This is a genomic window from Citrobacter sp. CK188, from assembly GCF_030333525.1.
In the GTDB taxonomy this organism is placed as follows: domain Bacteria; phylum Pseudomonadota; class Gammaproteobacteria; order Enterobacterales; family Enterobacteriaceae; genus Citrobacter_B; species Citrobacter_B koseri.
The window spans coordinates 57,672-115,193 of record NZ_JAOWFU010000029.1 but is presented as its reverse complement, the minus strand read 5'-3'; the positions used below and the strand labels follow the sequence as shown (position 1 = coordinate 115,193).

The 57,522-nt window shown below is 53.0% G+C and carries 56 protein-coding genes, 1 tRNA gene and 1 pseudogene (2 of these 58 running past the window's edge); 15 read left to right on the top strand and 43 right to left on the bottom strand.

The window, feature by feature from the left end; translation table 11 throughout:
- From OGV67_RS05915 to yfbV, 3 genes are all read right to left on the bottom strand, one after another.
- Positions 1–321, bottom strand: partial view of a sugar phosphatase gene (locus tag OGV67_RS05915; protein WP_115609065.1) — the 5' end (the start) only. It extends 357 nt beyond the left edge of the window; 321 of the gene's 678 nt are visible here — the first part of the coding sequence; its start codon is at positions 319–321; the stop codon falls past the left edge of the window.
- On the bottom strand, positions 314–808 hold the full coding sequence (locus tag OGV67_RS05910) for a YfbU family protein (RefSeq protein ID WP_012131483.1): 495 nt from the start codon (positions 806–808) through the stop codon (positions 314–316). The genes OGV67_RS05915 and OGV67_RS05910 overlap by 8 nt, the downstream gene beginning before the upstream one ends.
- An 83-nt stretch (positions 809–891) precedes the next feature.
- Positions 892–1,347 (bottom strand): terminus macrodomain insulation protein YfbV, encoded by a 456-nt coding sequence (gene yfbV / locus OGV67_RS05905; RefSeq protein WP_003028087.1) that lies wholly within the window; start codon positions 1,345–1,347, stop codon positions 892–894.
- A gap of 338 nt (positions 1,348–1,685) precedes the next feature.
- Between yfbV and ackA the strand changes: the two genes are divergently transcribed.
- The 3 genes from ackA to yfcC all read left to right on the top strand — a co-directional run bounded on the left by ackA (position 1,686) and on the right by yfcC (position 6,852).
- Positions 1,686–2,888: an acetate kinase gene (ackA, locus tag OGV67_RS05900; RefSeq protein WP_012131481.1), complete on the top strand. Its 1,203-nt coding sequence runs from the start codon at positions 1,686–1,688 to the stop codon at positions 2,886–2,888.
- A 76-nt stretch (positions 2,889–2,964) separates the two neighbouring features.
- Positions 2,965–5,109, top strand: coding sequence for a phosphate acetyltransferase (gene pta / locus OGV67_RS05895; RefSeq protein ID WP_024130156.1), 2,145 nt, complete (start codon positions 2,965–2,967; stop codon positions 5,107–5,109).
- A 216-nt stretch (positions 5,110–5,325) separates the two neighbouring features.
- Complete coding sequence (gene yfcC, locus OGV67_RS05890) at positions 5,326–6,852, top strand: putative basic amino acid antiporter YfcC (protein WP_047462338.1); 1,527 nt, start codon at positions 5,326–5,328, stop codon at positions 6,850–6,852.
- A 104-nt stretch (positions 6,853–6,956) separates the two neighbouring features.
- On the opposite strand, the gene OGV67_RS05885 is transcribed toward yfcC, so the two are convergent.
- The 5 genes from OGV67_RS05885 to OGV67_RS05865 form a co-directional block, all read right to left on the bottom strand.
- Positions 6,957–7,910 (bottom strand): transketolase family protein, encoded by a 954-nt coding sequence (locus tag OGV67_RS05885; protein ID WP_115614656.1) that lies wholly within the window; start codon positions 7,908–7,910, stop codon positions 6,957–6,959.
- The gene (locus OGV67_RS05880) at positions 7,903–8,733 is read right to left on the bottom strand and encodes a transketolase (RefSeq protein WP_049008599.1); all 831 of its coding nucleotides are present in this window, start codon (positions 8,731–8,733) and stop codon (positions 7,903–7,905) included. The genes OGV67_RS05885 and OGV67_RS05880 overlap by 8 nt, the downstream gene beginning before the upstream one ends.
- Entirely contained in the window at positions 8,730–10,121 is a 1,392-nt protein-coding gene (locus OGV67_RS05875) for a PTS ascorbate transporter subunit IIC (protein WP_012131474.1), read from the bottom strand. Before OGV67_RS05875 ends, OGV67_RS05880 begins: the two co-directional genes overlap by 4 nt.
- Before the next feature lie 22 nt (positions 10,122–10,143).
- A complete protein-coding gene (locus tag OGV67_RS05870; protein WP_024130155.1) occupies positions 10,144–10,416 on the bottom strand; it encodes a PTS sugar transporter subunit IIB in 273 nt (90 codons plus the stop codon).
- 82 nt (positions 10,417–10,498) lie between these two features.
- Complete coding sequence (locus OGV67_RS05865) at positions 10,499–10,942, bottom strand: PTS sugar transporter subunit IIA (protein ID WP_024130154.1); 444 nt, start codon at positions 10,940–10,942, stop codon at positions 10,499–10,501.
- A gap of 250 nt (positions 10,943–11,192) precedes the next feature.
- Between OGV67_RS05865 and OGV67_RS05860 the strand changes: the two genes are divergently transcribed.
- The gene (locus OGV67_RS05860) at positions 11,193–12,212 is read left to right on the top strand and encodes a LacI family DNA-binding transcriptional regulator (protein ID WP_012131471.1); all 1,020 of its coding nucleotides are present in this window, start codon (positions 11,193–11,195) and stop codon (positions 12,210–12,212) included.
- 5 nt (positions 12,213–12,217) lie between these two features.
- On the opposite strand, the gene yfcD is transcribed toward OGV67_RS05860, so the two are convergent.
- Genes yfcD through yfcF form a run of 3 tightly spaced genes read right to left on the bottom strand, consistent with a single transcriptional unit; the run spans position 12,218 to position 14,079 of the window.
- The gene (yfcD, locus tag OGV67_RS05855; RefSeq protein ID WP_012131470.1) at positions 12,218–12,772 is read right to left on the bottom strand and encodes an NUDIX hydrolase YfcD; all 555 of its coding nucleotides are present in this window, start codon (positions 12,770–12,772) and stop codon (positions 12,218–12,220) included.
- Positions 12,773–12,827: 55 nt separating this feature from the next.
- Positions 12,828–13,379: a phosphodiesterase gene (yfcE, locus tag OGV67_RS05850; RefSeq protein ID WP_115614655.1), complete on the bottom strand. Its 552-nt coding sequence runs from the start codon at positions 13,377–13,379 to the stop codon at positions 12,828–12,830.
- Positions 13,380–13,434: 55 nt separating this feature from the next.
- Positions 13,435–14,079 (bottom strand): glutathione transferase, encoded by a 645-nt coding sequence (yfcF, locus tag OGV67_RS05845; protein WP_047462323.1) that lies wholly within the window; start codon positions 14,077–14,079, stop codon positions 13,435–13,437.
- A gap of 196 nt (positions 14,080–14,275) precedes the next feature.
- On the opposite strand from yfcF, the gene folX reads away from it, so the two are divergent.
- The 3 genes from folX (at position 14,276) to OGV67_RS05830 (ending at position 16,134) form a co-directional block, all read left to right on the top strand.
- Positions 14,276–14,638 carry a dihydroneopterin triphosphate 2'-epimerase gene (gene folX / locus OGV67_RS05840; protein ID WP_012131467.1) on the top strand — a complete coding sequence of 121 codons (363 nt, stop codon included), beginning with the start codon at positions 14,276–14,278 and terminating at the stop codon, positions 14,636–14,638.
- Positions 14,639–14,657: 19 nt separating this feature from the next.
- Positions 14,658–15,551 carry a TIGR01777 family oxidoreductase gene (locus OGV67_RS05835; RefSeq protein WP_047462321.1) on the top strand — a complete coding sequence of 298 codons (894 nt, stop codon included), beginning with the start codon at positions 14,658–14,660 and terminating at the stop codon, positions 15,549–15,551.
- Between the two features lie 70 nt (positions 15,552–15,621).
- Entirely contained in the window at positions 15,622–16,134 is a 513-nt protein-coding gene (locus OGV67_RS05830; protein ID WP_049008706.1) for a GNAT family N-acetyltransferase, read from the top strand.
- A 97-nt stretch (positions 16,135–16,231) separates the two neighbouring features.
- On the opposite strand, the gene hisP is transcribed toward OGV67_RS05830, so the two are convergent.
- The 15 genes and pseudogenes from hisP to pdxB form a co-directional block, all read right to left on the bottom strand.
- Positions 16,232–17,005, bottom strand: coding sequence for a histidine ABC transporter ATP-binding protein HisP (hisP, locus tag OGV67_RS05825; RefSeq protein WP_049008687.1), 774 nt, complete (start codon positions 17,003–17,005; stop codon positions 16,232–16,234).
- Positions 17,006–17,012: 7 nt separating this feature from the next.
- Positions 17,013–17,729 (bottom strand): histidine ABC transporter permease HisM, encoded by a 717-nt coding sequence (gene hisM, locus OGV67_RS05820; protein ID WP_012131463.1) that lies wholly within the window; start codon positions 17,727–17,729, stop codon positions 17,013–17,015.
- Entirely contained in the window at positions 17,726–18,412 is a 687-nt protein-coding gene (locus tag OGV67_RS05815) for a histidine ABC transporter permease HisQ (RefSeq protein ID WP_012131462.1), read from the bottom strand. Before OGV67_RS05815 ends, hisM begins: the two co-directional genes overlap by 4 nt.
- Positions 18,413–18,597: 185 nt before the next feature.
- The gene (hisJ, locus tag OGV67_RS05810) at positions 18,598–19,380 is read right to left on the bottom strand and encodes a histidine ABC transporter substrate-binding protein HisJ (protein WP_012131461.1); all 783 of its coding nucleotides are present in this window, start codon (positions 19,378–19,380) and stop codon (positions 18,598–18,600) included.
- 248 nt (positions 19,381–19,628) lie between these two features.
- Positions 19,629–20,411 carry a lysine/arginine/ornithine ABC transporter substrate-binding protein ArgT gene (gene argT / locus OGV67_RS05805; protein ID WP_012131460.1) on the bottom strand — a complete coding sequence of 261 codons (783 nt, stop codon included), beginning with the start codon at positions 20,409–20,411 and terminating at the stop codon, positions 19,629–19,631.
- A 288-nt stretch (positions 20,412–20,699) separates the two neighbouring features.
- Positions 20,700–21,275, bottom strand: a pseudogene (locus tag OGV67_RS05800) (UbiX family flavin prenyltransferase); the annotation flags it as partial.
- A 91-nt stretch (positions 21,276–21,366) separates the two neighbouring features.
- Positions 21,367–22,884, bottom strand: coding sequence for an amidophosphoribosyltransferase (gene purF / locus OGV67_RS05795; protein ID WP_012131457.1), 1,518 nt, complete (start codon positions 22,882–22,884; stop codon positions 21,367–21,369).
- Positions 22,885–22,919: 35 nt separating this feature from the next.
- Positions 22,920–23,408 carry a colicin V production protein gene (gene cvpA / locus OGV67_RS05790; protein ID WP_012131456.1) on the bottom strand — a complete coding sequence of 163 codons (489 nt, stop codon included), beginning with the start codon at positions 23,406–23,408 and terminating at the stop codon, positions 22,920–22,922.
- A gap of 247 nt (positions 23,409–23,655) precedes the next feature.
- The gene (dedD, locus tag OGV67_RS05785; RefSeq protein WP_115614654.1) at positions 23,656–24,339 is read right to left on the bottom strand and encodes a cell division protein DedD; all 684 of its coding nucleotides are present in this window, start codon (positions 24,337–24,339) and stop codon (positions 23,656–23,658) included.
- Entirely contained in the window at positions 24,329–25,597 is a 1,269-nt protein-coding gene (gene folC / locus OGV67_RS05780) for a bifunctional tetrahydrofolate synthase/dihydrofolate synthase (protein WP_115614653.1), read from the bottom strand. The genes dedD and folC overlap by 11 nt, the downstream gene beginning before the upstream one ends.
- A gap of 192 nt (positions 25,598–25,789) precedes the next feature.
- Complete coding sequence (accD, locus tag OGV67_RS05775; protein WP_012131453.1) at positions 25,790–26,704, bottom strand: acetyl-CoA carboxylase, carboxyltransferase subunit beta; 915 nt, start codon at positions 26,702–26,704, stop codon at positions 25,790–25,792.
- 152 nt (positions 26,705–26,856) lie between these two features.
- A complete protein-coding gene (locus OGV67_RS05770) occupies positions 26,857–27,516 on the bottom strand; it encodes a DedA family protein (RefSeq protein WP_012131452.1) in 660 nt (219 codons plus the stop codon).
- Between the two features lie 23 nt (positions 27,517–27,539).
- Positions 27,540–28,352: a tRNA pseudouridine(38-40) synthase TruA gene (gene truA, locus OGV67_RS05765; protein WP_012131451.1), complete on the bottom strand. Its 813-nt coding sequence runs from the start codon at positions 28,350–28,352 to the stop codon at positions 27,540–27,542.
- Entirely contained in the window at positions 28,352–29,365 is a 1,014-nt protein-coding gene (locus OGV67_RS05760; protein ID WP_012131450.1) for an aspartate-semialdehyde dehydrogenase, read from the bottom strand. The genes truA and OGV67_RS05760 overlap by 1 nt, the downstream gene beginning before the upstream one ends.
- Before the next feature lie 61 nt (positions 29,366–29,426).
- The gene (gene pdxB / locus OGV67_RS05755; protein ID WP_012131449.1) at positions 29,427–30,563 is read right to left on the bottom strand and encodes a 4-phosphoerythronate dehydrogenase PdxB; all 1,137 of its coding nucleotides are present in this window, start codon (positions 30,561–30,563) and stop codon (positions 29,427–29,429) included.
- A gap of 102 nt (positions 30,564–30,665) precedes the next feature.
- Between pdxB and flk the strand changes: the two genes are divergently transcribed.
- A complete protein-coding gene (gene flk, locus OGV67_RS05750; RefSeq protein ID WP_049008705.1) occupies positions 30,666–31,667 on the top strand; it encodes a flagella biosynthesis regulator Flk in 1,002 nt (333 codons plus the stop codon).
- Here the strand turns inward: flk and OGV67_RS05745 are convergent.
- A complete protein-coding gene (locus tag OGV67_RS05745; RefSeq protein ID WP_286465098.1) occupies positions 31,664–32,842 on the bottom strand; it encodes an MFS transporter in 1,179 nt (392 codons plus the stop codon). The genes flk and OGV67_RS05745 overlap by 4 nt on opposite strands.
- A gap of 241 nt (positions 32,843–33,083) precedes the next feature.
- Between OGV67_RS05745 and OGV67_RS05740 the strand changes: the two genes are divergently transcribed.
- Positions 33,084–33,608 carry a YqhG/Tai3 family protein gene (locus OGV67_RS05740; protein ID WP_012131446.1) on the top strand — a complete coding sequence of 175 codons (525 nt, stop codon included), beginning with the start codon at positions 33,084–33,086 and terminating at the stop codon, positions 33,606–33,608.
- Between the two features lie 111 nt (positions 33,609–33,719).
- Here the strand turns inward: OGV67_RS05740 and fabB are convergent, their stop codons facing one another.
- Entirely contained in the window at positions 33,720–34,940 is a 1,221-nt protein-coding gene (gene fabB, locus OGV67_RS05735; RefSeq protein ID WP_047462293.1) for a beta-ketoacyl-ACP synthase I, read from the bottom strand.
- A 158-nt stretch (positions 34,941–35,098) separates the two neighbouring features.
- Between fabB and mnmC the strand changes: the two genes are divergently transcribed.
- Positions 35,099–37,099, top strand: a complete 2,001-nt coding sequence (gene mnmC / locus OGV67_RS05730) for a bifunctional tRNA (5-methylaminomethyl-2-thiouridine)(34)-methyltransferase MnmC2/FAD-dependent 5-carboxymethylaminomethyl-2-thiouridine(34) oxidoreductase MnmC1 (protein ID WP_181899689.1) — start codon at positions 35,099–35,101, stop codon at positions 37,097–37,099.
- Positions 37,100–37,167: 68 nt separating this feature from the next.
- On the opposite strand, the gene OGV67_RS05725 is transcribed toward mnmC, so the two are convergent.
- The 6 genes from OGV67_RS05725 to prmB are packed head-to-tail and all read right to left on the bottom strand — an operon-like array spanning position 37,168 to position 41,720.
- Positions 37,168–37,446 carry a YfcL family protein gene (locus OGV67_RS05725; protein WP_047462286.1) on the bottom strand — a complete coding sequence of 93 codons (279 nt, stop codon included), beginning with the start codon at positions 37,444–37,446 and terminating at the stop codon, positions 37,168–37,170.
- A 32-nt stretch (positions 37,447–37,478) separates the two neighbouring features.
- Positions 37,479–38,027 (bottom strand): elongation factor P hydroxylase, encoded by a 549-nt coding sequence (locus OGV67_RS05720; RefSeq protein WP_012131442.1) that lies wholly within the window; start codon positions 38,025–38,027, stop codon positions 37,479–37,481.
- Positions 38,027–38,836, bottom strand: coding sequence for a sulfite exporter TauE/SafE family protein (locus tag OGV67_RS05715; protein ID WP_012131441.1), 810 nt, complete (start codon positions 38,834–38,836; stop codon positions 38,027–38,029). The genes OGV67_RS05720 and OGV67_RS05715 overlap by 1 nt, the downstream gene beginning before the upstream one ends.
- A complete protein-coding gene (mepA, locus tag OGV67_RS05710) occupies positions 38,836–39,660 on the bottom strand; it encodes a penicillin-insensitive murein endopeptidase (protein ID WP_012131440.1) in 825 nt (274 codons plus the stop codon). Before mepA ends, OGV67_RS05715 begins: the two co-directional genes overlap by 1 nt.
- A 3-nt stretch (positions 39,661–39,663) precedes the next feature.
- Positions 39,664–40,749, bottom strand: coding sequence for a chorismate synthase (aroC, locus tag OGV67_RS05705; RefSeq protein ID WP_012131439.1), 1,086 nt, complete (start codon positions 40,747–40,749; stop codon positions 39,664–39,666).
- A gap of 38 nt (positions 40,750–40,787) precedes the next feature.
- Positions 40,788–41,720 (bottom strand): 50S ribosomal protein L3 N(5)-glutamine methyltransferase, encoded by a 933-nt coding sequence (gene prmB, locus OGV67_RS05700; protein WP_012131438.1) that lies wholly within the window; start codon positions 41,718–41,720, stop codon positions 40,788–40,790.
- 165 nt (positions 41,721–41,885) lie between these two features.
- Here prmB and smrB point away from each other — a divergent pair, with 165 nt between their 5' ends.
- Positions 41,886–42,437 (top strand): endonuclease SmrB, encoded by a 552-nt coding sequence (gene smrB, locus OGV67_RS05695; protein ID WP_012131437.1) that lies wholly within the window; start codon positions 41,886–41,888, stop codon positions 42,435–42,437.
- 242 nt (positions 42,438–42,679) lie between these two features.
- On the opposite strand, the gene sixA is transcribed toward smrB, so the two are convergent.
- The 4 genes from sixA to OGV67_RS05675 all read right to left on the bottom strand — a co-directional run bounded on the left by sixA (position 42,680) and on the right by OGV67_RS05675 (position 47,292).
- Positions 42,680–43,165 carry a phosphohistidine phosphatase SixA gene (sixA, locus tag OGV67_RS05690; protein ID WP_047462281.1) on the bottom strand — a complete coding sequence of 162 codons (486 nt, stop codon included), beginning with the start codon at positions 43,163–43,165 and terminating at the stop codon, positions 42,680–42,682.
- Positions 43,166–43,371: 206 nt separating this feature from the next.
- Positions 43,372–45,519 (bottom strand): fatty acid oxidation complex subunit alpha FadJ, encoded by a 2,148-nt coding sequence (gene fadJ, locus OGV67_RS05685; RefSeq protein WP_047462278.1) that lies wholly within the window; start codon positions 45,517–45,519, stop codon positions 43,372–43,374.
- Positions 45,519–46,829, bottom strand: coding sequence for an acetyl-CoA C-acyltransferase FadI (gene fadI / locus OGV67_RS05680; RefSeq protein WP_115614650.1), 1,311 nt, complete (start codon positions 46,827–46,829; stop codon positions 45,519–45,521). Before fadI ends, fadJ begins: the two co-directional genes overlap by 1 nt.
- A 178-nt stretch (positions 46,830–47,007) precedes the next feature.
- Entirely contained in the window at positions 47,008–47,292 is a 285-nt protein-coding gene (locus OGV67_RS05675) for a YfcZ/YiiS family protein (RefSeq protein ID WP_024130148.1), read from the bottom strand.
- Between the two features lie 371 nt (positions 47,293–47,663).
- On the opposite strand from OGV67_RS05675, the gene fadL reads away from it, so the two are divergent.
- The gene (gene fadL, locus OGV67_RS05670; RefSeq protein ID WP_024130146.1) at positions 47,664–49,013 is read left to right on the top strand and encodes a long-chain fatty acid transporter FadL; all 1,350 of its coding nucleotides are present in this window, start codon (positions 47,664–47,666) and stop codon (positions 49,011–49,013) included.
- 62 nt (positions 49,014–49,075) lie between these two features.
- Here fadL and mlaA read toward each other — a convergent pair whose 3' ends face one another.
- On the bottom strand, positions 49,076–49,831 hold the full coding sequence (gene mlaA, locus OGV67_RS05665; protein WP_024130145.1) for a phospholipid-binding lipoprotein MlaA: 756 nt from the start codon (positions 49,829–49,831) through the stop codon (positions 49,076–49,078).
- Between the two features lie 288 nt (positions 49,832–50,119).
- Here mlaA and OGV67_RS05660 point away from each other — a divergent pair, with 288 nt between their 5' ends.
- The 3 genes from OGV67_RS05660 (at position 50,120) to OGV67_RS05650 (ending at position 52,529) form a co-directional block, all read left to right on the top strand.
- Positions 50,120–51,052 carry a formate/nitrite transporter family protein gene (locus OGV67_RS05660; protein WP_012131426.1) on the top strand — a complete coding sequence of 311 codons (933 nt, stop codon included), beginning with the start codon at positions 50,120–50,122 and terminating at the stop codon, positions 51,050–51,052.
- Positions 51,053–51,127: 75 nt separating this feature from the next.
- A tRNA-Arg gene (locus OGV67_RS05655) sits at positions 51,128–51,202 on the top strand.
- Positions 51,203–51,362: 160 nt separating this feature from the next.
- Positions 51,363–52,529: a tyrosine-type recombinase/integrase gene (locus OGV67_RS05650; RefSeq protein WP_286465504.1), complete on the top strand. Its 1,167-nt coding sequence runs from the start codon at positions 51,363–51,365 to the stop codon at positions 52,527–52,529.
- Here the strand turns inward: OGV67_RS05650 and OGV67_RS05645 are convergent.
- The 4 genes from OGV67_RS05645 to OGV67_RS05630 form a co-directional block, all read right to left on the bottom strand.
- Positions 52,526–53,233, bottom strand: a complete 708-nt coding sequence (locus tag OGV67_RS05645) for a retron Ec48 family effector membrane protein (protein ID WP_180344604.1) — start codon at positions 53,231–53,233, stop codon at positions 52,526–52,528. The two genes, OGV67_RS05650 and OGV67_RS05645, sit on opposite strands and share 4 nt — an antisense overlap.
- On the bottom strand, positions 53,220–54,407 hold the full coding sequence (locus OGV67_RS05640; protein WP_286465094.1) for a reverse transcriptase family protein: 1,188 nt from the start codon (positions 54,405–54,407) through the stop codon (positions 53,220–53,222). Before OGV67_RS05640 ends, OGV67_RS05645 begins: the two co-directional genes overlap by 14 nt.
- 761 nt (positions 54,408–55,168) lie before the next feature.
- The gene (locus tag OGV67_RS05635; RefSeq protein ID WP_023219962.1) at positions 55,169–55,441 is read right to left on the bottom strand and encodes an Ogr/Delta-like zinc finger protein; all 273 of its coding nucleotides are present in this window, start codon (positions 55,439–55,441) and stop codon (positions 55,169–55,171) included.
- A gap of 282 nt (positions 55,442–55,723) precedes the next feature.
- Positions 55,724–57,522, bottom strand: the 3' portion of a protein-coding gene (locus OGV67_RS05630; protein WP_286465091.1) for a DUF927 domain-containing protein. The gene runs 889 nt beyond the window's last position; the window shows 1,799 of its 2,688 coding nt (coding positions 890–2,688); its start codon lies beyond the right edge, outside the window; it ends in the stop codon at positions 55,724–55,726.

Genomic DNA, 57,522 nt, shown 5'->3' with positions numbered 1-57,522 from the left:
GGGGATACCGGCTTTATTGAGATGATCCAGCAATTCGACCGCGCCCGGCAACGCCACAATCCCTGCCGTATCCGTCGCTTCTATCTGTTCCAGACGGGTAAACTCTGCGGCGATCTCCTCTTCCGGCTTTCCCGCCATGAAGTGTCGCAGAGAAGTGATAGCCTGCTTGCCATGAATAAAGCTCAGCACTTCATCATGCGTGAGGCCAAAACGATCGGCCCAGTTGCACCATGTCCGCTCTACAACGGGTAAGGAGTCAACCAACGTTCCATCCAGATCAAACAGAAAGCCTTTGCACTGCACGCTCACCCCCTCAGGCATTGATAATCTGATTAATTTCGTTCGAGCTCAGGTGATACTGGCGCGGGCAGGAGTGCCAGACATTCAGCATACGCTGGTATTTTTCCCACATCGGCGTCTGGGCATTAAAGCCATGCGTACCGGCATCAAAGTGGGTATAGCGCCCTTCCACGTTCACCATAAAGCGAACGTAGCCCAGATAACGCGCTTCGGTTGCGGCATCAAACCCGAGGAACGTCACGCGACGCTCGTCAATGGTCTGCGCGTCTTTCAGGTTAGTCCAGGACACATGTAAGGCGTGATACATCTCCATGATATCGATAATCGTGCGGCAGGTTTCTTCCTTCAGTTCGCCAAACTCACGATCCAGCTCACGCATCTGCAAGCCGTAGCCGCGTTCAATGATCGTTTGCAGACGGCGATAACGCTCGGCGTTGGTCGGGTCGAGCATGGTCATCATTTTGTACTGGTTAGACAAAATCAGACGTTGAGCGTTGGTCATTTCCATTTTGGGACTCCTGTATCACTCTACTGCGGTCAAAAAAAGAAGGCATTGGTATGCCTTCTTTTATATGCGTAATCAGGGGTCAATTACAAATCATCAAGGAAAGTTTTATCCAGTTGTTTGAAGGCGCGCTTAAGCGTGTCAGCTAATGCCTGGTAATCCGGCTTGCCCTCTACTGGCGACAACGCCTGCCCGGCTTCCTGCAATTTTCCCCGAACCTCATAGAACCAGTTCAGGATGGAAGGCGGGAGTGGCGTAACGGAGCGTTTTCCCAGCCACCACATGCCTTGCATCGGTAAACTGAGCGCAAACAGGGCTGTGGCAACCGCCGGGCCTAACTGACCGCCCAGCGCGATTTGCCAGCACAGCGTAAACACCGCGATCGGCGGCATAAAGCGAATGGCGTAACGCGTCATACGAATCACGCGGTTCTCAACAAAGACCGGCGCAAGGCGCTTTTCCATCGGCCACGTCTTTGCGTAGTGCTGCCCCCGGCGAAACAAACTAAAAAAATTCACGGAGCGATTATCCGGTGTCGACATGGCTTTACCTCAACTTCACATATAAAAATTCAAAAATTTGTGCAAAACAACAACTGCAAGGGACATCGTTCAAAACATTTTGTCATTGATACCCACTATCAGGTATCCTGTGTCGGCCTCTAAGGCCAGTAGTCCAAAATCATTGAGTCGTCAAATTTACATATAGTATGCCATTGGCTGAAAAATACGCAAAATGGCATAGACTCAAAGGTATTTCTTCCATCATGCCGAAAAAGATTATTGCGCATGATGTTAATCATAAACGTCAGCGTCATCATGCGTTACGCTCTATGGCTCACTGACGTTTTTTTAGCCACGTATCATAAATAGGTACTTCCATGTCGAGTAAGTTAGTACTGGTTCTGAACTGCGGTAGCTCCTCACTGAAATTTGCAATCATCGATGCAGCGAACGGTGAAGAATACCTTTCTGGTTTAGCCGAATGTTTCCATCTTCCTGAAGCACGTATCAAATGGAAAATGGACGGCAATAAACAAGAAGCGGCTTTAGGTGCAGGCGCCGCTCACAGTGAAGCGCTGAACTTTATTGTTAATACTATTCTGGCACAAAAACCAGAACTGTCTGCGCAGTTGACCGCAATTGGTCACCGTATCGTACACGGCGGCGAGAAGTATACCAGCTCCGTGGTCATTGATGACTCCGTTATCCAGGGCATCAAAGACGCTGCGCCGTTCGCTCCGCTGCACAACCCGGCTCACCTGATCGGGATTACTGAAGCGCTGAAATCCTTCCCGGAACTGAAAGAAAAGAACGTTGCAGTGTTCGACACCGCGTTCCATCAGACCATGCCGGAAGAGTCTTACCTGTATGCCCTGCCGTACAGCCTGTACAAAGAACACGGCGTACGTCGTTACGGTTTCCACGGCACCAGCCACTACTATGTGACTCAGGAAGCCGCAAAAATGCTGAACAAGCCGGTTGAAGAACTGAACATCATCACCTGCCATCTGGGCAACGGTGGTTCCGTTTCTGCAATCCGCAACGGCCAGTGCGTTGACACCTCTATGGGTCTGACCCCGCTGGAAGGTCTGGTGATGGGCACCCGTACCGGTGACATCGACCCGGCAATCATCTTCTTCCTGCATGACAACCTGGGCATGAACATCGATCAGATCAACAAAATGCTGACCAAAGAATCAGGTCTGTTGGGTCTGACCGAAGTCACCAGCGACTGCCGTTATGTTGAAGACAACTACACCGCTAAAGAAGATGCGAAACGTGCGATGGACGTATACTGCCACCGTCTGGCGAAATACATCGGCTCTTACACCGCGCTGATGGAAGGTCGTCTGGACGCAGTGGTCTTCACTGGCGGTATCGGTGAAAACGCGGCGATGGTGCGTGAGCTGTCTCTGGGCAAACTGGGCGTGCTGGGCTTTGAAGTCGATCACGAACGTAACCTGGCTGCCCGTTTCGGCAAATCTGGTTTCATCAACAAAGAAGGTACCCGTCCTGCGGTGGTTATCCCAACCAACGAAGAACTGGTTATCGCGCAAGACGCGAGCCGTCTGACTGCCTGATTTTACACCGCCAGCCTAGCTGGCGGTGCTGTTTTGTAACCCGCCTGAAACCGGCGGTAACGAAAGAGGATAAACCGTGTCCCGTATTATTATGCTGATCCCTACCGGAACCAGCGTCGGCCTGACCAGCGTCAGCCTTGGCGTCATCCGTGCTATGGAACGCAAAGGCGTTCGTCTGAGCGTCTTTAAGCCAATCGCCCAACCGCGCGCGGGTGGCAATGCGCCAGACCAGACTACCGCTATCGTTCGTGCAAACTCGTCTGTCCCGGCGGCTGAACCGCTGAAGATGAGCCACGTTGAATCTCTGCTGTCCAGCAATCAGAAAGATGTGCTGATGGAAGAGATCATCGCGAACTATCACGCGAACACCAAAGATGCGGAAGTGGTGCTGGTTGAAGGCCTGGTTCCGACGCGTAAACACCAGTTCGCTCAGTCTCTGAACTACGAAATCGCGAAAACGCTGAATGCGGAAATCGTCTTCGTGATGTCTCAGGGCACCGACACCCCGGAACAGCTGAATGAGCGTATCGAACTGACTCGCAGCAGCTTCGGCGGCGCGAAAAACACCAACATCACCGGCGTTATTGTTAACAAACTGAACGCACCGGTTGATGAGCAGGGCCGTACCCGCCCGGATCTGTCTGAGATTTTCGACGACTCTTCCAAAGCGAAAGTGGTGAAAGTCGATCCGGCTAAACTCCAGGAATCCAGCCCGCTGCCGGTTCTGGGCGCGGTGCCGTGGAGCTTCGATCTGATTGCAACCCGTGCAATTGACATGGCGCGTCACCTGAACGCTACCGTTGTGAACGAAGGCGATATCAACACCCGTCGCGTGAAGTCTGTCACGTTCTGCGCGCGCAGCATTCCGCACATGCTGGAGCACTTCCGTGCGGGTTCTCTGCTGGTGACTTCTGCTGACCGTCCTGACGTACTGGTTGCGGCTTGCCTGGCGGCAATGAACGGCGTGGAAATCGGCGCTCTGCTGCTGACCGGCGGCTACGAAATGGACGCGCGCATCTCTAAACTGTGCGAACGTGCTTTCGCAACCGGCCTGCCGGTATTCATGGTGAATACCAACACCTGGCAGACCTCTCTGAGCCTACAGAGCTTCAACCTGGAAGTTCCGGTTGATGACCATGAGCGTATCGAAAAAGTTCAGGAATACGTTGCTAACTACATCAACGCTGACTGGATTGAATCCCTGACCGCGACCTCTGAGCGCAGCCGTCGTCTGTCTCCGCCTGCATTCCGCTACCAGCTGACCGAGCTGGCGCGTAAAGCCGGTAAACGCGTCGTTCTGCCGGAAGGCGACGAACCGCGTACCGTTAAAGCGGCAGCCATCTGTGCTGAACGTGGCATCGCGACTTGCGTCCTGCTGGGTAACCCGGAAGAGATCAACCGCGTTGCCGCCTCTCAGGGCGTAGAACTGGGCGCAGGCATTGAAATCGTCGACCCGGAAGTGGTTCGCGAAAGCTATGTCGCTCGTCTGGTTGAGCTGCGTAAGAGCAAAGGCATGACCGAAACCGTCGCCCGCGAACAGCTGGAAGACAACGTGGTTCTCGGTACGCTGATGCTGGAACAGGATGAAGTTGACGGTCTGGTTTCCGGTGCGGTTCACACCACGGCAAACACCATTCGTCCGCCGCTACAGCTGATCAAAACAGCGCCGGGCAGCTCTCTGGTCTCTTCCGTGTTCTTCATGCTGCTGCCAGAACAGGTCTATGTTTACGGCGACTGCGCGATCAACCCGGACCCGACGGCAGAACAGCTGGCTGAAATCGCCATCCAGTCTGCGGAATCCGCAATTGCCTTCGGCATCGAACCGCGCGTTGCGATGCTCTCCTACTCCACCGGCACCTCTGGCGCAGGCAGCGACGTAGAGAAAGTGCGTGAAGCGACCCGTCTGGCGCAGGAAAAACGTCCTGACCTGATGATCGACGGCCCGCTGCAATACGACGCCGCAGTCATGGCTGATGTTGCGAAATCCAAAGCGCCGAACTCTCCGGTTGCAGGTCGCGCGACCGTGTTCATCTTCCCGGATCTGAACACCGGTAACACCACCTACAAAGCGGTACAGCGTTCTGCCGACCTGATCTCCATCGGGCCGATGCTACAGGGTATGCGCAAACCGGTGAACGACCTGTCCCGTGGCGCGCTGGTAGATGATATCGTCTACACCATCGCCCTGACCGCGATTCAGTCTTCACAGCAACAGCAGTAATCTGCTTTGTGTGCCGGATAGCGACGCTAAGGCGTCCTTATCCGGCCAGCACTTCATATCTAAGGTCTGGAAATAGCGATTATTTCCAGATTTTTTATGCCCGCCGAACCGGCATGAACGAAATCCGATTTTCCCGCTTAGCTGCGCTGTATCAATGAATAACTATTCCTCTGTTCGCATAATTATCTCTTTGCCTTGCAACAGGGATAGTGTGTTATGTCCGCAGTAACAGAATCACAATCGCGGCCTGCCAAAAAATGGGCGATGCCCGATACGCTGGTGATTATTTTTTTCGTCGCCATTCTGACCAGTCTTGCCACCTGGGTTGTTCCCGTCGGAATGTTCGACAGCCAGGAGGTGCAGTATCAGGTTGACGGGCAGACGAAAACCCGCAAAGTGGTCGATCCCCACTCTTTTCGTATTCTCACCAACGAAGCCGGTGAAGCGCAGTATCACCGCGTCCAGCTCTTTACAACCGGCGATGAAAGACCCGGCTTAATGAATTTCCCGTTCGAAGGATTAACCTCCGGTTCTAAATTCGGCACGGCTGTCGGCATCATCATGTTTATGCTGGTGATCGGCGGCGCGTTCGGCATCGTCATGCGTACAGGCACCATTGATAACGGTATTCTGGCGCTGATACGCCATACGCGCGGCAATGAGGTGCTGTTTATCCCGGTGCTGTTCATCCTCTTCTCACTGGGCGGCGCGGTTTTTGGTATGGGGGAAGAGGCCGTCGCCTTTGCGATTATTATCGCGCCGCTGATGGTGCGCCTGGGCTATGACAGCATTACCACCGTACTGGTCACCTATATCGCCACCCAGATTGGTTTTGCCAGTTCATGGATGAACCCCTTTTGCGTCGTGGTCGCGCAGGGGATTGCGGGCGTACCGGTCCTTTCCGGCTCAGGCTTGCGCATTGTTGTGTGGTTCGTTTCCACGCTGATTGGTCTTCTTTTTACCCTGACCTATGCCGCGCGGGTGAAAAAGAATCCCCATCTGTCGCGCGTCCATGAATCCGATCGCTATTTTCGTGAGAAGCAGGACGAAATCGCCCAACGTCCTTTCACCGCAGGCGACTGGCTGGTGCTGATTGTGCTGACCGGAGTGATGATTTGGGTTATCTGGGGAGTGATTGTTCACGCGTGGTTTATTCCTGAGATTGCCAGCCAGTTCTTCACGATGGGCGTGGTCATCGGCATCATTGGGGTTATTTTCCGCCTCAACGGTATGACAGTGAACATCATGGCCTCCTCGTTCACCGAAGGCGCCAGAATGATGATTGCCCCGGCCCTGCTGGTCGGCTTCGCCAAAGGTATTTTATTGCTCGTGGGCAACGGCGAGGCGGGCGACGCCAGCGTGTTAAATACCCTGTTGAACAGTATTGCTCACGGTATTAGCGGTCTGAACAACGCTGTCGCCGCATGGTTTATGCTGCTGTTTCAGGCCGTATTCAATTTCTTTGTTACCTCCGGTTCCGGTCAGGCAGCGTTAACGATGCCGCTTCTGGCTCCGTTAGGCGATCTGGTAGGCGTAAACCGTCAGGTTACGGTACTGGCCTTCCAGTTTGGCGATGGCTTCAGTCACATCATCTATCCAACGTCCGCATCGTTAATGGCGACATTAGGCGTGTGCCGGGTCGATTTTCGCAACTGGCTGAAGGTTGGCGCGACGCTGCTGGGGTTGCTGTTTATCATGTCCAGCGTGGTGGTTATCGGCGCGCAGTTGATGGGATACCATTGATCAAAAATGCCGGATGGCGACGCTGGCGCGTCTTATCCGGCCTACGAGTCAGGTTATTGTAGGCCGGATAAGCGGTAGCACCATCCGGCAACAATACATCGTTATTACAGCAGCGTTTTCGCCGCTTCCACAATGGCCTCTGCGGTCAAACCATACTCCTTCTGCAAGAAATCCTTCGTTCCGACCTGACCATAACGCTCTTTAACGCCGACGCGACGCATGGGCACCGGGCACGTTTCAACCAGCACTTCAGCCACGGCCGACCCAAGTCCATTATGAATGCTGTGGTTCTCACAGGTGACGATTCGCCCGGTTTTCTCCGCGTAATTTTTTACCAGCATGCGGTCGATGGGCTTGAGGGTAAACATATCGATAACCGCCGCGTTCACGCCATCCTGCTCCAGCTGGCGCGCCGCCTCCAGCGCCTCAGCAACCATAATGCCGTTGGCAATCAGCGTAATATCGCTGCCTTCACGCAGAACATTCCCTTTACCGATGGTGAACGTCGATCCCGGCGCATAAATGCTCGGGGCCTGTTTGCGGATGGTTCGAACCCAGTAAAAACCCTCAAGATCGATAAGCTGGCGCAAAATATCCTTAAACATGACGGCATCGGTCACTTCCAGCACGACCGAATGCGCCAGCCCGCGCACAATGCCCATATCTTCAAAAGACATATGGGTGCCGCCGTTATGGCAGGCAGTCACGCCGGCATCCGACGCGATCACCTTGACGTTGTTGCGCTGGTAATCAAGCGACATAAACAGCTGATCAAAACAGCGACGGCTGGCAAAGGCGGTGAAGGTATGGACAAACGGTTTGCGTCCGGTGAGCGATAGCCCTGCCGCAGTGCCGATCACATTGGCTTCCATAATGCCGCAGTTGATCACATGCTGAGGATAATCCCTCGCAACGCCGTCCATCGCCATAGAACTCATGAGATCCGCCTCAAGTGCGATAATCTGGCTTCCGGCCTCTATCTGCTCCGCCACAAATCCGGCGTACACTTTACGCATTTCCATGCTCTCTTTTTGTCCCGCGGGTGCAATCTTAATCATGCGCGGCCTCCAGTTGGCGAATCGTCTCGTTAAGCGCCTTTTTCATCTCATCGGTCAGACGCAGGTGATGGGAGTTGCTTAATTGCTCCAGGTAGGGCACGCCCTGTCCTTTAATACTGTCGAGGATCACCACGCGTGGACGGGCATCCGCCGCCGGAACCGGCTGAACGACCTCCAGCAGCCGGGCAATGTCATCGCCTTTCACGGTGACAACATCAAAACCGAAAGCGCGGAATTTCCCTTCCAGATCGAACGGGCAAATAATCTCATCCAGTTCGCCGTCCAGTTGCTGCTTGTTCCAGTCGATAAACACCGTCAGGTTGTTCAGGCGATGATGGGCGATAAACTGAAACGCTTCCCAGCACTGCCCTTCGTTCAGCTCGCCGTCGCCGACGATACAAAATACCCGATTCGGGCGCCCGGCAAGTTTGTGCGACAGCGCCATCCCCCCGGCAATCGAGATCCCCTGCCCCAATGAACCGGTCGTCGCATCCACGCCGCGCGTTTTTAACCTGTCTGGATGGCTCGGCAGACGGGTGCCGTTCTGGTTAAGCGTGTTCAGTTCTTCTGTCGGAAAGTAACCTTTAATCGCCAGCGTGCTGTAGAGCGCCGGGCCAGCATGACCTTTAGACAGCACAAAGTAATCGCGCTCCGGCCAGTCAGGGTCGGCCGGGTCAATCTTCATCACCGCGCCGTACAGCACCGCCAGCGTCTCCACTACCGACATGCTGCCACCGTAGTGGCCAAAGCCAAGCTGCGTCAATGACTTAAGAGTGGCAACGCGAATATCGCGCGCCAGTTGAGTAACTTCATTCACATTCATAATTTGGCTCCGGTATTCTCCTGCGTGTTACCCCCCGCAGATTTGTTTTTCGCAAACACGTTGTACGCCACCAGCAGCACGAACAACGCTACAACAAGCCCTGTGATGGCAAGCGGCGACAGGTAGCGCGCCAGATTGCCCAGCACAATCCCCACTGCGCCGAAATCAGCGTCTGAGAAGGTCGTATTCGCAAAGCCGATCGCCCCCAGCACGGGCAGCAGCAGAACGGGCAGGAAAGTGATCAACAGACCGTTGGCAAATGCGCCGATCATCGCGCCGCGACGCCCGCCGGTGGCGTTACCAAATACGCCAGCCGTCGCACCGGTAAAGAAGTGCGGCACCACGCCCGGCAGGATCAGCACCAGCTTCATCTGTCCGAGCAGGAACAGACCGACCAGGCCACCGAGGAAGCTAAACAGGAAGCCAATCAGCACCGCGTTAGGCGCATACGGATAGACGACCGGGCAGTCCAGCGCCGGGCGGGCGTTCGGCACCAGTTTTTCTGAGAATCCGGTAAAGGCCGGTACGATTTCCGCCAGAATCAGACGTACGCCCTGTAGGATGATGAACACACCCGCCGCAAAGGTGATCGCCATAATGATGGCGTAGACCAGGTAGTTCTGACCGCCGCTGAAGGTGCTCTCGACATATTCACGCCCCGCGCTCACCGCCATGATCAGATAGATAATCATCATGGTCAGAGAGATAGAGATCGAACTGTCGCGCAGGAAGCTTAAGTTTTTAGGCAGGTTCATCTCTTCGGTAGAGCGGGAACCTTTACCGCAAAGGCTGCCGATCCAGCCGGACAGCACATAACCCAGCGTGCCGAAGTGACCAAACGCGATATCATCAGTGCCGGTGATACGCTTCATATAGCGCTGCGCCAGCGCCGGGAAAAAGGCCATCACCAGCCCCAGAATCAGCGATCCGGTAAAGACGAGACCAACGCCGTCAAAACCGGCAACCGTCAGGATTACGCCGATCATACAGGCCATATAAAACGTATGGTGTCCTGTCAGAAAGATGTATTTCAGACGGGTAAAACGGGCGACCACAATATTCGCCACCATGCCAAAGGCCATGATCAGCGCCGTAGACGCCCCGTATTTTTCCAGCGCAATGGAAACAATCGCTTCGTTATTTGGAATAATCCCCTGGATATTAAATGCATGTTCAAACATTCCGCCGAGTGGATTTAAAGACCCGACCAGTACCGTTGCGCCGCCGCCCAGTACAATAAAACCTAAAATAGTTTTAATCGTGCCTTTCACCACGTCGGAAAACGCTTTTTTCTGCGCGACAAGGCCAATTAAGGCAATTAACCCCACCAGCACCGAGGGCACTTTTAAGATATCAACAACAAAATTCAGCGTTTCAAGGATAAACATATCCGCCTCGCTTGCAATAAGGTTATTGTTTGGCGAACCAGGCGCGCAGCTGCGCTTCAAGTTCATTAATATCGATAATGTTATTAATCACCACCAGCTGGCTTTCCGGCACGCTGGCGCTGGCGGCAATATCTTTCGCCATGACAAACAGATCCGCAGCGCCAGGCGTCGCCGAGGAGAGGTCGGAATGCTCAACATCGGCATCAATCTCAAGCTTCCTGAGCACTTTTTTAATATTCATTTCGACCATAAAACTACTGCCCAGGCCAGAACCGCAAATAGCCATAATTTTCATTATCATCACCTTCTTTTAAGTAGAGTACGCCCGCATCACGCAGGCGCGTAATGTGTCAGGTAATTCGGAATGCGTAATTAAATTAGAAACGTGCGATTATTGTTTTTATTTCCTCCAGCGACTTCGCCTGATGTAATTTATCCATATCGTCATCGCTGGAAAATAACTCTGCCAGCGCCGAAATCATTTCAATATGGCTGTGTTTGTCGGGTGCCGCGAGCATCACGATGATATCCACCGGATCGAACTCGCCCGCCCCAAATGAGACACCCTGCTCCAGCTTTAACAACGACAAGCCTAATCCCTTTGCTCCCTCTTCCGGTCGCGCATGCGGCATCGCCAGACCCGGCGCCAGAACGTAATACGCGCCCAGCTTATGATGCTGCTCAACAATCGCCGTCACATATTCAGGTGTGATAACGCCAGCATCCAGCAGCGGTCTGGCACATATTTCCAGCGCCTGCGGCCAGTTTTCCACCCTCGCCTGCCGCATGATGGTTGCATCCGTTAGCCAGTGATTGAGCACATGTCCTCCTCGCGTGATTGCCAGATATGAGCAAACTTTATTCAAGCGCTGAAACCTTATCTGTGATCATATTCACAAAGATAGCGCTATCAAAAGTTATCAGTCAGATATGTGATAGCGCTATCAAAATACAATCAACGCGTGAAATCACAGCCTTAAACCGGATTTAAGGCGTATACTGCTATTCCCGTGAAGCGATGAATGACAATAAAAAAACATCTCAATACGTTGTAATTGCGCAGGAATCTGTATGTCTATAACTCGAAAACGGCGTAGTACTGGTAAGGTGACCATCGCCGATGTTGCTCAGCTTGCCGGTGTCGGCACCATGACCGTGTCCCGTGCGTTACGCACGCCTGAGCAAGTTTCCGATAAACTCCGGGAAAAAATCGAAGCCGCAGTAAATGAACTCGGTTATATGCCCAATCTTGCCGCAAGCGCGCTGGCTTCCGCCTCGTCACGAACCATCGCGATGGTCGTCCCGAACCTCACGGAAGCCGGTTGTTCAGAAATGTTTGCCGGACTTCAGCAAGTTTTACAGCCTGCGGGATACCAGATTATGCTGGCGGAGTCCCTCCACCATCTCGAACAGGAAGAGAAACTGCTGGAGACGCTGCTGGCCTCCAACATCGCCGCCGCCATCTTACTCAGCGTCGAGCACAGCGACACGGTGCGTCACTGGTTAAAAAACGCGTCGATTCCGGTGATGGAAATTGGCGCCATTCGTACCGATCCGATTGATATGAATATCGGTATTGATAACGTCGCGGCAATGTACGAACTGACCGAAATGCTCATTCAGCGCGGTTATCAGAATATTGGCCTGCTTTGCGCCAATCAGGAGCAGTGGATCTTTCAACAGCATTTGCAGGGCTGGTACAAGGCGATGTTGCGCCACCATATGTCGCCCAATCGCGTGATTAACGCCGCCCTGCCGCCAAACTTTTCCACCGGCGCCTCGCAGCTTCCCGAATTTATTCTGGCGTGGCCCGAGCTGGACGCGCTGGTGTGCGTATCCGATGAGCTGGCTTGCGGTGCATTATATGAGTGTCAGCGCAGACGGATCAAAGTCCCTGACGATCTGGCGGTGGTAGGATTCGGCGACAGCGATGTGAGCCGGGTTTGTCAGCCGCCGTTAACGACAATGGCCGTACCGCATCGTAAGATAGGCCTTGAAGCCGGACGCGCGCTGCTGGAACGTCTGAAGGATGGCAACTGGAGCGATCGGAAACAGATCGCCTCCAGTTTATGCCTGCGGGATAGCTGTTAGAGACCTTATTCCGTCTCTTCTTGCTTCTCTTGCTTTGCCGATTCATTGTTGGCATTGCGGGTCATCCACAACGCCAGCGCTTTCAATGAGTCCGGGGTGAATTCATCGCAACGCGCCGTAATTTCTTCCGGCGTCAGCCAGCAGACTTCGCTGATCTCTTCTTCCTGAAGCGCGAATGGCCCATGAGAAACGCAGCTAAATAATCCGCCCCAGACACGGCAATTATCATCTTCAAAATAGAACTGACCGTGCTCAGCAAACGGCACGCCTGCGATACCCAGTTCTTCTTCCGCTTCACGTCGTGCAGACTCCAGCAGTTGCTCATCGGCCTGCACCACCCCACCTGCGGTGGCATCTAACATGCCGGGCAAAAAGTCTTTTGTCTCAGTACGGCGTTGAACCAGAATTTTGCCCATACCATCATGCACGACGATATACGTTGCACGATGACGTAAGCGCTGCGCTCGCATTTGCTCCCGGCTGGATTGCGCAATGACTTCGTTCTCTTCATTCACAATATCCACCCATTCAGTACTTGCCAAACGACGCTGTTCCACCATCAGGAAACCTTCTTTTTCTGGCGCTCTTACGGCGCATTTACAATTGTGGGGTAAATTACGGATTAATCGCGACCTGCGCAATGATACTTTGATCATTGAGTGCGATTACGCTCAAAACATTATCATCCAGAATGCCGTAGCTTGCTGCAAACCCACCTTTCGGGATGCTGACTGAGCCTGGATTAAAGTGATACAGCTCGCCGCGTTTTTCAGCGACCGGCAGATGAGTATGCCCATAAGCAAGAACGTCGCCCGCATTTAACGCGGGTACATTATCCGTCCCGAACAGGTGTCCGTGGGTCAGGAAGATGCGCCGGTTTTCCAGCAGCACTTGCTGCCACGGCGCGGTTATCGGGAAATGGAGCAGCATCTGATCCACTTCGCTGTCACAGTTTCCCCGTACCGCAATAATACGCGCCGCCTGCTCGTTCAGGCGTTCTGCCACCTGCGCCGGTGCGTAGCCTTCCGGCAGCGCGTTACGCGGCCCGTGATAAAGCACATCACCCAGTATCACCAGCCATTGCGCGCCACTTTGCGCAAACCGTTCAAGTACGCGCTCTGTCGCAGGTAACGAACCATGAATGTCCGATGCAAACATCAGTTTCATCACTCACTCCTCGTCATAAAAAACCGCTCTATGATACTGGATTATACGCGGATTATCAGCCGGAACGCTTTGCGGAAAGCGCAATAAAACGTTGAACGGAGGCGCGCTGCCACTGGAATGCTGCATATTCCGCCAGTGCCTCAGGAATCTCGTCGCCGTTCAGTACGAGGCGGTTAAGCATGAGCGCCAAATCGGTATCCGCAATACACCATTCGCCAAATAAATTCGGCTTACCGTGAGCGAGCAAACCACTGGCCGTCGCCACCAGTTTTGCCGCGCTCTCTTTCCCTGCTTCGCTTAACGGGCCTTTCCTGGCCGCCGCAAAGACCACATCCGTCGAACGTTCCTCGCGAATGGGCATTAAATCACTGCGTAACCACGCCTGAATCTGGCGCGCGCGGGCGCGTTTTTGCAGATCGTGCGGGTAGATGCGCTCCCACTGCGGCGGCGCAAAGCGATCTTCCAGATACTCGGTAATCGCCGACGACTCGCTAAGCTCAAAGCCATCGATTTCCAGCACCGGGACGCGGCGCGTTAACGCGTAGCCCTGCCATGAGGGCTGCAAATGCTCGCCGCTGCTCAGGTCAACGGTTTTGAGGCTAAAAGGCAGTCCTTTCTCCTGCAAGGCAACATAAACGGATAAGACGTAAGGAGAGAAAAAGTTAGCGTCTGACCAAAGCGTAATCTCGGGTTTGCTCATAATGTCCTCTTCGTTCTTTGGGCTTTCTCTCAAAATATAGAGTCTTTCGCATACTGTCACCTGATGAAAACTCATACTGAGCCCGGCAACAGAACGCGCAAGACTGCGGCCTTAGCAGAAGCCTGAGAGTCAGAGCGAATAACGTGGCCGGGTTCTCGTGTATCATGCAAAGGTTCAACCATGGAGGACGCCTGCAATGTCACAACCTGACGCTATTATTCGTATAAAAAACCTTCGTCTGCGCACGTTTATCGGTATCAAAGAGGAAGAGATCCTCAACCGCCAGGATATTGTTATTAACGTTGCCATTCACTATCCGGCGGAAAAAGCCCGCGTAAGCGAGGACATCAACGACGCGCTGAATTACCGCACCATCACAAAAAACATTATTCAGCATGTGGAGAGCAACCGATTCTCGCTGTTAGAAAAATTAACTCAGGATGTGCTCGACATCGCACGCGAACATCACTGGGTCACTTATGCTGAAGTAGAGATCGACAAACTTCATGCGCTGCGTTATGCCGATTCCGTCTCCATGACGCTCAGCTGGCGACGTTAAGCGCTATCCGGGAGGAAACATGCAGATTCTGATTACCGGCGGTACTGGCCTGATAGGACGCCACCTGATTCCCCGTTTGCTGGAGCTGGGGCATCAGGTGACGGTCGTCACACGGAGTCCCGATAAGGCGCGCCAGCTTCTCGACTCCCGGGTTGCGCTGTGGAAAGGGCTGGAGGACAGGCAGAACCTCAACGACATAGACGCCGTGGTCAACCTTGCTGGCGAGCCTATCGCCGACAAACGCTGGACCGCGCAGCAAAAAGAGCGTTTGTGTCAAAGCCGCTGGTCCATCACGCAAAAGCTGGCGGATTTGATCAACGCCAGCGAGACGCCCCCGGCCGCGTTAATTTCCGGGTCTGCCGCAGGCTATTACGGCGATCTGGGCGAAGTTGTCGTAACGGAAGAAGAGCCGCCGCATAACGAATTTACCCATAAGTTATGCGCGCGTTGGGAGCAGATTGCCTGTAGCGCGCAAAGTGATAAAACGCGCGTTTGTCTGCTACGCACCGGCGTCGTCCTGGCGCCGGAAGGCGGCATTCTGGCCAAAATGATCCCGCCGTTTCGCCTGGGGCTGGGAGGGCCAATTGGCAATGGGCGTCAGTATCTGGCCTGGATCCATATCGATGATATGGTAAACGGTATTCTCTGGCTGCTGGATAACGACCTGCGCGGCCCGTTCAATATGGTTTCGCCTTATCCGGTTCGTAATGAACAGTTCGCCCATGCGCTGGGTCATGCGCTGAACCGCCCCGCAATCCTGCGCGTTCCCGCGACCGTCATCCGCCTGTTAATGGGGGAATCATCGGTACTGGTGCTGGGCGGACAGCGCGCATTGCCAAAAAGACTGGAGGCGGCGGGGTTTTCATTTCGCTGGTACGATTTAGAAGAAGCGCTGGCCGATGTGATCCGTTAAACCATTCACCTGGTCACTGTAGCCATTCCAGTGGTAAGGTAGTATGCCTGACTTCTGGAATGGCGATTTTATGGCGATAATAACCACCTCCCGATTGACCCTCTCCCTTTTTCAACCTACTGACTGGTCCTTTTTTCTCGCACTGCGTGAAAACCCTGAAATCATGCGTTATATGGCTGATATCACGCCGGAAAAAGATACTCGCCTGCTGTTCGCCCGTCGCCTCGTCTCAAAGCATACCTTCGTCATCCGCCTGCATAACAGCGATAAGCCTTTGGGCGACATTGGCTTACAAATTAGCCACCATTATCCGCAGGAAGCCGATATCGGCTATACGGTGCTCCCGGAAGCGCAAGGGAGAGGGATCGCCACAGAAGCCTTATATGCCGTCTGCGATTACGCCTTTACGCATACCAGCGTGAAAGCGATAAACGCCTATGTGCTGGCAGAGAATCACGCGTCTGTGCGCGTGCTGGAAAAGCGTGGTTTTACGCGGACTCAGGTGCTGGAAAACGCCTATGAGGTGAACGGCATCCGGTATGACGAATGGGTATACCGTCTGGAAAGCGAAATGGGGCGATAATCGCCGGATGGCGGCGATGCCTTATCCGGCCTACGTGTCGGCCCGGTAAGCACAGCGCCACCGGGCAAAATTGTTTCTCTGAGCGACGGATAAACCGCTACTTCAGCGAACCTTTCAGGAACTGTTGCAAACGCGGGCTTTGCGGGTTGCCGAATACCTGCTCTGGATCGCCTTCTTCTTCGATTTTCCCCTGATGCAGGAAAATCACATGGGTGGAAACATGGCGGGCAAACCCCATTTCATGCGTCACCACCACCATCGTTTTCCCCTCTTCCGCTAACTGCTGCATGATACGCAAGACTTCGCCTACCAGTTCGGGGTCAAGCGCCGATGTCGGCTCATCAAACAGCAGCACCTCAGGTTCCATCGCCAACGCGCGGGCAATTGAGACGCGCTGCTGCTGACCACCTGAGAGGTGTACCGGGTATTTTCCCTGCGCACGTTCATCAATACCAACTTTCGCCAGGTATTTCACCGCACGCTCGCGCGCTTCATGTTTGCTTAATCCCAGCACCTGAATCGGCGCTTCCATAACGTTCTCCAGCACCGTCATGTGGCTCCAGAGATTGAAGTGCTGAAATACCATCGTCAGGCGCGTACGCAGCAGCCGCAGCTGGTTTTTATCGGCGACCTTGAGCTGGCCGTCTTTATCACGCACCAGGGAAATATTCTGGCCGCTCACCACAATCGACCCTTCGCTCGGTTTTTCGAGGAAGTTAATACAGCGCAGAAAGGTACTCTTACCGGAGCCAGACGATCCGATAATACTGATCACATCTCCGGCGTTAGCCTGTAGCGATACCCCTTTCAGCACCTCATGTTCGCCGTAGCGCTTGTGCAAATCGATAACGTTTAATTTATTCTCAGACATCGTATTCTCAGTGCGTTGAAGAAGGTTTCACGTGCTGGAGCCAGCGCTTTTCCGCTTTACGGAACAGGCTAATCAGGACATACGAAATAATCAAATACAGCACAGCGGCAATGCCGAATGCGGTAAACGGTTGATAGGTTGCCGAGTTAATATCACGGGCGATTTTCAGCAAATCCGGCACCGTCGCGGTAAATGCCAGCGCGGTTGAGTGCAGCATCAGGATCACTTCGTTACTGTATGCTGGCAGCGCGATACGCAGCGCGGAAGGTAAAATAATACAGCGATACATTTTGAACGATGAGAAGCCATACGCCCGCGCCGCTTCAATTTCCCCGTGCGGTACTGAACGGATGGCGCCAGCGAAAATCTCCGTGGTATAGGCGCAGGTATTCAGCGTCAACGCCAGAACGGTACAGTTAAGACCGCTACGGAAAAACGCGTTGAGGAGATCGGTTCCTTTCACGATCTCCAGCGTGTACATCCCGGAATAGAACACCAGGAGCTGCACATACAGCGGCGTACCGCGAAAAACATAGGTAAACAACCAGATGGGGAACTGGATAAATTTGTTGCTGGAAACGCGGCCAATCGCCAAAAACAGCGCCAGAATGCCGCCCATCACCACCGAGGAGATCAGCAACCACAGCGTAATGGCCACGCCGGTAAAGCGATAACCATCGCTCCAGAGCAGGGATTTCCAGTACTCCTGAATAATCTCGATCACAGGTCAGCCCTCTTCACACCCACGGAGTAGCGGCGCTCGAGGAACAGCAGCACACCATTGGAAACCGTTGTAAATACCAGATAAATCAGCCCGCACACTACGGCGAAATAGAATGGCTCCCAGGTACTCTTGCCGGCCAGCTGCGTGGCTTTGACCACATCTTCCAGCCCGAGCAGCGAAACCAGCGCCGTCGCTTTGAGGATAACCTGCCAGTTATTACCAATCCCCGGTAAGGCGTAGCGCATCATCGCCGGGAACATAATCCGCCGGAATATTTGCGAACCGGTGAAACCGAATGCCGTCGCCGCTTCAATATGCCCTTTTGGCACCGCCATAAACGCGCCACGGAAGGTTTCCGTAAAGTACGCGCCATAGATAAAACCCAGGGTGATAATACCGGCGACCATCGGATCAATATCAATCTGCCCTATTCCCATCGCGTCGGTCACCGCATTGAGCGCGATTTGCAACCCGTAGAAAATCAGCAGCATTAAAACCAGATCCGGCACCCCACGAATCAGGGTGGTATAGCCTTCGAAAATAAGTCCCGTCACCCGGTTTTGCGAAAGTTTCGCGCCCGCGCCGACAAGACCGATCAGCACGGCCAGCACAACTGAGCTGAGGGCCAGCTCAAGCGTGACAAGCGCGCCCTGAAAAATAACACCTGAAAACCCGTACAACATGCTGCCTGTCCTGTCGTGTGTGGTGAGTAAGACGCCTCTTTTGATCTCAGTCGAGCCGTTAAATGCCGGATGGCGGCTTTGCCTTATCCGACCTACAAAATCTCTGTAGGCCTGATAAGCGCAGCGCCATCAGGCATAAAATCAGCGCGTCAAAAATCTGCGGGCGTTATCTGCACCAGCGGCGATTAACCGCCGTAAACATCAAAATCAAAGTACTTTTTCGCCAGCTTCTCGTAAGTACCGTCAGCACGCATTTCCGCAAATGCTTTGTTCAGGGCTTCGCGCAGTTCGTTATCCTCTTTGCGCAGCCCCATACCTGTACCCACACCGAACAGTTTCTCGTCTTTCACCGACGGGCCGCCGAATTTGTAATCTTTGCCCACAGGCTGCTTCAGGAAGCCTTCGCTGGCTGCGACTTCATCCTGGAAAGCGGCATCGATACGCCCTGCCGTCAGGTCGGAATAGATATTGTCCTGACCCTGGTAAGAGACGATTTCAATGCCTTTCGGCGCCCAGTGCTCATTACCAAACGTTTCCTGCGTGGTGCCCTGCAATACGCCAACACGCTTGCCTTTCAGGGACTCAACGGTCGGCTGGATATCAGAATCTTTGGCGACGACCAGGCGAGAGTCTGCTGCATAGAACTTGTCGGTAAACGCGATTTCCTGCTGACGCTTTTCGGTGATGGAAAGCGAGGACATGATGGCATCGATTTTCTTCGCTTTTAACGAGGGGATCAGCGCATCCAGCGGGTTTTCCACGAAGGTACATTGTGTATTAATGCGTTTGCACAGCTCTTTGGCCAGATCGATATCAAAACCGACCAATTCACCCTGTGCATTTTTCGATTCAAAAGGGGCATAAGTCGGATCGGTACCGATACGAACTTTTTGCGGAATGGCTGCAAATGCTGCGGTAGCACTGGAGAAAGCCAGGACCAGAGAAAGAGACAACACCAGTTTTTTCATAACTATCCTCAACAGACTGTCTTTTATAGGGGATCTTTACAGGACCAGGTGCAGTTATCGTGCCATTAATCGGGCCGACAAGGCAAAGCATTCTACCCTGTCAGCCGGTTTATTTTGCATGAAAAGCGCTTAAGTATGCATTCATGCTCATTTTGACAGCGACAAACGCACCATGATGGTGCAAATCTCTCATCACGCACCGTGATGGTTAACCAAAACGGTGCGCAACACTCCCCCGCAGCGACCTGTCAGTCGCCGTAGACGTTAAAGTCAAAGTACTTTTTCGCCATCTTGTCGTAGGTGCCGTCAGCACGCAGATCGCTCAGCGCTTTATCAAACGCCGCTTTCAGCTCGGTATCGTCTTTACGCAAGCCAACCCCGGTGCCGTCGCCAAAGTACTTTTTATCTTTCACGGAAGGACCGGCAAACGCATAGTCCTTGCCCGCAGGCTGTTTGAGGAACCCTTCGCTGGCCGCAACTTCATCCTGCAATGCAGCATCAAGACGGCCCGCCGTCAGGTCGGAATAGATGAGATCCTGGTTCGCGTAGGCCACAACATCCACGCCTTTGCTGCGCCAGTTATCATTCGCATAGGCTTCCTGAGTGGAGCCTTGCAGTACGCCAACGTGCTTGCCCTTCAGCGAGTCAATCGTCGGCTGGACAGATGAGCCTTTCGCGGCAATCAGGCGCGAGTCGGCGGCATACAGTTTGTCGGAGAAGGCAATCTCCTGCTGGCGTTTCTCGGTAATGGAGAGCGATGAAATGATGGCATCGATTTTCTTCGCTTTCAGGGAAGGAATCAGCGCGTCAAAATCGCTGCCGACCCAGGTGCATTTGATCTGCATACGCTTGCACATCTCATTGCCCAGATCGATATCAAAACCGACAAAATCCCCTTTGGCATCTTTCGATGAGAAAGGCGCATATGTCGCGTCTGTACCAATACGAACCGTCTGCGGTAGCGCTGCGTAGCTGGCCGCCGTTGCGGAAAGTCCTACCAGCAAAGACAAAGCGAGAACTGTCTTCTTCATACATAACCCTCAAGTGGCGTAATTTTATTATGTTTTGCATTGTGTTGTGTGTTTGCAGACTTTTTCATGCAGGTCTTATGCCATTTTCACGTCGGCGTCCCTATTTGACGTTAAATATGTTAATAAAACGTTGCAATATTGTCCTGATGTTGAAGATAGCAGGTATGACGGTTGAACCGCAGCGTTTCGGTCGCTTTTAGCGAATTAAATGTTGAGGATATGATCGCGGTTACAAAATTGCCCTGAAACAGGGCAATTTGTGCAAAAACGCACTGTGAACGGGCAGCGTTATGCGCCCTGCCAACGGGTGAAAAGATCGTGCGGCAACGTGATATCAAACTGATCCAGAACACGATTAACCGTCTGATTAATCACATCATCCAGCGTTTGCGGGCAATGATAAAACGCGGGAACCGGTGGCATAATAACGGCGCCAATTTCAGCCGCCTGAGTCATGAGGCGCAGGTGTCCTAAATGCAGCGGCGTTTCCCGCACGCACAACACCAGCGGGCGGCGCTCTTTCAGGACAACATCCGCCGCACGGGTGAGAAGTCCGTCAGTATAGCTGTGCACAATACCGGAGAGCGTTTTGATCGAGCACGGTAAAATCACCATCCCCGCCGTCTGAAAGGAGCCAGAAGAGATACTGGCGGCAATATCGCGCGCATCATGGGTGACATCGGCCAGAGCCTGCACCTCCCGCAAGGAAAATTCGGTTTCCAGCGCAAGCGTCTGACGCGCAGCCGGGCTCATCACCAGGTGGGTCTCCACATCCGCCATGTCACGCAGAACCTGCAACAAGCGCACGCCATAAATCGCGCCGCTGGCGCCGCTAATCCCTACAATGAGTCGTTTCATGATTTTTGCCCTTTCTTGCGTCTGGGCTGACTTTGCAGGATTTTACGGGGCGTTGCAAGCAAGGGCGCGGATTGCGCGCCCTTGCCGGGAGGAGAGATTAACCTTCGTTATGCATTTCCAGGTTTTCCACTTCGTTCTGACGCTGCATCGCTTTGACGTCATCATTACGCAGGGAATCCAGATAATCGAGATACTGCTGGTCAACGTCTTTTGTGACATACACGCCGTTAAAGACCGAACATTCAAACTGCTGAATATCCGGGTTCTCAGCACGAACAGCTTCAATCAGATCGTCCAGATCCTGGAAGATAAGCCCATCAGCGCCGATGATCTGGCGAATTTCATCCACTTCACGACCGTGAGCAATCAGCTCATTTGCCGTCGGCATATCGATACCGTAAACGTTCGGGAAGCGAATTTCCGGTGCCGCAGAAGCCAGATAGACCTTCTTCGCGCCGGCTTCACGGGCCATCTCAATAATCTGTTCAGAGGTGGTGCCGCGCACGATGGAGTCATCCACCAGCAGGACGTTCTTATCGCGGAATTCAGCGCGGTTGGCGTTCAGCTTGCGACGCACAGACTTACGGCGCAACTGCTGGCCCGGCATGATAAACGTCCGGCCAACGTAACGGTTTTTCACAAAGCCCTGGCGGTACGGTTTACCCAGAATGCGGGCGATTTCCAGCGCGATATCGCAGGAGGTTTCTGGAATCGGGATCACCACGTCGATATCCAGATCTTCCCATTCACGGGCAATTTTTTCGCCCAGCTTCGTCCCCATATTCACGCGGGCGCTGTAGACGGAAATTTTATCGATGAACGAGTCCGGGCGCGCAAAGTAGACGTATTCGAACAGGCACGGATTGCTGACCGGGTTATCCGCGCACTGGCGGGTAAACAACTGGCCTTTTTCGGTGATGTACACCGCTTCGCCCGGCGCCACATCGCGCAGGAATTCGAAGCCCAGCGTATCAAGCGCCACGCTTTCGGACGCAACCATATATTCAGTGCGGCCATCGCCAATGTCGCGTTTGCCCAGCACCAGCGGGCGGATGCCGTTCGGATCGCGGAAAGCCACCATACCGTGCCCGATAATCATCGCCACACAGGCATACGCGCCGCGAATCTGGCGGTTGGTCGCGGCAATGGCGGCAAAAATGTTATCGGCTTCCAGCGGGTAATGACGGAAGTTATCCAGCTCGCTGGCAAAAATATTGAGCAGGATTTCAGAATCTGACGTGGTGTTGATGTGACGACGTTTTTCTTCAAACAGCTTTTTACGCAGCTCATGCGCGTTGGTCAGGTTGCCGTTATGAGCAAGCGTGATGCCATACGGCGAGTTGACGTAAAAAGGTTGAGCTTCGGAGGCGCTGGAGCTGCCAGCCGTTGGGTAACGCACATGCCCGATGCCCATATTGCCCTGCATACGCTGCATATGGCGAGCTTCAAAAACATCGCTCACCAGTCCGTTTGCCTTACGCAAGCGGAAGCAGTTGTTGGCATCAATGGTGATGATGCCAGCGGCATCCTGACCACGATGCTGGAGCACCGTTAACGCGTCATAAATCGACTGGTTTACCGGCATAACACCGGCGATACCGACAATACCGCACATACGTCTTTTCCTCGTTAAGCCACATCTCAGAACCGTTACGTTCTGGGCAAGAAACTTGACGAGCTTTGCAGATAGTCAAAGAACCATCTGATGATGAAACTGAACTGCGGGATAAGCTGCGACTTGCTCCAGTCTTCGCTTTTCGACAGACCGGTAAACGTATCGAGAAAGAACAGAATGGCGGCGACGATTAACGCTCCTCGCAGCGCGCCAAAACAGATCCCCAACACCCTGTCAGTACCCGACAGGCCGGTTTTCTCCACCAGCTGACCTATCACAAAGTTCACGATAGCGCCGACGATAAGCGTCGCGATAAACAGTATCGCGATAGCAATCCCATTTCGAACCAGTTCGTCTTCAAAGCCCGTAAACCAGACAGACAGGTAAGTGTAGTAATGGCTGGCGACAAAGAAAGCACAACCCCATGTCACCAACGATAACGCTTCACGAACAAAGCCACGGATCAGGCTAACCAGACAGGAAAAACCAATCACCGCGATAATGGCGTAATCAATCCAGACCATATGTGTCCCACGATTTTACGCCCTGTCGTCCTGTTCGGGGCGCATTCTAACAGAAAAAGAAAACGTTTGCGTAGGGATTTCCTTCCCGTGCGTAAATAAAAATGGCGCTGAAAAAATATTCAACGCCATCAAATTTTTTGCCTCTTCGGGCATTGCCGGATGGCGGTGCAAGCACCTTATCCGGCCTGGAAAACAGTGCACCGTAGGCCTGATAAGACGCGCAGCGTCGCCATCAGGCAGCAGTGGCTTAGTTCGGGCTGTAACCCATCACCACGCCACTCAAACCGGAGATCTGCTGTAACTCGCCAAGAGAATTTTTCAGCTTGTCTCTTGAGGCGTCAGGCCCGACGAGGATACGGGTTATTTTACCCTGTACCGGCGTTGACGGAGAAGTATATACCCGGAAGCCCGCGCCACGAAGTTTACCCACTATCTCATTGACCTTATCGGCATTTTTCAACGCCCCCAACTGCACAACGTACGCTTTACCCGTTGGCGCGGTTTTTTCTTCAGCAGCAGGTTTCGGCTCAGGCGCCGGTGTCGGCGTTGCCGCTACCGGTTGCTGCGGCTTCGGCTGTGGTTTCGGTTTTTCAACCGGTTTCGGCTTCGGCGGCTCAACAGGTGCGGGGACAGGATCGAAACTGGCGTTGTTTTCCGCAGCAAAACGGGAAGGGTCCAGAGACGGCGCTGCCGCATCTCCGGCACGCACCTCCTCAGCAGCGCCTTCAGGCGGCTGGGTCGGCAACGCCTGTGTTGCGGCTGGCATCATATCAGGCTCATCGCGATCGCCAGGCTTTGGCACCAGCGGGATCGCCGCAAACTCATCCTGATAGTGTTTTTTCTGCCCGTCGAGCAGCCCGGGAAGCACAATCACCCCGAGAGCGACCAGCACGATTGTGCCAACTAAACGATTCTGAAACTTACTCGCCACCGCTTCTCCCCGCGTCCATCACTTCCATGACATGTGCAACCGTGTGAAATGATCCACACACCAGCACGGTATCTTCTGGTTTCGCCTCTGCCAGCGCGGCATGCCACGCCAGCGCGACACTGTCATAGACAGTGCCTTTGCCCAGATGTTCCAGCAATTGCTCCGCCGTCGCGCCGCGAGGCCCTTCCAGCGGCGCGCAATACCAGTCGTCGACCACGCTTTTCAGCCAGGCTAATGTCCCTGCGATATCTTTATCATGTAGCATACCGATAACGGCAAGTATACGCCCGTTTTTCGGCAACATTTTCAGGCGTTCTGTCAGATATTCCGCAGCATGGGGATTATGTGCGACATCCAGAATCACCCGTGGCGATTCGCTCACTATCTGGAAACGACCGGGCAAAATCGCCCGGGCAATACCGTCACGAATCGCCTGCTCGCTGATGTTCAGCCCGCTGGCGCGCAGTGCCGCCAGCGCGGTGGCGGCGTTAGGCTGAGGCACCTGCGGCAGCGGAAGATTCGCCAGCGTACCTTCGCCGTCCGTAAACGACCAGCCGTCGCCCGTCACATCATAATGCCAGTCCACGCCGCGATGCTGTAACTGCGCCCCGGTTTCCTGCGCCACATCGGCGATGGTATACGGCATTTCCGGTTCGCCGACGATAGCCGGTTTTTCCGCCCGGAAGATCCCCGCCTTCTCACGCCCGATACTTTCGCGGTCCGGCCCCAGCCAGTCGGTATGATCCAACGCAATGCTGGTCACTACCGCAACATCCGCATCAACAATATTGGTCGCGTCCAGACGTCCGCCCAGCCCGACTTCCAGAATCACCACGTCAAGCTGAGCCTGCTTAAACAGCCACAGCGCCGACAGCGTGCCGTATTCAAAGTAGGTCAGAGAAATGTCTTCGCGCGCGGCCTCAATCTCGGCGAACGAGGCGGTATGAGCAGACTCCGGCAACTCGTTCCCCTGCACGCGAACGCGCTCGGTGTAGCGCACCAGATGCGGAGAACTGTAGACGCCCACTTTATAGCCCGCCGCCGTCAGCACAGACTCCAGCGTGCGGCAGGTCGTTCCTTTACCGTTAGTACCCGCCACCGTAAAGACAAACGGCGCGGGTTTCAGCACGCCCAGACGCGCCGCAACCCGGCTTACGCGTTCCAGGCCCAAATCGATAGTTTTACTGTGCAGGTTTTCCAGATAAGAAAGCCACGCTGCCAGGGGCGACGCGGCTTGGGGAATGCGTTTATTGTCCATGATGCCTGTAAATTTATTACGTTGAGAAAAGCAAAAGGCAGCGCCAGCTGGCCCTGCCCTTTTGTACTCGTCGTCTTTCAAGCTGCAGGTGTGTTGGCTGCTCTCGCTCACCCGAATCACTTGCCTGTGCAAGCTCATCGGGATTCGCTCTCTTGCCACCTTCCTGCAACTCGAAATCCATAGAGTAAATTATCAGGCCTCGGGTTCCTGATCGGGTACCGGCGGCACCACCTCGCCTTCGCGCGGCGCATCCGGGTTCGGCGCCGGAAGATTCATCAGCTTCGCCAGAACGCTTGCCAGTTTCAGGCGCATTTCCGGGCGGCGGACGATCATATCGATAGCGCCTTTTTCAATCAGAAACTCACTGCGCTGGAATCCCGGCGGCAGTTTCTCACGTACGGTTTGTTCAATAACACGCGGGCCCGCAAAACCGATTAACGCTTTCGGTTCTGCAATGTTGAGATCGCCGAGCATCGCAAAACTTGCGGAAACGCCGCCCATTGTCGGATCGGTCAACACGGAGATATACGGCAGACCACGCTCCTGCATTTTCGCCAGCGCAGCGGAGGTTTTCGCCATCTGCATCAGCGACATCAGCGCTTCCTGCATACGCGCGCCGCCGGAAGCGGAGAAGCAGATCAGCGGGCAGTTATCTTCCAGCGCCTGCTCAACGGCACGGACAAAACGCGCGCCGACCACAGACCCCATAGAACCGCCCATAAAGGAGAACTCAAACGCCGCCGCGACAATCGGCATATCGTGGAGCGTACCTTTCATCACCACCAGCGCGTCTTTCTCGCCGGTTTCCTTCTGCGCGGAAGCCAGACGATCTTTATACTTCTTGGAGTCGCGGAACTTCAGTACATCTTTCGGCTCAAGTTCGCTGCCCAGTTCCACAAGGCTTCCTTCATCTAACAGGCTATGCAGGCGATTGCGCGCCGACATGCGCATATGATGGTCACACTTCGGACAGACCTCAAGATTACGTTCCAGCTCAGCACGGTATAAAACCTGACCGCAGCTATCACACTTGGTCCACACCCCTTCAGGAATGCTTGCCTTGCGGGTGGGAGTAATGTTGCTTTTAATTCGTTCAATCCAGCTCATTAGTGACCTTTCTGCCTGAACCTTAGTCGTCAGCTTTGTTATCAGGAGCGCATAATGCCATTTTTGCCCCCAACAGACTATGAATGTTGCACATTAAAACATAACAGCCCGAAACTTTGGATAAAAAAGTGGTCGAACCGCTGAGTTACTTTCTATTTTGCGGCACGCGACGCAGCGCGCTTATGGCGAATGATTTCAACCACGCCTGGCAATATCGACACCACAATAATCCCTACGATCAGTAACTTAAGGTTATCCTGAATCATAGGGATCGTACCGAAGAAATACCCCGCATATGTGAAGAGCAGCACCCATAAAAGCGCGCCAATGACGTTATACGCGGCAAAATGGCGATAAGACATATGTCCCATACCCGCAACAAACGGCGCAAAGGTTCTGACAATCGGGACAAAACGGGCCAGAATAATGGTTTTTCCGCCATGCTTTTCATAAAACTGGTGAGTCTTATCAAGGTAACTGCGACGGAAAATTTTTGAATTCGGGTTACTGAATAACCGTTCGCCAAACAATCTGCCGATCGTGTAGTTCACCGCGTCGCCGACAATCGCGGCGATCAGCATTAACATCACCATAATATGTACGTTGAGATCGTTGGTTTCCAGCGACGCCAACGCGCCCGCCACAAACAGCAACGAATCCCCCGGCAGAAACGGCGTCACCACCAGTCCGGTTTCACAAAACAGGATCAGGAACAGAATGGCATATACCCAGACGCCGTATTCCGCGACCAGCTCCGCCAGGTGCACGTCAATGTGCAGGATAAAATCAATCAGAAAATAAATCAGGTCCATATTGATGCCTTATACGACTCAAATTAGTCCGCCAGAAACAGCGGGCCCAGTGGCGTTTTGGGAAGGTCAAACCGTTCCGGGTAATCAACCGCAACCAGGTACAACCCTTCCGCTTTCGCCGTTGCTGCTGAAAGCCGCCTGTCCTTCGCCGCCAGCAACTCTGCTATCCAGCTCTCCGGCTGGTTGTGGGCGCCTACTTCCATCAGGCTACCGACAATATTCCTGACCATATGATGTACAAAGGCATTGGCTTTGATATCGACCACCACATATGCACCGTGACGCGTCACGTTAATGTGCATCACGTTTCGCCACGGCGTACGCGACTGGCACTGTACCGCGCGAAACGAGGTAAAATCATTTTCACCAATCAGACACTGCGCCGCCCGGTGCATACGTTCCGCGTCCAGCGGCTCATAAAAGTGCGTAACCCCATGACCTAAAATCGCCGGGCGCAACCGATGATTGTAGATGATGTAGCGATAACGGCGAGCCGTTGCGCTAAACCGGGCGTGAAAATCCTCAGGTACAGCTTTAACCCAACGAACCGCGATGTCACCAGGTAAATTCGCATTTACACCCAGCGTCCATGCCGCGTCTTTACGCAACGCGGTGGTTTCAAAATGCACCACCTGCCCCGTTCCGTGTACGCCAGCATCTGTCCGCCCGGCGCAAAACACGTTAACAGGTTCGTTGGCAACCTGAGAAAGCGCCTTTTCCAGCTTTTCCTGAACGCTGCGCACTTCGTTCTGGCGTTGCCAGCCATAATATTTGCTGCCGTCGTACTCAATGCCCAGCGCAATTTTATAAACTGGCGGTTGTTCCACTGCTGACATCAGTACAGGTACTCCTGCACCAGTTTTTCTGCGGTTTTGACCGCCATCAGCGCGCCGCCAAAGCGAACGTTATCGGCCACCGACCAGAACTGAACCTGCTCCGGCATGCCATAGTCGTTACGCACACAGCCGACAGAAAGCTGCGGATTGCCAGACGCATCGCCCACCTGAGTCGGGAAGTCAGTCTCTTCAGACAGCACAATATCTTCGCCGCGAGAAAAGGCATCGCGCGCCTCTTCCGCCGCCAGCGGGCGCAGCGCTTCAAAACTGACCATTTGCGCATGGCCATAAAATACCGGCGACTGAATGCAACTGGCGGAAATCATCAGCCCGTCGTCCTGCAAAATCTTACGCACTTCGTCAACAATACGGCGCTCTTCGCGCACGCTGCCTTCACTGTCCGGCAGGAGCGGCAGCATGTTAAACGCCAGTTGACGACCAAAGAAATCATCTTCGTCAATAGGGATACCGTTGAGCAGTTTCGCGCTCTGACCGGCCAGCGCATCCACCGCTTTTTTCCCGTGCGCCGAGGCAGAAAGCAGGCTGGTGACGCTAATGCGCGACAGACCGCCTTCATCAATCAGCGGCTTCAGCGAGGCCAGCAACTGGCTGGTCAGGCTGTTGGCTACGGCGATCACATTGCGGTTGCGGTAATCAGCCAGCACAGACGGGTTCACTTCCGGCACCACTAATGGCACATCCGGTTCCAGGGCAAACAGGCCGCTGCTGTCGATCACCAGACAACCCGCATTGGTGGCTTCCTCAACCCATGCGGCAGAGGCTTCAGCGCCAGCGACAAAAAACGCCAGCTGCGCCTGCGTCCAGTCAAAATCAGCGACATCCTGCACAATGACCGACTTGCCGCTATAGCGCAGATGTTCGCCCGCACTTTCATTACGCGCCAGCGCATAAATCTCACCGACCGGGAACTGACGTTCAGCCAGCGTTTCGAGCAGGGCTTCGCCTACGGCGCCTGTTGCGCCCAGGATGGCAATGTTCCAGCCTTCAGACATGGTGGTTTACTCCAGAAATAGCAAAGCTCCCCGCGCTATGCAGGGAGCGACAAAAAGAATGTTAATGGGCCGGATGATGAACGGCGTTGAAACCGAGCTTATGCAGCAGCGTGGCGGCACTGGCATCGTCGCACATCACGTACAAGGAAGACCATTCACGGCGCTCAAGGTAATTCTTACGCAGCTTATCAAACTCGCCCGGAATTCCGGCGACTTTACGCAGTGGCGCATCATCGCGGCGCACATCATACACCAAATGCGCCAGCCTTTTCAGCGTCGGCTGATCCAGCGGGCCATGCAGCGTAATACGTCCAAACTCCGGCGCGGGTAGCAGCGTATCCAGCGCCACTTTTTGCGCCCGTCCGATAAACGTACTATAGGCTTCAAAGACCTGCGTGGTGCCGCGCGCCTTTCCTTCCAGGGTATAACCGGCAATGTGCGATGTGCCGATATCAATTTTTTCCAGCAGCGCCACGTTGAGATCGGGCTCCCCTTCCCAGACATCAAGCACCACGCTCAGCGACTGCCCGGCATTCAGGCGCGCCAGCAGCGCGGTGTTATCCACCACCGGGCCGCGACAGGCGTTAATCAGAATCGTCCCCGGCTTCAGCCGCCCGATCAGCGCCTCATCCGCCAGGTGCAGCGTCTTGTAAGGCCCCTCTTTATACAATGGCGTGTGGAACGTCAGAATATCCGCTTCCTGGACCAGCTCATCCAGCGAGCGGAAATCACCTTCATCGCCCCGGTCCGCACGCGGCGGATCGCACAGCAAAGTGCGAATGCCCAACGCTTCCAGCCTCGCCTGCAAGCGAGCGCCAACATTACCTACGCCGACAATCCCCACGGTGCGGTCGCTTAAAGCAAAACCGTCACGCTCCGCCAGCATCAGTAAAGCGGAAAAAACATATTCAACAACAGCGATAGCATTGCAGCCAGGCGCCGCTGAAAACCCCACGCCAGCCTGCTTAAGCCACGCCTCATCCACATGATCGGTTCCGGCGGTTGCGGTGCCGACAAATTTGATGGATTTCCCCCCAAGCAGCGCTTCATTCACTTTGGTGACTGAACGCACCATTAACGCATCCGCATCATCAAGTTCTGCAACGGGAATGGGGCGACCGGGAACCGCTTTGACCTCGCCCAGACGGCTAAATAATTCGCGGGCATAAGGCATATTTTCATCAACGAGGATTTTCACGTCTGCGTACCTGTTTGAGAACGAGAGTTAACCGGGCAAGTGTGCCATAATCTGGCCGCCAGGCATACTTTGCTAAGATTTATGGTTTAAGGATAAGTGATGATGCAACCCATTTCCGGTACTCCCGCACGCCCTCCCGGTGAAGGTCAGACTGCGCCTTCCGTTGCCGGAGAACAGCCGCTATCCACCCAGCAGCGCACGGTGCTGGAACGCCTGATTACGCGTCTGATTTCGCTGACGCAACAGCAAAGTGCGGAAGTCTGGGCCGGAATGAAACACGATCTGGGCGTAAAAAGCGACACGCCGTTACTGTCGCGTCACTTCCCCGCCGCAGAACAAAATCTCACGCAACGCCTGAGCGTCGCTCAGCAGAACCACGCGAATCGTCAGGTGCTCTCGCAGTTGACGGAATTATTGAGCCAGGGGAACAACCGTCAGGCCGTCAGCGATTTTATTCGCCAACAGTACGGTCAGACGGCGCTCAGCCAGTTAACGCCCGAGCAGTTAAAGAATGTGCTGACGCTACTGCAACAGGGGCAACTTTCCATTCCTCAGCCTCAACAACGTCCGCCAACCGACAGACCGTTATTGCCTGCCGAGCATAATACGCTCAACCAACTGGTGACGAAGCTGGCCGCCGCGACGGGCGAATCGGGCAAACTTATCTGGCAGTCCATGCTGGAACTTTCCGGTGTGAAAAGCGGCGAGCTGATCCCTGCAAAACAGTTCACGCACCTGGTCACCTGGCTGCAAGCGCGCCAGACCCTCAGCAACCAGAGCGCGCCCACCCTACAGACGCTACAGGCGGCGCTAAAACTGCCGCTGGAGCCGAATGAATTCACGGCGTTAAGAGATTACGCCCAGCAGACATATCAGGCGTTGCCGCATACAATTCTGACAACCGCTCAGGTTCAGGATCTGCTGAACCAGGTCTTCCTGCGCCGCGTTGCGCGCGAAAGAGAGTTAACCGAGCCGCATCACATTCAGCCGATATACAGCCCGTTCGCCCCGATGATTGAAACCATCAAATCCGTAACGGCGCGACCGGGGCTGATCTTTATCGCACTGGCGGTTGCCTTCATTCTGTTCTGGCTGGTGTCTTAACCCCGGCGAAACGACAGCAGCGCCACCACAATCCCCACGACGGCAGAGATCGCCCCGGCGAGGAACACGGAAGAGTAGCCGCACGAGGTGGCTAACAGCCCGGCCAGCGGACCGGTAACGCCGTAGGAGATGTCCTGAAACGCGGCATAGCCGCCAAGTGCCGTACCGCGTACCTGAGAAGGTACGCGCTTCACCACTTCAACGCCCAGCGCCGGGAAGATGAGCGAGCACCCTGCCCCGGTTAACGCCGCGCCCAATAGCGCAATCCAGGCCACAGGCGCCAGCCAAAGCAGCACCAGCCCTGCCGTTTCGACCAACAGGGACGCAACCGCCACCTTCACACCGCCAAAGCGATCCGGCATCCAGCCAAACAGCACGCGCATCAGCACGAAAGCGCCGCCAAACGCGGTCAACGTAAAACCGGCCATCGCCCAGCCTTTACTGGCGAAATAGAGTGAAATAAAGGTGCCGATAACGGCGAAACCAACCCCCTGTAGCGCCAGCCCCAGGCCCGGCTTCCAGATGAGGCCGACGACGCTCCACAGCGACGGACGTTCGCCCGCGTGCGCAGGTACTTTACGCACGGTGCCATTAAATGCCCAGGCCAGCAGCGGCAGCGCCATTGTCGTTCCTGCCAGCGCCGCAAAACCGTAATGGCTGTGAATCAGTAAACCAAGCGGCGCACCGGCAGCCAGCGCGCCGTAAATCGCCATGCCGTTCCACGACATCACTTTACCGGAGCGCGAAGGCCCTACCAGCCCCATCCCCCAGGTCAGGGTTCCGGTCAGTAGCTGGCTTTCGCCAAAACCCAGGATCAGTCGCCCGACGATCAGCAACGCGAATTTTACAGGTACAGAAACAGGTAACAACGCCGCCAACAGCCACGCGCCCCCCGCCAGCGCGCAGGCCAACATCCCCTGTAGCGCGGAACGTTTAGCACCATATTGATCGGCCAGTCGCCCAGCGTAACCACGGGTCAATACCGTTGCAAGGAATTGAATGCCCACCGCGATGCCGACCATCGTGTTGCCATAGCCCAGCTCATGGTGAACAAAAAGAGGGATTACAGGTAACGGTAAACCGACCGTCATATAGGTCAGAAAAACCGCAAAAGCGATACGAAAAAGCGAAAAATTCGCAGAAGGTGTTTTTTCTTTTTGGGATACAGCTGTCATGCGTTACTCCAGAATGCAGAGTAAGGCGAGGAAATGCCACGCCCCCTCCACCTGAGCATCAGGATTAAGGTGCGTTGGATAACGTTAAACGCTTACGCATTATCATGGGGATAATGTTGAGCGTGAAGTCTGCCTGTGGGAGACCGGGCTTGTCAACTTAGAAATCACAGCATTATTTGTCATTTCTGTCGAATTGAACACGGTTAAAACATACTGTCATTTTCTTTCAGGGAAAAAAGTAATGAAAGCGTTTCCTCTTATTACGCTTATCCTGTTGCTTTGCGGCTGCGCCACACCTCATCGCGATAGTACGCAGGATATTAACCAATTCTATCTCTCATGGATGAAAACATTCACAGAGGATCAGGATACCCCTCATGATAAGTCGGCATTAATGCAACGCTATGTCGCGAAAGAACTTATCAATCGCCTGACGCTAATTGATAACCTTTATGAGCAGGAAATCGTGGCGTCAGACTACTTTATGTACGTGCAGGACTACGCGCCGGAATGGATCGCTAAATTCCACGCAGGAACAGCCAGTGCTTTTTTGGGAGGTGAAAAAGTGGATGTATGGCTTGGCGATTCCGATACCCGCCTTATCCATTTAATGGTGTATACTCGCCGGGAAAATGGCCAATGGAAAATTTATCGGGTACGCGATCTTACCCACCAGTTTGAACACCCGATCTACGATGCAGGCGCTATTGCCCGCGCCAGGGCGTGGTCGGCAAAAGTCGCGCAGGAATACGAAAACAAGCAATAAAAAAAGGAGCCATTATCGGCTCCCCTGTAGGCCTGATAAGCGAAGCGCCATCAGGCAAACGTTGATGTCGGATAGCGGCGTAAACGCCTTATCCACCCAACGTCTTCAGATTTACGCTTTCAGCTTACGCATAACCAGCGTCGCGTTGGTGCCGCCAAAGCCGAAGCTGTTGGACATGACGGTCGTCAGTTCGCGATCGGTGGCTTCGGTTACGATGTTCAGACCTGCCGCTTGCTCGTCCATCTCTTCAATGTTGATGCTCGGCGCGATAAAGCCGTGTTCCAGCATCAGCAGCGAATAGATAGCTTCCTGCACGCCAGCCGCACCCAGAGAGTGACCGGTCATCGCTTTGGTCGCGGAGATAGCCGGGCTCTTATCGCCAAAGACTTCACGAATTGCGCCCAGCTCTTTCACGTCGCCTACCGGCGTAGAAGTACCGTGGGAGTTCAGGTAGTCAATCGGCGTGTCAACGCCGTGCATCGCCATCTGCATGCAGCGCACTGCGCCTTCGCCTGACGGTGCAACCATGTCAGCGCCATCGGACGTTGCGCCATAACCGACGATTTCCGCATAGATGTGCGCGCCGCGCGCCAGAGCATGTTCCAGTTCTTCAACCACAACCATACCGCCGCCGCCCGCGATAACGAAACCATCACGGTTCGCATCATAGGTACGGGAAGCTTTAGACGGATCGTCGTTGTATTTGGTGGACAGTGCGCCCATCGCGTCGAATTCACACGCCATTTCCCAGCACAGCTCTTCGCCGCCGCCGGCAAAGACGATGTCCTGTTTGCCCAGTTGAATCTGTTCAACCGCGTTGCCAATGCAGTGTGCAGAGGTCGCGCAAGCAGAGCTGATGGAGTAGTTCACGCCGTGGATTTTAAACGGCGTAGCGAGGCAGGCAGAAACGCCGGAGGCCATCGCTTTGGTCACTACATACGGGCCAACGGCTTTCAGACCACGCGGGCTACGCATGGCATCTGCGCCAAAGACCTGGAATTTCGGGGAGCCGCCGCCGGAACCTGCAATCAGGCCAACGCGCGGGTTATTCTGGTAAGTTTCTACAGAGAGACCCGCATCAGCAATCGCCTGCTCCATAGAAAGGTAAGCATAGATGGATGCGTCGCTCATAAAGCGCACTACTTTGCGGTCAATGAGGCCAGTGGTATCCAGTTTGACGTTACCCCAAACATGGCTACGCATGCCGGAGTCCTTCAGCTCCTGAGAGAAAGTGATCCCTGAACGTCCTTCACGCAGAGATGCCAGGACTTCCTGCTGGTTATTACCGATGCTGGAAACGATGCCCAGGCCAGTAATCACTGCACGTTTCATTCAATACCTCTGTAAGTCGCACTATTTTAAGATTCGACTCGCACAATAGCGTACACTTGTACGCCGAACAAGTCCGATCAGCCAATTAATATGGAAATTTGCGCCTCCAGGCGCACATCGCTAAGATCGTGACACTGCCTGTCAGACGAGTAACTTACGTGAAACAATACGCTATACAACCTGCCAACCTTGAATTCAACGCTGAGGGTACACCTGTTTCCCGAGATTTCGATGACGTCTACTTTTCCAATGATAATGGGCTGGAAGAGACGCGTTATGTTTTTCTCGGCGGCAATCAGCTTGAGGAGCGTTTTCCGCTGCACCCTCGCCCATTATTCGTGGTGGCGGAGAGCGGTTTCGGCACTGGCCTTAACTTCCTGACGCTCTGGCAGGCATTCTCGCAGTTTCGCGACGCTCACCCTGAGGCTACGCTACAAAGATTACATTTTATCAGTTTTGAAAAATTTCCCCTGACGCAGGCCGACCTCGCTTTAGCCCATCAACACTGGCCAGAGCTTGCCCCCTGGGCACAGCAGCTACACGCGCAGTGGCCGCTGCCGCTGGCCGGGTGCCATCGTCTGATTCTTGATGACGGTCGTGTGACGCTGGATCTCTGGTTCGGCGATATTAATGAGCTGACGGGGAAACTGGATGAATCCCTGAACCAGAAAGTGGACGCCTGGTTTCTGGATGGTTTTGCCCCCGCGAAAAACCCTGACATGTGGACGCAGAATCTGTTTTCCACCATGGCGCGACTGGCTCGCCCCGGCGGAACGCTGGCGACGTTTACCTCTGCGGGATTCGTGCGCCGGGGGTTGCAGGAGGCAGGGTTCACGATGCAAAAACGCAAAGGTTTTGGCCGCAAGCGTGAAATGCTTTGCGGCGTCATGGCGCACACGCTGACGTCCCCCTCCCCGACGCCGTGGTTCACCCGCAGCGGCAGCGCCAAACGAGACGTCGCAATCATCGGCGGCGGCATCGCCAGCGCGCTGCTGTCGCTGGCGCTTCTGCGCCGCGGCTGGCAGGTAACGCTCTATTGTTCAGATGAGCAGCCCGCGCAAGGCGCATCCGGCAATCGCCAGGGGGCGCTTTATCCCCTGCTCAGCAAACACGATGCGGCGATTAACCTCTTTTTCCCGAGCGCGTTTACGTTCGCGCGGCGTCTGTATGACGCGCTGCCGGTGACTTTCGACCATGACTGGTGCGGCGTCACGCAACTGGGCTGGGACGAAAAGAGCCAGCATAAAATCGATCAGATGCTGTCGCTGGCGTTGCCCGATGCGCTCGCAGTGGCTGTAGATCCAGACCAGGCGCAGCAGGAAACAGGCGTGGCGACACACTGTCGCGGAATAACGTATCCGGCTGGCGGCTGGCTGTGCCCCGCACAATTAACCGCTGCGCTGCTGGCGCTGGCTGCCACACAAGGGCTGCGGAGGCATTATACACACACGCTCACCGCCCTTTCGCGCCAGGCCACAGGCTGGCAGTTGCAATTTGCAGAGGGTAAGGCAGTTGAACATGAGGTGGTCGTGCTGGCAAACGGGCATCATATTAACCACTTTGACCAGACGCTTCCGTTACCGGTCTATTCGGTGGCTGGTCAGGTGAGCCATATCCCGACAACGCCTGCGCTTTCCGCATTACGCCAGGTGCTGTGCTACGACGGATACCTCACGCCGCAAAACCCTGCCACTCATCAGCACTGCATTGGCGCCAGTTACCATCGCGGCAGTGAGGAAACTGCCTATCGTGAAGACGATCAGCAGCAGAATCGCCAGCGCTTGATCGACTGCTTCCCGGATGCCGCATGGGCAAAAGAGGTTGATGTCAGCGAAAAAGCGGCGCGCTGTGGCGTACGCTGCGCCACGCGCGATCATCTGCCGATGGTCGGAAATGTGCCGGACTATGATGCAACGCTCGCACAATACGCCGCCCTTGCCAGACAGAAAGACGCCGCCGAACGCGCGCCGGTTTATCCTGATTTGTTTATGCTGGGAGCGCTCGGATCGCGCGGGTTGTGTTCAGCCCCGCTCTGCGCGGAAATTCTCGCGGCGCAAATGAGCGAAGAGCCCATTCCGATGGATGCTGACACGCTGGCGGCGTTAAACCCGAATCGTCTGTGGGTACGGAAGTTATTGAAGGGAAAAGCGGTGAAATAAGCCCATCCGTTGGATGAACGTTAACGCCATCCGGCAAGGTGAAAATGCCGGATGGCGACGCATCCGGCCTACGCGTTAATGGCCTTCTGGAACAGGTTATCCCACATTTCTTTCACTAACGCCTGGTCACGCGGCGACAACTCGCCTGCGCCAATCGCTTTTTCCAGGCTGCCGGTGACGTTGGCATACACCGCTTCTGCGGAATGGTCATCACCGCCTTCCAGTTCTGCAACTGCTAACGTCAGGTGGCCACGCAGATATCCGCTGGCAAACAGCTCGTCATCGCTTGCGTGCTCTACCATATCGTCAATTAATGCCAGAATGCGTGATTCAAACTCCGCGATCATCTTCTTTCCTCATTGTAAACGTGGCGTCGGCCTCAGTTGAGCGCTTCCGGCCACGGGAACTGTTCCGCCGTAATGTCAGGCGTGTGATAATAATTCTGTAACGCTTTAATAAACCGGGCCGGGCGTTCAGGAATGCCTTTTTCCAGGTACTCCATCACCTGGGCATGAACCCGGCGCTGAAATACCACGCGATCCGGTTCGAAGTCCCCTTCCAGATTGTCGCAACTGACGTTAAACGGATAACCCGCCGCCACGCAAAACAACCAGTCAAAGGCCTGCGGTTTCACTTCCACGTCTTCAAACTGGCTTTGGGTTTGCGCATCACGCCCATCCGGGCAATACCAGTAACCAAAATCCACCAGCTCACGACGCGCCTTTCCGGCAATACACCAGTGCGAAATCTCATGCAGCGCGCTGGCGTAAAAGCCGTGCGCAAAAACAATCCGGTGGTACGGCACGTCCGCATCAGCAGGAAGATAGACCGGTTCGTCATCGCCTTTAATCAGACGGGTATTAAAATCGTCGGCAAAGCAGCCGTTAAAAATATCAATTAGCTGTTGGTAATGATGCGTACTGTTCATTAGTTCATCCCCAGCAAGTGGAGAATCTCCTGTCCGTGGTTATCATAAAGTAGTTTGGCGCTCATCACCGCAGAGACGATGACAATCATCGGGCGAATGAGCTTCTGTCCTTTGCTTAACACCAGTCGTGAGCCCATACGAGCGCCCAGAAACTGGCCAATCAGCATCACGAAACCTGTCGCCCAAATGACTTTACCGCCAATGGCAAACAGCAACAGGCCGCCAATATTCGAGGTGGCATTCAACACTTTGGCATGGGCGGTGGATTTTGCCAGGTTGTACCCGCACAGCGTCACAAACGCCAGCGCGTAAAACGATCCGGCAGCCGGGCCGAAGAAGCCATCGTAGAATCCGACGCAGCCCCCGGCGACCAGCGCGAAAGGCAGGCCATAAAGCCGACGCTGACGATCCTCTTCGCCGAGTTTCGGCATCAACAGGAAATAAAGGCCAATACAAATAACCAGCACCGGTAAAATCTGCCGCAAAATGCTCGCCTGGACATATTGCACCAGTAACGCGCCGCTCATTGAGCCAATGAACGTCATCAGAATATTGAGTTTCTGATCGGCAAGATTAACCACTTTGCGACGAATGAAATAGATTGATGCGGAGAGTGAGCCGCCGCAGGCCTGCAATTTATTGGTCGCCAGCGCCTGTGCTGGCGACATGCCTGCCGCCATTAATGCAGGGATCGTTAATAAGCCGCCTCCCCCCGCCAGCGAATCAATAAATCCAGCCAGCATTGCCACGAAAAAAAGAACAATCAATAACAGCGGGGACACCATAAACAGATTTAAAAAATTGTCCATTAGAGTACATGCTCATCCAGTAGCGCCTGGCAGGAAGGCGGCAACGGTGGCGGTGTCTTCTTCTCAGGCTTTGTTGTTCCAGGTTCAGGAGGTTCAAACCAACTTTGTAGTTCTGCGCCGCATCCATCGCCAGGCGGAGGCAAAGGCTGATCTTCGCACTCCAGGCTGTCGGCAGGGCAACGTAATCGTACATGCATATGCGCACGATGCTGGAACCAGGGTCGCACTTTACGCAACCAGTCACGGTCGGTTCCGGCATCCAGGCATAACTGCTGTTTAATGGCAGGATTAACAAAAATACGCGTGACGTCGTTATCTTCCGCCGCCAGTTTGATCAGGCTGGAAATTTCCGGCTTCCACAGCGAAGGCACCACATGTTTGCCGTCGCGGGAGACCAGGTCAATTGCCTGAGGTCGCAGTAGCTGCGCCTGCGTCCAGCGTGTTTTCGGCAGTTGCAGAAAAATATCAACATCGAGCCCGGTCTGGTGGCTGGCATGTCCGCCGTTGAACCGCCCGCCCGCAGGCATCCCCATATCGCCGATCAACACCGTTCCAAACCCAAGGTTGCTGACCTGAGTGCTCAGTCGTTGAATAAACATCACGAGATCGGGATGACCAAAATAGCGGCGCTGATCGGTACGCATCACCTGATAGTGTTCGGACTGCACGGGAAGCGTGTCTGCCCCAACAATGCAGCCATTCGAAAAGCCGCCGATGGATTGCGCACTTCCGGGAACAGGATGCGTAATTTTCTGCCAGGGCGTCGCCGCCAGGCTGGCGCTGCTGACCAGAAGAGCCAGCAACGCGAGTGCCGTTTTTTTCATTGATTACCAGCGTGGAATATCAGTCTTTACATCCGCATTTTGCGCGCGCTGACGCAGAAGGTGATCCATCAGCACGATCGCCAGCATGGCCTCAGCGATCGGCACGGCGCGGATCCCAACGCACGGATCGTGACGCCCTTTGGTGATCATCTCGACTTCTTCACCAAAGCGGTTAATCGTACGTCCCGGCACCGTAATACTGGAAGTGGGTTTCAGCGCCATATGTGCAACAATTTGTTGCCCGCTGCTGATACCGCCGAGAATACCGCCCGCATGGTTGCTCAGGAAGCCCTCTTTGGTAATTTCATCGCGATTCTGGCTGCCTCGCAACGCGACCACATCAAACCCATCGCCAATCTCCACGCCTTTTACCGCGTTGATGCTCATCAGCGCATGAGCGATGTCCGCATCCAGACGGTCAAAGACCGGTTCGCCAAGCCCTGCCGGAACGCCGTTTGCCACGACGGTCACTTTTGCCCCAATCGAATCGCCCTCTTTCTTCAGGGCGCGCATCAGTTCATCCAGCGCGTCGATTTTATCTGGATCAGGACAGAAAAACGGGTTTTGTTCAACCTGCTGCCAGTCTTTGATTTCAAGCGGAATATCGCCCATCTGGGTCAGACACCCCTGAATGACGATGCCGTGTTTCTCCGCCAGATATTTTTTAGCAATCGCGCCAGCCGCGACGCGCATCGCCGTTTCACGGGCGGAAGAACGACCACCGCCACGGTAATCGCGCAGACCGTATTTCTGCTCGTAGGTATAGTCGGCATGACCCGGGCGGAAAACGTCCTTAATGGCGCTGTAATCCTGTGAACGCTGATCGGTATTTTCAATCAACAGGCCAATGCTGGTACCCGTCGTCACGCCTTCAAAGACGCCGGAGAGAATTTTCACCTGGTCCGGTTCACGACGCTGGGTCGTGTAACGCGAGGTTCCCGGACGGCGTCTGTCGAGATCGTGTTGCAGGTCGGCTTCCGTTAGCGGAATGCCCGGCGGAACGCCATCAACGATACAACCGAGCGCCAGCCCGTGTGATTCACCAAAAGTCGTTACGCGAAAGAGTTGTCCAAGTGTATTTCCTGCCATCACGGCTCCGTTATCGTTGTTGTGTTGTTGACCGTTGATTAATCTTTATAGATGCTGAAATGCTCGCGAGCCGCAATGAGCTGCGCTTTCGTCAGCATAAAGACGCCGTCGCCGCCGTTATCGAACTCCAGCCAGGTAAACGGTACATCGGGATATTGTTCTATCAGATGTACCATGCTGTTTCCGACTTCACAAATCAGAATACCGTCATCGGACAAGTAGTCCGGCGCGTTGCCCAGAATACGGCGGGTCAGTTTTAAACCGTCAGTGCCGGACGCCAGGCCCAGTTCGGGTTCATGACGATATTCATTCGGCAGATCGGACATATCTTCCGCATCAACGTACGGCGGGTTCGTCACAATCAGGTCATACTGCACTTTCGGCAGATCGCGGAACAGATCGGAGCGAATCGGCGTGACATGGTTGAGCAGACCGTGCTCTTCAATGTTGTGTTCGGTTACGGCTAACGCGTCGCTGGAGATATCAACGGCATCCACTTCCGCCTCCGGGAAAGCATAAGCACAGGCGATAGCGATACATCCGCTGCCGGTACACATATCCAGAATGTGGTGCGGCTGCTCGCTGATAAGCCCCGCGAAGCGGTTGTTGATCAGCTCGCCAATTGGCGAACGTGGCACTAATACGCGTTCATCAACATAGAATTCATGGCCGCAGAACCAGGCTTTATTGGTCAGGTAGGCCACAGGAATACGCTCGTTGACACGGCGAATGACCCGTTCAACAATGCGGTGACGTTCGCTGGACGTCAGGCGCGCGGTGCGCATGTCTTCTGGAATATCCAGCGGCAGATAAAGTGACGGCAGCACCAGCTGTACGGCCTCATCCCACGGGTTGTCCGTGCCGTGACCATACCAGATATTCGCCGCGCTAAACCGGCTTACCGCCCAGCGCAACATGTCCTGAATGGTATGCAGCTCACTCACTGCTTCATCGACGAAAATTTTATCCACGTATTCCTCCAGGGCATGCTCGCATTAAATTCGGCGGCTAGTTTGCCACGAAGACGGCGATAAATCAGCACTCACGCGGTGCCAGAGCGTGAAAATTGCGTTTTGGCTGAACGAATGTCCCCTGAGTCGGGTAAACTAACGCAAAATAAAAGATGAGACGTTCGAATGAAAAAGAAAACATCGCTCAGCGAGGAGGACCAGGCGTTGTTCCGGCAGTTAATGACCGGCACCCGCCAGATTAAGCAGGACACCATTGTCCACCGGCCGCAACGTAAAAAAATCACAGAAGTCCCGGTCAAGCGTCTGATACAGGAGCAGGCTGATGCCAGCCACTATTTCTCCGATGAATTTCAACCGTTATTGAATACGGACGGCCCGGTGAAATATGTACGTGCCGACGTCAGCCATTTCGAGCTGAAGAAAATGCGTCGGGGCGACTATTCGCCGGAGTTGTTCCTGGATTTGCACGGTCTGACGCAACAGCAGGCCAAACAAGAGCTGGGGGCGCTGATTGCCGCCTGTCGCCGCGAGCATGTCTTTTGCGCCTGTGTGATGCACGGCCACGGAAAGCATATTCTTAAGCAACAAACGCCGTTATGGCTGGCGCAACATCCGCACGTTATGGCCTTCCATCAGGCGCCAAAAGAGTACGGCGGGGACGCTGCGCTGTTGGTATTGATTGAAGTAGAAGAGTGGTTGCCGCCGGAGCTTCCCTGACAATGCCGATTGCCGGATGGCGGCGCAAGCGCCTTATCCGGCCTACGGGGTCAGTGCAGGCTATAGGCCTGATAAGCGAAGCGCCATCAGGCGCCTTATCCGGCCTACGGGATCAGTGCAGGCTGTAGGCCTGATAAGCGAAGCGCCATCAGGCGCCTTATCCGGCCTACGGAGTCAGTGCAGGCTGTAGGCCTGATAAGCGAAGCGCCATCAGGCACGGTATCCAACCGACGATAATAACGTTAAATCGCTTTTGCCATTTTCAGATTACACGGGCTCATCTGCCAGTTGAAAATCCCTTTGCCGCTTTCATCAAGCGTTACGCTGGCAATCGCAGATGTGGTGAACATTGGCGGCGTCTCGCCAGGACAGAGTTCAGACACCAGATATCCCACCAAAGGCAGGTGAGAGATCACTAACACCGATGCGACGCCTTCATTCGCCAGCGTCTGCAACCAAGCGCTGACCATACCGACATCGCCGCAAGGAGTAAGCTCCGGCAAAACGTCCACATTGCCAGGCAGGTTCATACACTCCCCTACCACATCCAACGTTTGTTCGGCTCGTAGAAACGGGCTCACCAGAACACGTTCGATATCCACTTTTTGACCTTTCAGCCAGTTCGCCATAAGGCGGGATTCGTCACAACCACACGAGGTTAAGGGACGAACCGAATCACTGGCGGCATCGAGGGCCGCGTCGCCGTGACGCATGATAAAAACTTGCATATTGCACCGCTTTTGTTAACCAGAATCACCCACATTCTTAGCAAAAACCCTGACGGGTATGATAAAAATGCGGTGGCCGGCATTGTGCCTTATCCATTCACCGAATGAAACGCTGTTTTTTACCTCAATGGCGTAAGTATAGTCAATCTTTGTTTACAAATTGACCACCACACAGTCATTCGGTGCGGTCTCGTCCTGATATGACCTTATTCCTTCAGGTCTGTTTCCCCACTGTTCCAGAAACGTTCACCGCGTTCAGCCATCCGCAATAAGCGCTCGCACGGGGTAAACCGGTCGCCATACTGCGTAGCCAGTCGTTGCAGAACCGCAACCACTTCACCCGCGCCGAGAGTGTCCATATAACGGAACGGGCCGCCAAGAAACGGCGGAAAACCAATACCAAATACCGCGCCGATGTCGCCATCACGCGCGCTGCGGATCACCTTCTCATCAAAGCAGCGCGCCGCTTCATTGAGCATTAACATCACGCACCGCTCAGCCATTTGCTGCGCAGAAAGTCGGCTCTGCCCTTGCGTACCAATAAGCCTATAAATTGCAGGGTCGACCTGTTTTTTGCTTTTACGCCCTTTCACGCCATAAAGATAGAAACCGCGACCATTTTTTCTGCCTTTGCGATCGTCATTCAAAATTGAGGCAACAACGTTTGCAGGCGCGCTAAAACGTTCGCCGTAAGCGGCCTCCAGTACAGGTATAATTTTAGTGCCTGTATCGATGCCAACCTCATCCAAAAGTTGGATTGGCCCGACCGGAAAACCAAACTTGACCAGCGCGGCGTCGATCGCTTCGACGCGTTCACCTTCGGTCAGCAGCCGTATTGCTTCGTTGATATACGGGGCAAGAATACGATTAACGTAGAACCCGGCTTTATCGCTGACCACAATCGGCGTTTTGCCCTGTTTTTTCGCCAGCTTAACGGTCGTGGCGATCGTCTGCGCGGAGGTTGTCGCATGAGGAATGACCTCCACCAACGGCATTTTTTCTACCGGGCTAAAGAAGTGCAAACCAATCACCTGCTCAGGCCTGGCCGCGTTAGCCGCGATGTCGCCGATGGGTAAAGATGAGGTGTTGGAGGCAAAAATGGTGTGAGGAGCGCAGTTTTGCTCGACTTCCGCCACCATCTGCTGTTTTAACGCCAGATCTTCAAACACCGCTTCAATAACCAGATCCCGATGCGAGAAGCCACGGTAATCCGTTGAGCCGGAGATTAGCGCCAGCTGTTTGTCGCGTTCGCCCGCTTTGATATGGCGGCGGCGAACTTTGGTTTCAAGCTGATCCCAGCTGTACTTCAGCGCGTGGTTGATGCCTTTGGCATTAATATCTTTGATGCGAACCGGCAAGCCGCCTTTACAGGCCGTCACGTAAGCAATACCGCCGCCCATCAGACCTCCGCCCAGCACGCCTACGCTGGCTAACGGGCCAGGCTGCGCATCGCTCCCCGGATCTTTTTTCACTTCGGTGCTGGCAAAAAAGATATTCCGCAACGCCTGCGACTGCGGCGTCATCGCCAGTTCGCCAAACGCCCGCGCTTCCGCGTCGTATCCGCTGCTGCTTCCCTGCGCCAGCCCGGTTTCAATCACCTCAAGGATTCGCTCTGTCGCCGGGTAATTACCCTGCGTTTTCTGCCCGGTTTTTTTACTGACCATGCGAAACAGCAGCGTGCGCCCAAGCGGCCCGGCCAGAATACGTTCACGCACCGGTAAATTCCGCTGAGCGGAACGCCCTTTAATCGCCAGTTCCACGGCAGCCTCAAGCAAGATGGCATGCGGCACGACTTCGTCCACCAGGCCAACCCTGAGCGCTTGTTTTGGCCGTAACTGCTTACCGGTGAGGATCATGTCCAGCGCCGTACTCACCCCAACCAGGCGCGGTAATCGCTGCGTACCGCCAGACCCTGGCAGCAGCCCCAGTTGCACTTCCGGCAGGCCCAGCACGGTTTTCGCATCATCAGTACAAATGCGCCGATGGCAAGCCAGCGCCATCTCTAACCCACCGCCGAGACACGCGCCGTGAATGGCGGCGACAACCGGAACAGACAGCGCCTGAATTTCAGCCATTATCTGCTGGCCCTGACGCGCCAGCGTTTCAGCTTCCTGCGCGCTTTTGCAGTTGCCGATCATGTTGATATCCGCCCCCGCGATAAAGTTATCCGGCTTCGCAGAAATAAAAACCACACCGCGCAGCGCCTTGTTTTCCCGAATCTGTTTCAGGATGGCGCGAACCTGCGTCGCAAACTCCGCCTTCAGGGTATTCATTTTCTCACCGGGGACATCAATAGAGACGACCGCGACGTTATCCAGACGCACGTTAAGCGTGAACGCTGATGTCATGTCCATTATTCCGCCTCCAGAACCATTGCCGCCCCTAAACCCCCCGCAGCACACGCGGTCACCAGGCCAAAACCGCCTCCCCGACGGCGTAGCTCATGCAGGGTTTGCGTGATCATCCGCACCCCCGTTGCGGCAAACGGATGTCCATAGGCAATCGACCCGCCGAGGACGTTAAACTTACTGTCATCCACTTCCCCGGTCGCATTCGCCCTGCCCAGCACGTCGCGGGCAAAACGCTCACTGCCAAGCAGTTGAATGTTAGCCAGCGTCTGGGCGGCAAAGGCTTCATGCATATCAATTAACGAGAGATCGGCCAGCGTTAATCCGGCCCGCTCCAGCGCCAGCGGCGTCGACCAGGCCGGGCCCAGCAGCATGTCCTGCCAGACGTCAATTGCGGTAAACGCATAGCTACGCAGATAGCCCAACGGCGCCAGGCCAAGTTCTTTAGCGCGAGACTCCGTCATCAGGATGACGGCTGCCGCGCCATCCGTCAGCGGCGTACTGTTCGCCGCCGTGACCGTCCCATGTTGTCGGTCAAACGCGGGGCGCAGCTTCGCATAATCTGCCAGAGTAGAGTTGCCACGAATATTATTGTCTTCAGAAAAAGGCTCTTTATACGGCGGCGCATATGTTGTCATCACCTCATCCGCCAGTTTACCTTCGGCCCAGGCCTGCGCGGCTCGTTGATGGGAACGATGCGCCAGCGCATCCTGCTGCTCACGCGTAATGCCATAGGTTTTCGCCATTTGCTCGGCCGTATCGCCCATCCGTAGCCCGGTGGAATATTCAGCGACCGCGGGCGGAACAGGCATCAGGTCTCGCAGACGCAGGCGGGAAAAGAGTTTGAGTTTTTGCCCGGTCGTGCGGGCTTTATTGACGTCCACCAGTATACGCGCCAGCTTTTTGCTGACGCCAATGGGTAACACGGAAGAGGAGTCCGCGCCGCCAGCAATCCCCGCGCGAATCGTCCCCGCCATCAGGCTTTCCGCAACATTCGCTACCGCCTGAAAACTGGTCGCGCACGCCCGGCTTACGCTGTAGGCATCGGTGTGAACATTCATCCCCGTACCCAGCACAATTTCCCGGGCGATGTTGGGAGCTTCAGGCATTTGCACCACCTGGCCAAAAACCAGTTGCTCAATAACCTCGGCAGGTATTTCACTGCGCGCCAGCAATTCCCCAACAACCATTTTTCCCAACTCAACAGCAGGAATGCCATGAAAAGCGGTGGCCTGACGAGCAAACGGCGTACGTAATCCGCTTACAATGGCGATACGATCGCCCTGGCGGGTAACCAGTGGTAAAGCCTGACTCATAACATTCCCCTGTAAAAAAATAAAATAAGTGGTCTGACCTGATCACAGTCTTAACCAATTTTTTACATTTCGCCAAGCGGAGACGCCAGAAAGTGAGAGCTAAGACACAGAGGATAGTAACAGAGGGTTACGAAAATGCCCCTGCCAGAATTTGACAGGGGCATTCAAAAGAAGGGGATTAACGCAGACCCAGCTGGAAGATCAGCGTTTCAGCTTCGCAGGCGAAGACAAAGTCGATGTCCAGACGCACGCCTTCAGCTTCTTCGGTAAAGGTGGATGTAATCTGGCAAGGTTCAGACTCCACGCCACGCGCTTTTTCTGTCAGAGCCGCCAGCGTCTCTTCGGCCTGCGCGCGGTTTTCAAACACACGGCTGTAGGACGCGGTGCAATCGGAGTTGTCCATAATGGTGCCAACATCCATACAGCAGCAAACCGGGGTTTCATCAGCACTGCATTTACTCATTGTAGATTTCCTCTGTATTTGCACTCAAGGTGCCAGATAAATATTGAGGATATTTTACGCTCGTGGAAAAAGGCTCTCCAGTCGTTAATGACGCAAAATGGGATAAGTGACCGAAATCACACTTAAAAATGATCTAAAACAAAAATCGCCCAATCGAGTGAGTGCGCCAGGCCTCAAATTTGCCAGCTGGATCGCGTTTCTACGATCACAATTGAAAAATATTATAAACATACTTGCAACATTCCAGCTGGTCAGACCTATACTCACGCCACTGGTCTGATTTCTCTGTCGTACCTCAGACCCTACACTTCGCGCTCCTGTTACGGCATGTAACATAGTTTGTATAAAAATAAATCGATGAGGTTATGGTCATGAGCCAGAAAACCCTGTTTACAAAGTCTGCTCTCGCAGTCGCAGTGGCAATCGTCTCCACACAAGCCTGGTCTGCAGGCTTTCAGTTAAACGAATTTTCTTCCTCTGGCCTTGGCCGGGCTTATTCGGGTGAAGGCGCTATCGCAGATGATGCCGGTAACGTTAGCCGCAACCCGGCGTTAATTATGATGTTCGATCGCCCCACCTTCTCTGCGGGTGCGGTGTATATCGATCCAGATGTCAATGTGACAGGTCGCTCTAACTTAACCGGGCAAAATGCCAACGCGAATAATATTGCGCCAACAGCGTGGGTTCCTAACCTACACTTCGTTGCGCCGATCAACGATCAGTTCGGTTGGGGGGCATCCATTACCTCCAACTACGGCCTCGCCACCGAATTCAATAAAGATTATTCAGCCGGTATCTATGGCGGTAAAACAGACCTGCAAACGGTGAACCTGAACCTCAGCGGTGCCTATCGCCTGAATAATAGCTGGAGCTTCGGGGTTGGTTTTGATGCGGTTTACGCGAAAGCTAAAATTGAGCGCTATGCGGGTTCCCTCGGTCCGGTGCTTTCACAACAGCTGGTTGGACAAGGCGTACCCTCTCAGTGGACGGATGGCATTAACTCCCCTGACTCCCAGATCGCCCACCTGAAGGGTGATGAGTGGGGATTCGGCTGGAACGCAGGCATCCTGTATGAACTCGACAAGGATAACCGTTGGGGCCTGACCTACCGCTCTGAAGTGAAAATCGACTTCGAAGGCGATTACAAAAGCTCCATTAACCCAAATCTGAACAATATTTTCGCCAGTATGGGGCTTTCAAGCCTGCCATACGGCACTGGCGGCGCAACACAGAATGGTTCCTTAACCCTGAACCTGCCTGAAATGTGGGAAATCTCCGGTTATAACCGCGTCGCGCCGCAATGGGCTATCCACTATAGCCTGACTTATACCAGCTGGAGCCAGTTCCAGGAGTTAAAAGCCAAAGGCGACGACGGCCAGACGCTCTTCTATAAAGATGAAAGCTTTAAGGATGCGTACCGTATCGCGTTGGGTACGACCTACTACTACGATAAGAACTGGACTTTCCGTACCGGTATCGCGTATGACGATAGCCCGGTTCCGGCAAACAAACGTTCCATTTCTATTCCCGATCAGGACCGTCTGTGGCTGAGCGCGGGTGCAACTTACGCCTTCAATGAAGATGCTTCTATTGACGTTGGCGCATCTTATATGCACGGCCAGAACGTGAAATTTACCGAAGGGGAAGGCCCGGCAGCTTACTCCTTCAAGTCTGACGGTAAAGCCTGGCTGTTCGGTACGAACTTTAACTACGCATTCTGATTTTCATCAGACGTAAAAAAAGGTGAGTCTTTTGACTCACCTTTTTTATTGGCCTCGTGTGGTTATTCAGAATCAATCTCTTTGAGATCGTCCTGAATCGCCTGGGCATTCGGGTTTTCCTGCGGTTTAAGCTTCCCGCCGTTAGCGATGAAGTCATGACGCTGGAAGTATGCTTCACGCACCAGAATATACGGGTCGGAAGACTGACGCAGCAGACCATCGGAATCCAGCAGTTGCGCGCGGGTTTCAATTCCTTCAATGGTCCATTTACCGATCGACATCGGCCAGGTGAGCCAGGAAAGTACCGGATAAAGGGTATCGGCCATATCACCGCCATCTTCACGCAGCGTGAAGCTGCCATAGAACGGAAGTTGCACGTAGGGGCCATACCCCACACCGTAATGGCCTAACGTACTGCCGAAACGGTGCGGTTCAACACGCTGTAGTTTTGGATTCGCCATCCCCGCAACATCAATAAAGCCCCCCATCCCCAAAATACTATTCAGGAAGAAGCGGGTGAAGTGCACCATGCCCTGATAGGGATCGCCCTGCAGGAAATAGTTCACCATAATCGCAGGCTCTTCGAGGTTGCTGGTAAAATTACTCAAACCATTTCTGGCAGGCTGCGGAACATAATCACGCCAGGCGACAGCGACCGGTCGAACGACATACGGGTCCAACACGTTAAAGTTGAAGTTGTACATGGTGCGGTTAAATCCTTCGAGCGGATCTGAACGCCCCTGCTGTTCTGTACCGGAGCTTGCACATCCCACCAGCAGTGTGCTCCCCAGCGCAAGCGCCGACAGGCGAAGCTTCATAAATGTCTCCCTGTTGATTATGGCTATCGCTGATTGCCATCCATGACGGAACGAGACCGTATCCGCCTGTTTAGGTGTGAGCGATTGTAACAGCACGTCAAATGATGTCTATATACTGATTCTTGTTGATTTGATCATAGCCTGTAACTCTGGCTCATGGCGTGTTTCATTCTAACCGGGCGGGTAAAAACGCGCGTCGCCTTTTTTGCGATTTCAGAGTTTGCCCTGCCTTCAGTCGGATAAAAGCCACTACGCTTTAGACAAATGTGTTCATCACGAGGTCTCACAATGGATAAATTCAGCGAAGAGAAAATTGATCAACACAGTGACGAACTCGAAGTCGAAAGCGAAGAAAAACAACGCGGGAAAAAGATAGAGGTCGACGAGGATCGCCTCCCCTCACGCGCGATGGCGATTCACGAACATATCCGCCAGGACGGCGAAAAAGAGCTGGAGCGTGACGCTATGGCGCTGCTGTGGTCAGCCATTGCCGCAGGGCTCTCAATGGGCGCCTCGCTACTGGCGAAAGGTATTTTTCACGTACAGCTGGACGGCGTCCCCGGCAGTTTTTTACTTGAGAATCTGGGTTATACCTTTGGTTTTATCATCGTCATCATGGCACGCCAGCAGTTGTTTACTGAAAATACCGTCACCGCCGTTCTGCCGGTGATGCAAAACCCGACGATGGGCAACGCGGGTCTGCTGATGCGACTCTGGAGCGTGGTGTTGCTGGGCAACGTAGTCGGTACTGGCATCGCCGCATGGGCTTTTGAATATATGCCTATATTTGACGAAGAAACGCGTGATGCGTTTGTCAAAATCGGCATGGATGTGATGAAAAACAGCCCTGGCGAGATGTTTGCCAATGCCATTATCTCCGGCTGGATCATTGCCACAATGGTATGGATGTTTCCCGCTGCCGGCGCCGCAAAAATCGTGGTGATCATTCTGATGACCTGGCTTATCGCCCTCGCTGACACGACCCATATCGTCGTGGGTTCGGTTGAAATCCTCTATCTGGTGTTTAACGGCACGCTGCACTGGAGCGACTTTTTCTGGCCCTTTGCTTTGCCCACGCTGGCGGGGAATATCTGCGGCGGTACATTCATCTTCGCGCTTATGAGCCATGCGCAGATCCGTAATGATATGAGCGCCAGACGCAAAGAAGAGGCCAGGCTGCGTGCCGGAAAGAAGGCGGAAAAGCAGAAAAAACAGTCCTGAATGGCGACTGTTTGAGCAGTCAGGCGGCGATATACTTACTGTGCAGGGTAAAAAACGCTATACTCGTGCCGCCTCGTCTCCTTAGTTAAATGGATATAACGAGCCCCTCCTAAGGGCTAGTTGCAGGTTCGATTCCTGCAGGGGACACCATGAACACTTCTCATTAATTCCAACGCAGTACATAACTCATTGATTTAAATCCAAACCACTTATTATATTTGTCCAGTAAAGTGCCATTATTTCTAATGGAATCTATACATTTTTGCGTATAACATTGTGTATAACTGAGTTCGATCTTTTTTCTATACACATGCTGCTATCTGACATCCAAATAAAAAGAGCAAAACCGAAGGACAAACCCTATACGCTTAACGATGGTATGGGGCTATCGCTCCTCATCGACACATCGGGTAGTAAAGGCTGGCGTTTTCGCTATCGCTTTGCTGGTAAGCCTAAGATGATTTCCTTCGGCGTATATGGCGATGTGTCATTGGCACAAGCACGTGCTAAACGTGATGAAGCACGTTCGATGTTAGCCAAAGGGATCAACCCAAGTGAAGCCAGAAAGGCAGATAAGATTGCTTTGCAGTTCGCGCATGAGAACAGCTTTGAGTCTGTAGCCAGAGAATGGCACTCATCGAAAAAAAACACCTGGTCAGAGGGGTATGCAAAAGAGGTTCTCAACTGCATGGAAAAAGATATTTTCCCTTTCATCGGCCAACGCCCAATTGAGCAGATTGAACCACTAGAGCTGCTAACCGTCCTGCAAAAAATAGAGAAAAGAGGTGCGCTAGAACAAACCAGCAAGATCCGCCGCCGCTGTGGTGAAGTGCTTCGTTATGCTGTTGCCACTGGTAGAGCAAAGTATAATTTTGCACCCGATTTAGCTATCGCACTCAGCAAACCTAAAACTCAACACTTCCCGTTCCTGACTGAAAGCGAGTTGCCTGAGTTCGTCAATGCTCTGGATAACTATCAGAGCAGTTTAGTCACCAAATACGCCACGCAGCTGTTGATGCTAACAGGCGTGCGAACAATTGAACTACGCGCAGCGGAATGGACTGAGTTTGATTTAGATAATGCCTTATGGGAGATCCCCAAAGAACGGATGAAGAAACGCCGTCCCCATCTGGTTCCGTTATCTACTCAAGCGATCAGCATCCTGAAAAAGCTGCAAGAAATAACTGGGAATTACAGCCTCGTTTTCCCTGGGCGAAACGATGTCAGGAAACCAATGAGCGAAGCCAGTATCAACAAAGTGATAAAGCTGCTTGGCTATCATGGTCGGTTAACGGGTCACGGCTTCAGGCATACCATGAGTACTATTTTGCATGAACATGGTTTTGAAAGCGCCTGGATTGAAATGCAACTTGCGCATGTTGATAAGAACTCCATTCGAGGCACATACAACCATGCTCAATACCTTATACAAAGGGCAAGTATGCTTCAATGGTATGCTGACCATATACTAATCTAAATATATTTCCTTTCTAACATGCAAAGAACAGGATAGCCGTCGATAAACGTCCTATTAACTGAGTCGATTAGACCTAACACTTCACACTCTATTTCGACAAATAAATTCTTAGGTCCATTATTTATTTTCATTCCTATTTTTGACGTCGCATCAATTATTTTCCTCTGATGAGTCTGGTATTTATAATTACCATTCAACGATGATATGTTATAATTAGCTTCCTCAATCACAGATTTAATACCATTGAGAAAAATCAAATATTCAGCGCTATAATTAAGATCTCCTTTCTTTGATCTAGGAAAAATTACATTATACCAAGCATAAACATCTATTGTATCAGGATATATTTTCTTTCGCTTTGCAATTTCTGTATTTACAAAATCTCTAAACATAGAGAAATGTGCTATATGGTTTGTTATATTACTATTATCAACTCCTGAACGATAAGTTCTTAAAGCAACAATCACCCCACCAATAGCTGCAATAAGGGCAATAAACCACCCAAAAGCTTGAGCTAATGCAATCACCCCTTTTATCTTTTCAGAAAAATTGTCTATACATTTACTTTGTATGCACAGATCCAATTTATACATATCCTGAGATATAATAGTTGATGTTAATGAAAAAAATAAAACAAAAATAAAAACAAAAGAAATAATCGCTATAAAGAAAATAAAATATTTCATTTCATTATCTTTGGACATTCGGCTTAATCCTGTTCAGTCGCTTACGTAAATCCTTCACTACTTCGTGAAAAGACGAACTTCTGTTTATCAAAGATAACAGATGGCTAACAAGTTGATATCGACGAAAATAGATATCACTAGTATTATAACCTTTAGCATGTAATTTCTCGAGTTTTACTAACTTACCTTTGCAATCAACAATATCTTTATATGATGGCATAGGCCGTATTAATTTTATTTTAGACATAAAAACAAGATGTTTTTCATGTCCAACTCGGCCTAATTTGTTAATCCTCCCCATACATCTGTTAAATTCAATCCTATATGCCAAACTTGTTTTGTTATTATTTTTTGAGGCATTAGCAATTAAGTTATGCAAAGAAGCCCGTATTTTTTTTACTTCATCTGACGGTAATCTAGGTTTACTATGATCTATTCTTAATCCATGAACAACAAGAGGCTTAGTTGAGGTAATAAACACACCTGACTTTTCTACATTTATCGGTAAATCTTTTTTAGCCAACATATCTTCAATATGCTTTCTAATTTGCGAAAAATCAAAATCATGGATTTTTGATGATACTGTTATATCATCAACCAAGCGTGTATAGACAAGTTTTTTACGCTTAGCTCTTGCATATATATCAGCTTCGACATCATGCAAACATAATGATGCTATATAGCTAGATGTTAAGGCACCTTGCACAATGAAATCACCTGCACAACAAACATCTACTATATAATCTAAAGCATCATCTTTGATATTCAGAACTTTATCAAAAACATCTCTTACGATATCTTGATGGATGTTATCAAAAAAATTCTTAATATCAATTTTCAGAATTGATTTAGCAGCGCAATGCTGGCTAGCACATGTAATATAATCCCTTTTTATAGATTCATCATCATTATCACACGGCACTGAACCATATAAATAAACAGGCCAAATCACAAGAGGCCGAAAAATACGGGAGTTAATTCTTCGCTGCAATCTCTTTAATTTAAAATGAGGTCTATAGACGGTTCTCATAGTCCCATCTATTTTGGGTTTTTCGAGTTTTACATAGCGTTTTTCTAATGGGATAGCTCTGATCTCTTCAAGTTCTTCGATGGAAAAACCCAAAGTCTGAGAAAGCTTTTTCAACGATGGAATCGCAGATGCAGTTGTTTTTATTGGTCTATCAGAAGACATGCTAATATCTCATGGCAAAGTTACTTACGGTCTCCCCATAATCAAGGGTGCAGAAAAACAGAGATGCCTACACCAAAAGTTGCTAGCAACAGCCTCTGTTCTCTACGACCGTAAGTAATGCCCGACAGCTACGGCGCCAGCCGTCGTTGGCGGCGGTGGGGCCTCGGATCGAGTCTGGATAACCAGACGCCCCCCAGGGGGCAAAAGCTAGCAAATTATTAACTTGGTTGCAGCATTCAAAGCGAAACGCTTGAGCTGACAAAACCTTACCAGTATTTTCCTTCAAATACAATAGACTGAAGATTAGATCGCGCAGATTTACCTTGCACAGATAGCCCACCTTCTAACCGTATTTACCGCCATTTCATATTTATCCATGACTGGTACAAAAAAGTGTAAACGACCAAAATCGCACTACACCGCACCCGCCTGCGGTTTTCATATCACTAAAATTTTTCAGTTGTGATTTTTTACAAACGATATCGCCAGCCCGCGCCCGTGCTGGGGATGCTCTGCGAGACAGGAACTGAAAAGAATGAAAAGAAATTCAGCTTTTTTCAGTTTTACTGTCCGTAGTATCTATGGCCTGAATACGCAACTCTATGATATTAAATGGATAATTAATTTTAGGTGTGTAATTTTATGAAGGTTTGTGAAACATGAAAAACATAACAAGTTGAAAAATAATAATTTTATGTCCGTATAAACTGAAATCCCGTGTTCAGGTTCCGGGAACGGATCGGCCATTCCCGACGCATACTTTACCCATTCTTTTGCGCAGCCAGCAGCAACTTTAAAGCCTTTTCCCGCTCCTCGGGTGGAATTGCATCAATTAGCTCTTTAACCCTCCCCTGCCCGTTCAGCGCGCTTGGACTAACGGAATGGGAGAAAGCAACATTCATCACAAACGAGTGACCGCACTCCACATTAGAGCAATAGCAGTACACATCGTACAGTTGTGGGTGTTTCCTGTTTGTTTTACCTATCCGCGCTACTGCCTGACATGTGGGGCAGTACATTCTTATCATCTTCATCGTTCTGTGCCCTATACTGTTGCCCGCCAGAAGAAGGGATTTGGATCCCTACCTCTTGTTCTGAACGTGTAACACTGGTAACACGTGTAACGCTATTGATTTAAAAGGATTTAATCTGTTACCAGTTAGCAAAATCAAGAGGTAACGCGTGGTAACACACCATTTTTTGTTACCTCTGTTACCAGTCAGTATTTTTGACTGGTAACACTGAAGAACCGTATCAGTAGCGGGTGTTACCTCTGTTACCAGTGTTACCTCATAAAAATAAGACTCACGCGATAATTACTCAGGTTCGGCGCTTCCCAGTACCTGTGTATTGAACTGGTACACACGTTTAAGCCCTATTTCTGGCAGGCGAATGCTGTTTTGCGTCCGGCCATCTTCACCGGGTTTCAGCCAGCCCGCGTCCACACACAACCTGGCCACCTTACGCGAGTCAAATCCCTTACAGATCTCCTTCCAGCCTGACGGGAGAACGTAGAACGTCACAACCGGCTCTGTCACGTTGTCTCCTTTATCGACTTTTCTGAATCCCATCATTGAAACAGGCCGGTTCCTGTCGTCATTCCAGTCAGCAAACCGACTGAACTGATTACGCGTCATAAAGTCCCGTACCTGCTCAAGTGCCGCTTTATCTTCCTGATTAGCTGTATGACCCCGGTCAGCCATCCATGCAGCCAGACAGCTTTGAGCGGCACGAAAAGCTTCTCCTTCCGGCCATCCTGTGATGCCCGCTTTTGTGGCCAGTTCCCCGGCCATAGCAACCAGAGCAAAACGGGTAACAGCCCGGCCAACCTGATTCCCGGCATTTTCCGGCGTCAGCCTTCGGGTGTACTCTTTCAATAAGGCTTTCGCCTGGCTGGTCAGTTCCGGCAGATCAGCGGTCAGGCAATGCAGCCAGTCGCGGAATGGTGCGCCATGATAATGCGCTACGTGCTGCTCAAGATGCTCAGCCAGGGTTTTCCCGCTACTGAAGCCATGAAGTTCTTCAAACACGCCATATTTGCCCGAATCGCTTGGGATCTGGATCATTCTGACCTCAACCCCGGCATACGTACGTTCCCCGGCGCTTGCCGCATGTTCCACCAGTGACAGTTCCCCGGTGGACAGAAACAACAGATTCCAGCGGTTGGTTTCCCTTACCGAACCATCTGTTCTGGCTCTGGCTTTGCCCTGCCCGTTAGCCAGCATATAAGCGATATTCCCCGCCTCCCTGCCGTCAACCTCCCGGATTTCATCGAGCATCAGCGTGGCATCATTGCGGCGGCTCGCCGTTCCTTCTAATGCATTCCCCGTCGCCCGCCACGTATGCCAGAAATCTGTTCCACCACATACTGATGCAGCCACTTTCATCGTAGTGGTTTTACCGTCTGTTGATTCCCCTTTGAGGTGATAACCTCCACCGCCGATACCAACCAGTTTCAGAAGGGGGGCAGCAAATGCCAGACTCACCGCAAAGGCAAGACGGGCATTCTTTATGCAGTAACGGCCTATATTTTCACGCCAGTCCTCTGATGTGCCGCTGACACGAAAATCACGCCCCTGCACACTCGATGTTTGTAAGATGACTGACTGGGCTTCGCGCCCTATCACTTCATCCTGGAGAACGTAAACCCCGCCGTGCCAGCCCGTTTTATTCACACAGGTTACTTTTCTGTCCGGTTTACACAGCGAGATATATTCCATCAGGAATGCTCTGGCCATGCCGTTAATGTTGATGTACGAAAGTCCGTTAACCAACAGAACGCGGCGCAGCTCTTCCCCGCTGCCACCCAGCATCTCCATCGGCATTGCCCATTTACGGCTGTTTCCGTTGGTATCTTCCCATTCCAGCAAACGCCCGTAATTACTCCCATCAGCATCACTGGTGATTGCCGTCACCCGCAACGGACTGCAAATTTTGATATTACGTATCTCCGTATCGCCATCAGACTTATTAACCAGCTTGTCGTACCACAAATATTCTTTTGTGAGCCGGAACCCTTCTGGTAAACGGGTCTGCCCTTTACCATGCAGCGTCATTTCTTCCCGAAAGGCATCTCTCGCCCGTTCTTTCCCTACTTCCTGCCGATAATCATCCC

Bases quoted from the DNA above. Each gene is read 5' to 3' on its own strand.
- OGV67_RS05910 (WP_012131483.1), bottom strand. From the start codon at position 808: ATGGAAATGACCAACGCTCAACGTCTGATTTTGTCTAACCAGTACAAA.
- yfbV (WP_003028087.1), bottom strand. From the start codon at position 1,347: ATGTCGACACCGGATAATCGCTCCGTGAATTTTTTTAGTTTGTTTCGC.
- ackA (WP_012131481.1), top strand. From the start codon at position 1,686: ATGTCGAGTAAGTTAGTACTGGTTCTGAACTGCGGTAGCTCCTCACTG.
- yfcC (WP_047462338.1), top strand. From the start codon at position 5,326: ATGTCCGCAGTAACAGAATCACAATCGCGGCCTGCCAAAAAATGGGCG.
- OGV67_RS05885 (WP_115614656.1), bottom strand. From the start codon at position 7,910: ATGATTAAGATTGCACCCGCGGGACAAAAAGAGAGCATGGAAATGCGT.
- OGV67_RS05880 (WP_049008599.1), bottom strand. From the start codon at position 8,733: ATGAATGTGAATGAAGTTACTCAACTGGCGCGCGATATTCGCGTTGCC.
- OGV67_RS05875 (WP_012131474.1), bottom strand. From the start codon at position 10,121: ATGTTTATCCTTGAAACGCTGAATTTTGTTGTTGATATCTTAAAAGTG.
- OGV67_RS05870 (WP_024130155.1), bottom strand. From the start codon at position 10,416: ATGAAAATTATGGCTATTTGCGGTTCTGGCCTGGGCAGTAGTTTTATG.
- OGV67_RS05860 (WP_012131471.1), top strand. From the start codon at position 11,193: ATGTCTATAACTCGAAAACGGCGTAGTACTGGTAAGGTGACCATCGCC.
- yfcD (WP_012131470.1), bottom strand. From the start codon at position 12,772: ATGGTGGAACAGCGTCGTTTGGCAAGTACTGAATGGGTGGATATTGTG.
- yfcE (WP_115614655.1), bottom strand. From the start codon at position 13,379: ATGAAACTGATGTTTGCATCGGACATTCATGGTTCGTTACCTGCGACA.
- yfcF (WP_047462323.1), bottom strand. From the start codon at position 14,079: ATGAGCAAACCCGAGATTACGCTTTGGTCAGACGCTAACTTTTTCTCT.
- folX (WP_012131467.1), top strand. From the start codon at position 14,276: ATGTCACAACCTGACGCTATTATTCGTATAAAAAACCTTCGTCTGCGC.
- OGV67_RS05835 (WP_047462321.1), top strand. From the start codon at position 14,658: ATGCAGATTCTGATTACCGGCGGTACTGGCCTGATAGGACGCCACCTG.
- OGV67_RS05830 (WP_049008706.1), top strand. From the start codon at position 15,622: ATGGCGATAATAACCACCTCCCGATTGACCCTCTCCCTTTTTCAACCT.
- hisP (WP_049008687.1), bottom strand. From the start codon at position 17,005: ATGTCTGAGAATAAATTAAACGTTATCGATTTGCACAAGCGCTACGGC.
- OGV67_RS05815 (WP_012131462.1), bottom strand. From the start codon at position 18,412: ATGTTGTACGGGTTTTCAGGTGTTATTTTTCAGGGCGCGCTTGTCACG.
- hisJ (WP_012131461.1), bottom strand. From the start codon at position 19,380: ATGAAAAAACTGGTGTTGTCTCTTTCTCTGGTCCTGGCTTTCTCCAGT.
- argT (WP_012131460.1), bottom strand. From the start codon at position 20,411: ATGAAGAAGACAGTTCTCGCTTTGTCTTTGCTGGTAGGACTTTCCGCA.
- purF (WP_012131457.1), bottom strand. From the start codon at position 22,884: ATGTGCGGTATTGTCGGTATCGCCGGTGTTATGCCGGTAAACCAGTCG.
- cvpA (WP_012131456.1), bottom strand. From the start codon at position 23,408: ATGGTCTGGATTGATTACGCCATTATCGCGGTGATTGGTTTTTCCTGT.
- folC (WP_115614653.1), bottom strand. From the start codon at position 25,597: ATGGACAATAAACGCATTCCCCAAGCCGCGTCGCCCCTGGCAGCGTGG.
- accD (WP_012131453.1), bottom strand. From the start codon at position 26,704: ATGAGCTGGATTGAACGAATTAAAAGCAACATTACTCCCACCCGCAAG.
- OGV67_RS05770 (WP_012131452.1), bottom strand. From the start codon at position 27,516: ATGGACCTGATTTATTTTCTGATTGATTTTATCCTGCACATTGACGTG.
- truA (WP_012131451.1), bottom strand. From the start codon at position 28,352: ATGTCAGCAGTGGAACAACCGCCAGTTTATAAAATTGCGCTGGGCATT.
- OGV67_RS05760 (WP_012131450.1), bottom strand. From the start codon at position 29,365: ATGTCTGAAGGCTGGAACATTGCCATCCTGGGCGCAACAGGCGCCGTA.
- flk (WP_049008705.1), top strand. From the start codon at position 30,666: ATGCAACCCATTTCCGGTACTCCCGCACGCCCTCCCGGTGAAGGTCAG.
- OGV67_RS05745 (WP_286465098.1), bottom strand. From the start codon at position 32,842: ATGACAGCTGTATCCCAAAAAGAAAAAACACCTTCTGCGAATTTTTCG.
- OGV67_RS05740 (WP_012131446.1), top strand. From the start codon at position 33,084: ATGAAAGCGTTTCCTCTTATTACGCTTATCCTGTTGCTTTGCGGCTGC.
- fabB (WP_047462293.1), bottom strand. From the start codon at position 34,940: ATGAAACGTGCAGTGATTACTGGCCTGGGCATCGTTTCCAGCATCGGT.
- OGV67_RS05725 (WP_047462286.1), bottom strand. From the start codon at position 37,446: ATGATCGCGGAGTTTGAATCACGCATTCTGGCATTAATTGACGATATG.
- OGV67_RS05720 (WP_012131442.1), bottom strand. From the start codon at position 38,027: ATGAACAGTACGCATCATTACCAACAGCTAATTGATATTTTTAACGGC.
- OGV67_RS05715 (WP_012131441.1), bottom strand. From the start codon at position 38,836: ATGGACAATTTTTTAAATCTGTTTATGGTGTCCCCGCTGTTATTGATT.
- mepA (WP_012131440.1), bottom strand. From the start codon at position 39,660: ATGAAAAAAACGGCACTCGCGTTGCTGGCTCTTCTGGTCAGCAGCGCC.
- aroC (WP_012131439.1), bottom strand. From the start codon at position 40,749: ATGGCAGGAAATACACTTGGACAACTCTTTCGCGTAACGACTTTTGGT.
- smrB (WP_012131437.1), top strand. From the start codon at position 41,886: ATGAAAAAGAAAACATCGCTCAGCGAGGAGGACCAGGCGTTGTTCCGG.
- sixA (WP_047462281.1), bottom strand. From the start codon at position 43,165: ATGCAAGTTTTTATCATGCGTCACGGCGACGCGGCCCTCGATGCCGCC.
- fadJ (WP_047462278.1), bottom strand. From the start codon at position 45,519: ATGGACATGACATCAGCGTTCACGCTTAACGTGCGTCTGGATAACGTC.
- fadI (WP_115614650.1), bottom strand. From the start codon at position 46,829: ATGAGTCAGGCTTTACCACTGGTTACCCGCCAGGGCGATCGTATCGCC.
- OGV67_RS05675 (WP_024130148.1), bottom strand. From the start codon at position 47,292: ATGAGTAAATGCAGTGCTGATGAAACCCCGGTTTGCTGCTGTATGGAT.
- fadL (WP_024130146.1), top strand. From the start codon at position 47,664: ATGAGCCAGAAAACCCTGTTTACAAAGTCTGCTCTCGCAGTCGCAGTG.
- mlaA (WP_024130145.1), bottom strand. From the start codon at position 49,831: ATGAAGCTTCGCCTGTCGGCGCTTGCGCTGGGGAGCACACTGCTGGTG.
- OGV67_RS05660 (WP_012131426.1), top strand. From the start codon at position 50,120: ATGGATAAATTCAGCGAAGAGAAAATTGATCAACACAGTGACGAACTC.
- OGV67_RS05650 (WP_286465504.1), top strand. From the start codon at position 51,363: ATGCTGCTATCTGACATCCAAATAAAAAGAGCAAAACCGAAGGACAAA.
- OGV67_RS05645 (WP_180344604.1), bottom strand. From the start codon at position 53,233: ATGTCCAAAGATAATGAAATGAAATATTTTATTTTCTTTATAGCGATT.
- OGV67_RS05640 (WP_286465094.1), bottom strand. From the start codon at position 54,407: ATGTCTTCTGATAGACCAATAAAAACAACTGCATCTGCGATTCCATCG.
- OGV67_RS05635 (WP_023219962.1), bottom strand. From the start codon at position 55,441: ATGAAGATGATAAGAATGTACTGCCCCACATGTCAGGCAGTAGCGCGG.